This window comes from Pedobacter sp. UYP30 (assembly GCF_040547165.1).
Classification (GTDB): Bacteria; Bacteroidota; Bacteroidia; order Sphingobacteriales; family Sphingobacteriaceae; genus Pedobacter.
The window spans coordinates 1-48,946 of sequence record NZ_JBEPPD010000024.1 but is presented as its reverse complement, the minus strand read 5'-3'; the positions used below and the strand labels follow the sequence as shown (position 1 = coordinate 48,946).

The 48,946-nt window shown below is 37.8% G+C and carries 49 protein-coding genes and 1 tRNA gene; 19 read left to right on the top strand and 31 right to left on the bottom strand.

Translation table 11 applies throughout. The annotated features are described in order from the left end of the window. Positions 1–291: 291 nt before the first annotated feature. The 5 genes from ABIB40_RS18500 to ABIB40_RS18480 form a co-directional block, all read right to left on the bottom strand. Positions 292–867 carry an NUDIX hydrolase gene (locus ABIB40_RS18500; protein WP_354361013.1) on the bottom strand — a complete coding sequence of 192 codons (576 nt, stop codon included), beginning with the start codon at positions 865–867 and terminating at the stop codon, positions 292–294. 65 nt (positions 868–932) lie between these two features. Then, on the bottom strand, positions 933–1,331 hold the full coding sequence (locus tag ABIB40_RS18495) for a hypothetical protein (protein ID WP_354361011.1): 399 nt from the start codon (positions 1,329–1,331) through the stop codon (positions 933–935). A gap of 106 nt (positions 1,332–1,437) precedes the next feature. Beyond that, a complete protein-coding gene (locus ABIB40_RS18490; protein WP_354361009.1) occupies positions 1,438–2,223 on the bottom strand; it encodes a TPM domain-containing protein in 786 nt (261 codons plus the stop codon). Further along, on the bottom strand, positions 2,224–2,664 hold the full coding sequence (locus tag ABIB40_RS18485; protein WP_354361007.1) for a TPM domain-containing protein: 441 nt from the start codon (positions 2,662–2,664) through the stop codon (positions 2,224–2,226). 66 nt (positions 2,665–2,730) lie between these two features. Next, positions 2,731–3,312: a LemA family protein gene (locus ABIB40_RS18480; RefSeq protein WP_354361005.1), complete on the bottom strand. Its 582-nt coding sequence runs from the start codon at positions 3,310–3,312 to the stop codon at positions 2,731–2,733. A 102-nt stretch (positions 3,313–3,414) separates the two neighbouring features. Between ABIB40_RS18480 and ABIB40_RS18475 the strand changes: the two genes are divergently transcribed. From ABIB40_RS18475 to ABIB40_RS18465, 3 genes are read left to right on the top strand one after another with little or no spacing between them, the layout of a single operon-like run. Beyond that, positions 3,415–4,956 carry an NAD(P)/FAD-dependent oxidoreductase gene (locus tag ABIB40_RS18475; RefSeq protein WP_354361003.1) on the top strand — a complete coding sequence of 514 codons (1,542 nt, stop codon included), beginning with the start codon at positions 3,415–3,417 and terminating at the stop codon, positions 4,954–4,956. A gap of 33 nt (positions 4,957–4,989) precedes the next feature. Next, positions 4,990–5,451 carry a DinB family protein gene (locus ABIB40_RS18470; RefSeq protein ID WP_354361001.1) on the top strand — a complete coding sequence of 154 codons (462 nt, stop codon included), beginning with the start codon at positions 4,990–4,992 and terminating at the stop codon, positions 5,449–5,451. 30 nt (positions 5,452–5,481) lie between these two features. Continuing rightward, positions 5,482–5,841 carry a CoA-binding protein gene (locus ABIB40_RS18465; RefSeq protein ID WP_354360999.1) on the top strand — a complete coding sequence of 120 codons (360 nt, stop codon included), beginning with the start codon at positions 5,482–5,484 and terminating at the stop codon, positions 5,839–5,841. An 82-nt stretch (positions 5,842–5,923) separates the two neighbouring features. Here ABIB40_RS18465 and ABIB40_RS18460 read toward each other — a convergent pair whose 3' ends face one another. Beyond that, entirely contained in the window at positions 5,924–6,424 is a 501-nt protein-coding gene (locus ABIB40_RS18460; protein ID WP_354360997.1) for a dihydrofolate reductase, read from the bottom strand. Positions 6,425–6,515: 91 nt separating this feature from the next. Continuing rightward, positions 6,516–7,337, bottom strand: a complete 822-nt coding sequence (locus ABIB40_RS18455) for a thymidylate synthase (protein ID WP_354360995.1) — start codon at positions 7,335–7,337, stop codon at positions 6,516–6,518. Between the two features lie 204 nt (positions 7,338–7,541). Between ABIB40_RS18455 and ispE the strand changes: the two genes are divergently transcribed. The 5 genes from ispE to ABIB40_RS18430 all read left to right on the top strand — a co-directional run bounded on the left by ispE (position 7,542) and on the right by ABIB40_RS18430 (position 12,387). Continuing rightward, positions 7,542–8,345, top strand: a complete 804-nt coding sequence (gene ispE / locus ABIB40_RS18450) for a 4-(cytidine 5'-diphospho)-2-C-methyl-D-erythritol kinase (protein ID WP_354360993.1) — start codon at positions 7,542–7,544, stop codon at positions 8,343–8,345. 250 nt (positions 8,346–8,595) lie between these two features. After that, entirely contained in the window at positions 8,596–9,708 is a 1,113-nt protein-coding gene (locus ABIB40_RS18445) for a PDDEXK nuclease domain-containing protein (RefSeq protein WP_354360991.1), read from the top strand. A gap of 133 nt (positions 9,709–9,841) precedes the next feature. Beyond that, on the top strand, positions 9,842–10,255 hold the full coding sequence (locus ABIB40_RS18440) for an OsmC family protein (RefSeq protein WP_354360989.1): 414 nt from the start codon (positions 9,842–9,844) through the stop codon (positions 10,253–10,255). A 43-nt stretch (positions 10,256–10,298) separates the two neighbouring features. Then, a complete protein-coding gene (locus ABIB40_RS18435) occupies positions 10,299–11,474 on the top strand; it encodes a trans-sulfuration enzyme family protein (RefSeq protein WP_354360987.1) in 1,176 nt (391 codons plus the stop codon). A gap of 190 nt (positions 11,475–11,664) precedes the next feature. Then, on the top strand, positions 11,665–12,387 hold the full coding sequence (locus tag ABIB40_RS18430) for a pirin family protein (RefSeq protein ID WP_354360985.1): 723 nt from the start codon (positions 11,665–11,667) through the stop codon (positions 12,385–12,387). 227 nt (positions 12,388–12,614) lie between these two features. Here ABIB40_RS18430 and ABIB40_RS18425 read toward each other — a convergent pair whose 3' ends face one another. From ABIB40_RS18425 to tgt, 5 genes are all read right to left on the bottom strand, one after another. Continuing rightward, positions 12,615–12,893 (bottom strand): LapA family protein, encoded by a 279-nt coding sequence (locus ABIB40_RS18425; RefSeq protein ID WP_354360983.1) that lies wholly within the window; start codon positions 12,891–12,893, stop codon positions 12,615–12,617. 2 nt (positions 12,894–12,895) lie between these two features. Further along, positions 12,896–15,700 (bottom strand): TolB-like translocation protein, encoded by a 2,805-nt coding sequence (locus tag ABIB40_RS18420; RefSeq protein ID WP_354360982.1) that lies wholly within the window; start codon positions 15,698–15,700, stop codon positions 12,896–12,898. Positions 15,701–16,829: 1,129 nt separating this feature from the next. Then, positions 16,830–17,705: a DMT family transporter gene (locus ABIB40_RS18415; protein WP_354360980.1), complete on the bottom strand. Its 876-nt coding sequence runs from the start codon at positions 17,703–17,705 to the stop codon at positions 16,830–16,832. Then, positions 17,705–18,802, bottom strand: coding sequence for an LptF/LptG family permease (locus ABIB40_RS18410; protein ID WP_354360978.1), 1,098 nt, complete (start codon positions 18,800–18,802; stop codon positions 17,705–17,707). Before ABIB40_RS18410 ends, ABIB40_RS18415 begins: the two co-directional genes overlap by 1 nt. Positions 18,803–18,806: 4 nt before the next feature. Next, on the bottom strand, positions 18,807–19,937 hold the full coding sequence (gene tgt / locus ABIB40_RS18405; protein ID WP_354360976.1) for a tRNA guanosine(34) transglycosylase Tgt: 1,131 nt from the start codon (positions 19,935–19,937) through the stop codon (positions 18,807–18,809). Between the two features lie 137 nt (positions 19,938–20,074). Here tgt and ABIB40_RS18400 point away from each other — a divergent pair, with 137 nt between their 5' ends. The 3 genes from ABIB40_RS18400 (at position 20,075) to ABIB40_RS18390 (ending at position 22,574) form a co-directional block, all read left to right on the top strand. Continuing rightward, a complete protein-coding gene (locus tag ABIB40_RS18400) occupies positions 20,075–21,202 on the top strand; it encodes a glycosyltransferase (RefSeq protein ID WP_502931071.1) in 1,128 nt (375 codons plus the stop codon). A 16-nt stretch (positions 21,203–21,218) separates the two neighbouring features. After that, a complete protein-coding gene (rsmG, locus tag ABIB40_RS18395; protein WP_354360972.1) occupies positions 21,219–21,854 on the top strand; it encodes a 16S rRNA (guanine(527)-N(7))-methyltransferase RsmG in 636 nt (211 codons plus the stop codon). A 273-nt stretch (positions 21,855–22,127) separates the two neighbouring features. Further along, positions 22,128–22,574: a KTSC domain-containing protein gene (locus ABIB40_RS18390; protein WP_354360970.1), complete on the top strand. Its 447-nt coding sequence runs from the start codon at positions 22,128–22,130 to the stop codon at positions 22,572–22,574. Positions 22,575–22,666: 92 nt separating this feature from the next. Here ABIB40_RS18390 and ABIB40_RS18385 read toward each other — a convergent pair whose 3' ends face one another. Both ABIB40_RS18385 and ABIB40_RS18380 read right to left on the bottom strand, forming a co-directional pair. Then, a complete protein-coding gene (locus ABIB40_RS18385) occupies positions 22,667–23,386 on the bottom strand; it encodes a hypothetical protein (protein WP_354360968.1) in 720 nt (239 codons plus the stop codon). Continuing rightward, positions 23,376–23,996, bottom strand: a complete 621-nt coding sequence (locus tag ABIB40_RS18380; RefSeq protein ID WP_502931070.1) for a glycosyltransferase family A protein — start codon at positions 23,994–23,996, stop codon at positions 23,376–23,378. The genes ABIB40_RS18385 and ABIB40_RS18380 overlap by 11 nt, the downstream gene beginning before the upstream one ends. A 280-nt stretch (positions 23,997–24,276) precedes the next feature. Here ABIB40_RS18380 and ABIB40_RS18375 point away from each other — a divergent pair, with 280 nt between their 5' ends. After that, a complete protein-coding gene (locus tag ABIB40_RS18375) occupies positions 24,277–24,570 on the top strand; it encodes a putative quinol monooxygenase (RefSeq protein ID WP_354360964.1) in 294 nt (97 codons plus the stop codon). Positions 24,571–24,806: 236 nt separating this feature from the next. On the opposite strand, the gene ABIB40_RS18370 is transcribed toward ABIB40_RS18375, so the two are convergent. The 9 genes from ABIB40_RS18370 to ABIB40_RS18330 form a co-directional block, all read right to left on the bottom strand. After that, a complete protein-coding gene (locus ABIB40_RS18370; protein WP_354360962.1) occupies positions 24,807–26,033 on the bottom strand; it encodes a SecDF P1 head subdomain-containing protein in 1,227 nt (408 codons plus the stop codon). A gap of 41 nt (positions 26,034–26,074) precedes the next feature. Beyond that, positions 26,075–26,770: a TIGR02117 family protein gene (locus ABIB40_RS18365; RefSeq protein WP_354360960.1), complete on the bottom strand. Its 696-nt coding sequence runs from the start codon at positions 26,768–26,770 to the stop codon at positions 26,075–26,077. Positions 26,771–26,837: 67 nt separating this feature from the next. Next, positions 26,838–27,014: a hypothetical protein gene (locus ABIB40_RS18360; RefSeq protein ID WP_354360958.1), complete on the bottom strand. Its 177-nt coding sequence runs from the start codon at positions 27,012–27,014 to the stop codon at positions 26,838–26,840. A 218-nt stretch (positions 27,015–27,232) separates the two neighbouring features. Continuing rightward, positions 27,233–27,466 (bottom strand): 4a-hydroxytetrahydrobiopterin dehydratase, encoded by a 234-nt coding sequence (locus ABIB40_RS18355; RefSeq protein WP_354360957.1) that lies wholly within the window; start codon positions 27,464–27,466, stop codon positions 27,233–27,235. 156 nt (positions 27,467–27,622) lie between these two features. Beyond that, positions 27,623–28,234 (bottom strand): class I SAM-dependent DNA methyltransferase, encoded by a 612-nt coding sequence (locus ABIB40_RS18350; RefSeq protein ID WP_354360956.1) that lies wholly within the window; start codon positions 28,232–28,234, stop codon positions 27,623–27,625. Positions 28,235–28,414: 180 nt separating this feature from the next. Then, positions 28,415–29,335: a helix-turn-helix domain-containing protein gene (locus tag ABIB40_RS18345; protein WP_354360955.1), complete on the bottom strand. Its 921-nt coding sequence runs from the start codon at positions 29,333–29,335 to the stop codon at positions 28,415–28,417. 12 nt (positions 29,336–29,347) lie between these two features. Then, positions 29,348–30,316: an NAD(P)H-binding protein gene (locus ABIB40_RS18340; protein ID WP_354360953.1), complete on the bottom strand. Its 969-nt coding sequence runs from the start codon at positions 30,314–30,316 to the stop codon at positions 29,348–29,350. 276 nt (positions 30,317–30,592) lie between these two features. Beyond that, the gene (locus tag ABIB40_RS18335) at positions 30,593–31,057 is read right to left on the bottom strand and encodes a hypothetical protein (RefSeq protein WP_354360951.1); all 465 of its coding nucleotides are present in this window, start codon (positions 31,055–31,057) and stop codon (positions 30,593–30,595) included. A gap of 340 nt (positions 31,058–31,397) precedes the next feature. Continuing rightward, positions 31,398–32,363: a M28 family peptidase gene (locus ABIB40_RS18330; protein WP_354360950.1), complete on the bottom strand. Its 966-nt coding sequence runs from the start codon at positions 32,361–32,363 to the stop codon at positions 31,398–31,400. Positions 32,364–32,801: 438 nt separating this feature from the next. Here ABIB40_RS18330 and ABIB40_RS18325 point away from each other — a divergent pair, with 438 nt between their 5' ends. Both ABIB40_RS18325 and ABIB40_RS18320 read left to right on the top strand, forming a co-directional pair. Further along, entirely contained in the window at positions 32,802–34,292 is a 1,491-nt protein-coding gene (locus tag ABIB40_RS18325; RefSeq protein WP_354360948.1) for an alpha-amylase, read from the top strand. A 921-nt stretch (positions 34,293–35,213) separates the two neighbouring features. Continuing rightward, positions 35,214–35,633 carry a hypothetical protein gene (locus ABIB40_RS18320; protein ID WP_354360946.1) on the top strand — a complete coding sequence of 140 codons (420 nt, stop codon included), beginning with the start codon at positions 35,214–35,216 and terminating at the stop codon, positions 35,631–35,633. A gap of 67 nt (positions 35,634–35,700) precedes the next feature. On the opposite strand, the gene ABIB40_RS18315 is transcribed toward ABIB40_RS18320, so the two are convergent. Both ABIB40_RS18315 and ABIB40_RS18310 read right to left on the bottom strand, forming a co-directional pair. After that, positions 35,701–36,960: a type IX secretion system plug protein gene (locus ABIB40_RS18315; protein WP_354360944.1), complete on the bottom strand. Its 1,260-nt coding sequence runs from the start codon at positions 36,958–36,960 to the stop codon at positions 35,701–35,703. Positions 36,961–37,032: 72 nt separating this feature from the next. Continuing rightward, the gene (locus tag ABIB40_RS18310; RefSeq protein WP_354361015.1) at positions 37,033–38,940 is read right to left on the bottom strand and encodes an ABC-F family ATP-binding cassette domain-containing protein; all 1,908 of its coding nucleotides are present in this window, start codon (positions 38,938–38,940) and stop codon (positions 37,033–37,035) included. Between the two features lie 338 nt (positions 38,941–39,278). Here ABIB40_RS18310 and ABIB40_RS18305 point away from each other — a divergent pair, with 338 nt between their 5' ends. From ABIB40_RS18305 to ABIB40_RS18290, 4 genes are all read left to right on the top strand, one after another. Then, positions 39,279–39,686 carry an RrF2 family transcriptional regulator gene (locus ABIB40_RS18305; protein WP_354360942.1) on the top strand — a complete coding sequence of 136 codons (408 nt, stop codon included), beginning with the start codon at positions 39,279–39,281 and terminating at the stop codon, positions 39,684–39,686. Between the two features lie 150 nt (positions 39,687–39,836). Next, positions 39,837–40,487, top strand: a complete 651-nt coding sequence (locus tag ABIB40_RS18300; RefSeq protein ID WP_354360940.1) for an NAD(P)-dependent oxidoreductase — start codon at positions 39,837–39,839, stop codon at positions 40,485–40,487. A 128-nt stretch (positions 40,488–40,615) separates the two neighbouring features. Then, entirely contained in the window at positions 40,616–41,644 is a 1,029-nt protein-coding gene (locus tag ABIB40_RS18295) for a quinone-dependent dihydroorotate dehydrogenase (RefSeq protein WP_354360938.1), read from the top strand. Between the two features lie 34 nt (positions 41,645–41,678). After that, on the top strand, positions 41,679–42,038 hold the full coding sequence (locus tag ABIB40_RS18290) for a four helix bundle protein (RefSeq protein WP_354360936.1): 360 nt from the start codon (positions 41,679–41,681) through the stop codon (positions 42,036–42,038). Between the two features lie 60 nt (positions 42,039–42,098). Here the strand turns inward: ABIB40_RS18290 and ABIB40_RS18285 are convergent, their stop codons facing one another. The 3 genes from ABIB40_RS18285 to ABIB40_RS18275 form a co-directional block, all read right to left on the bottom strand. Then, positions 42,099–42,269, bottom strand: a complete 171-nt coding sequence (locus ABIB40_RS18285; protein WP_354360934.1) for a spore protein — start codon at positions 42,267–42,269, stop codon at positions 42,099–42,101. A 37-nt stretch (positions 42,270–42,306) separates the two neighbouring features. After that, a tRNA-Cys gene (locus tag ABIB40_RS18280) sits at positions 42,307–42,377 on the bottom strand. Between the two features lie 81 nt (positions 42,378–42,458). Further along, positions 42,459–43,202 carry a TrmH family RNA methyltransferase gene (locus ABIB40_RS18275; protein ID WP_354360932.1) on the bottom strand — a complete coding sequence of 248 codons (744 nt, stop codon included), beginning with the start codon at positions 43,200–43,202 and terminating at the stop codon, positions 42,459–42,461. Between ABIB40_RS18275 and tamL the strand changes: the two genes are divergently transcribed. After that, entirely contained in the window at positions 43,193–45,592 is a 2,400-nt protein-coding gene (gene tamL, locus ABIB40_RS18270; protein WP_354360930.1) for a translocation and assembly module lipoprotein TamL, read from the top strand. The two genes, ABIB40_RS18275 and tamL, sit on opposite strands and share 10 nt — an antisense overlap. A gap of 504 nt (positions 45,593–46,096) precedes the next feature. Here tamL and ABIB40_RS18265 read toward each other — a convergent pair. From ABIB40_RS18265 to ABIB40_RS18255, 3 genes are all read right to left on the bottom strand, one after another. Beyond that, positions 46,097–46,627 (bottom strand): hypothetical protein, encoded by a 531-nt coding sequence (locus tag ABIB40_RS18265; protein ID WP_354360926.1) that lies wholly within the window; start codon positions 46,625–46,627, stop codon positions 46,097–46,099. A gap of 112 nt (positions 46,628–46,739) precedes the next feature. Further along, entirely contained in the window at positions 46,740–47,231 is a 492-nt protein-coding gene (locus ABIB40_RS18260; RefSeq protein ID WP_354360924.1) for a TspO/MBR family protein, read from the bottom strand. 8 nt (positions 47,232–47,239) lie between these two features. Next, on the bottom strand, positions 47,240–48,589 hold the full coding sequence (locus ABIB40_RS18255) for a M20/M25/M40 family metallo-hydrolase (protein ID WP_354360922.1): 1,350 nt from the start codon (positions 48,587–48,589) through the stop codon (positions 47,240–47,242). Positions 48,590–48,946 lie beyond the last annotated feature (357 nt).

Genomic DNA, 48,946 nt, shown 5'->3' with positions numbered 1-48,946 from the left:
GTACAAACTTTTGAAGTTCTTCATAATAAACCACAGTCCGATGAAACCGATAATTATTAGCACTGTCTTTAGTTTCATAAATAATTAGACCTAACTTATATATAGGAGCTATAAACATTCCATAATAAACCCATATTGGCGATATTAGGGAGATTTTTCGCTCTTATTTTCTGTATAAATATAATAAACTTTATTTTTTTCTAAGCGCATATATGCTCATTGGTTTTTCAGCTGGAAGGTGCCGACAAAGTTTATTCCTTTCCGCGTTCAGTTAATTGGTAAGATGTTTTTTCAATCGCTAAGAGCTGACTTCTGACCTCCGACATCTCCCAACGCCTCCAACCCATACCACAAAGCTGCCACATGCAATGCCTGGGCAATTTTATGTTCTTTGATTAAATCTTTAATTTCCTCCACCGTATATTCCTCTAAATTTAAAATCTCATGCTCATCTAAATGTTGCTTGTCGGTTTTTACGCCTCCTGTTAACAAATAGGTAAAAGTTTTATTGTTAGATGTTGCAGGGTTTGGGTACAATTCTGCCACGAGTTTACACGTTTTAAAGGTGTAGCCGGTTTCTTCTTTCAATTCTCGCTTAATCGCAAATTCTGGCAATTCATCTCCATCAATCACACCGCCGGGAACTTCTAAAGAAACGATGTCTGCCGCATGCCTATACTGGCGCACCAATATTATTTTTCCTTCTTCGGTTATGGCGATGGCGTTTACCCAGTTGGGATATTCCAATACATAGTAATCGTCTTTAATGGCGCCTCCTTGCAATTCCACAGTATCCACGCGCAGCGTCGCCCATTTTTCTTTGACAAGATATTTAGTGGCGAGTTTTTTCCATTTTTCGATAACCATAGGTGTCTATTATTTTGTTGTGGATTGTTGAATTGTTAAGCTTTCCTCGGTGTTGTAAAAGAAACTTAGCTATTTAGCAGTTGCTTAACCTTTACTTTTCTGTTGAGTATTTCAAAAGATGATGTATTGTGCACTACCTCAATAAAATCGTACAGTTGCAATAGCCTTTCGGCGATGTCTTTATTTTGGTTGGTAGGTTCGAAAGAATCTATTTTGGCATATAAAAGTTGCGATAAGACTTCAATTTTTTCTTTCGAAAACTTGTGCTTTCTAAGATATTCTTCGAACTCTACGGACATAAAATTTTCCAAGTCATCCAATTCTAAATCAAAATCTTCTTGCAATGATTCTCCTATGGCCTCATCGGCCTCTAACACAAGTCCATCTATTTTTAATCCAAAAATTCTCGCTAAATCTTGGGCTATCTTCTGCATTTCGGCAGTCATTATTTCTTTTCTAAGCATGGGTAAAGGGGTTTTTGGTTAATGGTTAGAGGTTAGTCGTTGATTCGTTTGTTGTGAATCACTCTTTCTTTGCTTTGTGCTTTTAGCTTTCCGCTTTTAACTCTACTTACCATCCGCCGCTTGCGCCGCCACCGCCAAAACTTCCACCTCCAAAGCCGCCGAAACCGCCGCCTCCTGATGAGCCACCACCGAAACCGCCTCCACCGCCGCCAAATCCACCTCTGCCACGTCCTCCGCTGCCAAACAGCATCGCCCAAAATAGTGCGTTAGATGCTCCTCGCCCGCCAATGATGTTGCCGTTTCCGCCACCTCCATTTTTCATCACGATAATTAAAATGACGATGATAATGATGATGACCACAACGCTACCTGCGCCACCTTTTTCGCGCGAGCTCACTTTCGGGTTTTCATTTTTATACTCGCCCTTGGTGTATTTAATTATAGAAGTTGTGCCTGCATCTAAGCCTGCATAATAGTCTCCTTGTTTAAAATAGGGCTTAATGTCGTTGTCTATAATTCGTTTTGCATATACATCTGGCAAAGCTCCTTCTACGCCATAACCCGTTTGTATTGCAATTTTTCGATCGTTTATCGCCACCACAATCATTATCCCATTGTTCTTGCCACCTTGGCCAACGCCCCATTTTCTGCCTAAGTTCAGCGCATATTCATTAATGTCGTAATCTCCAACAGATTTTAAAATTGCTATGGCGATCTGGGTGGAAGAAGAATCATCAAAAGTGACCAACTTTTGCTCTAAACTTTGTTTCTGGCTTGCCGAGAGCACATTAGCATAGTCATTTACCAACGTGCTAGGCTTTTCAGGATAATCCTGACCGAAAGATAGGAGTGATGAGAAGCAAAGAAAGATAAATAGGGTAAGGTTTTTCATTTAATTTTTATCGTTATCAAGGTAAACGATGTCGTTTGGCAACTCATTTATATCGCCTTGTTGATGTGGGAAGTAAAAACTAAGCTTCTCGCCTGCGAGTTTTATGGCCTCTACTAAACCATTCGCCAAGTCGCCTTTTATAAAGTGCGCTTTCATTGCGTCTTTAGTGGTCTCCCAAAAGTCGTCGGGCACAGCTCTGTTAATTCCAGCATCACCAATAATGGCAAATTTTTTGTCAAGATGTGCCAAGTAAATCAACACCCCATTTCTAAGTGCTGTTCTGTCCATATCTAGTTTCTGAAAATACTCAGTAGCTTTTTGATAAGGGTCGCCTTCGCAATGCTTATCAATAGCAATTCTTATCTCTCCAGAAGTTGCTTGTTCTGCAGAAGCAATTTCTTTAGCTATCTCTTCTTGTTCTAAATCGGTAAATAAAGCCATGGCTTACAAGGGATTTAATTTGTATTTGAGGATGATTAAATGCCCCAAATACCGAATTGGGTTTTCTTAAAATTCTACCTTAGGTGCAGTTGCAGCACCCGCATCTGCTTGGAAATATCCTTTGGCTTTAAAACCAAACATTCCGGCAGTTAAATTGGTAGGGAAGGAGCGTATTTTACTGTTATAAATTTGCACCGCATCGTTAAAATCTTTACGTGCAACGGTAATTCTGTTTTCTGTGCCTTCTAACTGTGCAGATAAATCGCTAAATTGTTGTGTTGCGCGCAACTCTGGGTATGCTTCTGTAATAGACAATAACTTGCCCAAAGCTTGGCTCAACTGACCTTGAGCCGCTTGATATTTTTGTATGTTTTCTGGAGTTAAATCATCTGCACTAACTGTCATTTGAGTTGCCTTAGCTCTAGCTTCGGTAACCGCAGTTAAGGTACCCTGTTCAAATTTTGCTGCACCTTTAACCGTGCTTACCAAATTTGGAATCAAATCTGCACGGCGTTGGTATTGGGTTTCTACGGTTCCCCACTTAGATTTTACATTCTCATCCATCTTTACCATGCTGTTGTAACCACAAGAGCTTAAGGTGCTTACCGCAATTGCAGCTGCCAAAAAACCAAATACTAATTTTTTCATGTTATGTTTTTGTTTTAGGTTATCAATTTTAAAGTTAAAAACTCCATTTAGATGGCAAATTCTGTACCTTTGTTACAGTTCGGGATAAAAACCTGACGCAATATGCAAAAAGATATCGAAATTACCCTGTTACCACCCCAAATAGTGGATACAGAGGCCGTCAAACAAAAAATTGCTGACGTTTTGTCAATTGCTCCCGAAAGTATTAATGGTTACGAAATTGTTAAGCGCTCTATAGACGCCCGCTCTAAATTGGTTATTTATCGCTTAAAAATTAGGGTTTTTATTGATGAAGAGCCTACCGTAGAACATTTTAATTTCGAATACAAAAATGTTAAAGACGCAAAGGAAGTTATTATTGTTGGTGCCGGTCCTGCCGGATTATTTGCCGCTTTGCAATGTTTGGAAAATGGTTTAAAACCGGTGATTATTGAGCGCGGCAAGGAAGTAAAGCAGCGCAGAAGAGATTTAGCGTTGATAAATAAACAAGGAATTATCGATCCAGATTCAAATTATTGCTATGGCGAAGGTGGCGCAGGAACCTATTCTGACGGTAAACTATATACAAGGTCTAACAAACGGGGAGATGTAAACCGAGTGTTGCAAACGTTTGTAAACCACGGCGCTACCCGAGACATTATGGTAGATGCTCGCCCTCATATTGGTACCAATAAATTGCCGCAAATCATCACATCAATTACAGAAACCATATTAAATGCTGGCGGCGAAGTAATCTTTAACGCCCACATGACCGATTTGATTGTAGACTATGGTAAGATAAAAGGCATAGAAATTAATTATGAGGAGAGGCGTTATGCCGACCATGTTATACTTTCCACAGGTCATTCGGCGCGAGATGTGTACGAGTTGTTGCATAGAAAAAATATTCTAATTGAGGCCAAACCTTTCGCTTTGGGCGTTAGAGTAGAGCATCCGCAAGAGTTGGTAGATGCAGCACAATATCATACCGAAAAAAGATCTGAGTTTTTGCCGCCAGCCAATTATAGCTTGGTAGAGCAAGTTGACGATCGTGGTGTTTTTTCATTTTGCATGTGCCCGGGAGGAATCATCGCGCCTTGCGCAACCGCACAAGAAGAAATTGTGGTAAACGGTTGGTCGCCCTCTAAACGCAATAATCCTTTTGCCAATTCTGGCACGGTAGTGCAGGTGCACCTTAATGATGTAATCGGCTACGACCCATTGCGGATGCTTCATTTTCAAGCTGATGTAGAGAAAGCTGCGTTTACCGCAGGGGGTGGAAAACTGGTTGCGCCGGCACAGCGGATGGTAGATTTTGTACACAATAAGCTTTCACTCAATTTACCCAGCAATTCTTACCTGCCAGGAACAAAAAGTGCCATGTTGGATAATGTATTGCCAGCATTCGTATCAGAAAGTTTAAGGAAAGCGCTACCTCTTTTTGGGAAAAAATTGAAAGGTTACTATACAAATGAGGCTATTTTGGTTGGAGTAGAAAGCCGAACCTCATCGCCATTGCGCATTCCAAGAGATAAAGATACTTACCAGCACCCGCAGGTTAAAGGCTTATATCCTTGTGCCGAAGGTGCGGGTTACGCTGGTGGAATCGTGTCTGCAGCGATTGATGGAATTAATTGCGTAAATGCAATTCTACAGTCTAGTTAGTAAACATTTTCTGTTCGCACTTGTTTATTCTACATGTTAAATATCACCAATGAGCTTAAAAAGGCTTTTGACGGAGACGCGTGGCATGGTCGGCATGCATTACAGATTTTGGAAAATGTAAAGCCTGCCAAAGCCTTTTCGCATTTTATCCCAACTGCACACTCTATTGCAGAAATTGCGCTCCATCTTACCGCATGGACAGAGGAGGTAAGCGCTAGACTAATGGGCAAAGTTGCTTCGGAGCCAACGAATGGAGATTGGCAAACAACCCTAGGAACTACAGAAAGTGCATGGGCAAAGATTATCTTCGATTTTAAAATCGCAAATGAAGAGCTTATCCGCATTTGCGAAGGTTTTAAAGAAAAGGATTGGAATAATCTGGTAAACGAAGAACAACGGCCTATTTTAGCGGTAAATTTTACAGAGCTGGTTAACGGGCTTATTCAACATCATGCTTATCATGCAGGGCAGATTGCTTTACTGTCTAAATTTTAAAATCTTTTAATAGCCATTTCCGATCTTACCATGAAAAAAACATTAATTATTGGTTCATCGCCAAATCCTTCTCGCTATGCGTACAAGGCTGCACACATGCTTAAAAAGTTTAACCATGAGATTGTTAACATAGGGATTAAAGCTGGCGAAGTTGCCGGGGTAGACATAGAAAAGCCAGGTAAAATCTACAACGATATAGATACAATTACCTTATACATAGGCCCTGATTTGCAAGCGCAGTACCACGACTATGTTTTGGCAACCAAACCAAAAAGGGTTATTTTTAACCCCGGAACAGAAAATTACGAGTTTGAAAAGCTGTTAGAAAAGCACGGCATAGAGCCTGTAGAGGCTTGCACTTTGGTTTTGTTAAGTACCGGCCAATATTAATGCGAGAAAAAGGAAAAATGAGGAAAGAACAAAGACTAGGTTTGTGAGAATTTTTGACAACCGCGCAAATCGTATAATTACTTTAATTTTTCGCTTTTCGCTCTAAAACGGCAAAAGTATAATCGTATTTGTTCTTTTCGTCTGCTTTGTGTGTTTCACTGCTCACTTCTTGCCAATCATCCATATTTAGTTTCGGAAAAAAAGTGTCGCCATCGAAAGTATGATGTATGGTTGTGAGATAAATACGTTGTACGTCTGGCAGTGCTTTTTTATAGATTTCTGCACCTCCAATCACAAAAATCTGGGCATCTGGCTGTTCCACTGCTTTATAGGCAGACGCTAAGCTATTTACCACCACTGCGCCTGGAATTTCTAATTCAGTTTTACGGGTTACCACTATGTTTTGGCGGTTTGGCAAAGGTTTTCCAACAGAATCGAAAGTTTTCCTGCCCATTATTACTGCGTGACCAGATGTTGTTCGTTTAAAAAACTTTGTATCTTCGGGCATGTGCCAAAGCAATTTGTTGTCTTTGCCAATGGCATAATTTTCTGCAATTGCAACTGCTATATTAATGGTTTTCATCTAATATTTCTTTTTATAAAACTATAAACAATCTGCCAACTAGACAGTTTACCAACTAACCAACTAACCAACTAACCAACTAACCAACCAACTAAACCGCTACGGCTCCCTTAATGTGTGGGTGCGGATCGTAATTTTCTAAATTAAAATCCTCAAATTTAAAATCGAAAATATTTTTAACCTCTGGATTGATGGTCATTTTAGGTAAATCTTTCGGAGCTCTGCTAAGTTGCAACTGTGCTTGTTCTAAATGGTTGTTATACAAATGAGCATCGCCAAGGGTGTGCACAAAATCGCCAACTTCTAAATCGCAAACTTGCGCCATCATTATGGTGAGCAACGCATACGAAGCAATGTTAAAAGGAACACCCAAAAATATATCCGCACTCCGCTGGTAAAGCTGACAACTTAATTTCCCTCTGGTTTCTCCTTTTTCGGCATTTGCCGGTGCTACATAAAATTGAAAAAAGGCATGGCAAGGCGGTAGCGCCATGTGTTCTACCTCGGCCACATTCCAGGCAGAAACAATAATCCGTCTCGAGTCTGGATTTTTCTTCAAAGTATCAATTACGTTGCTAATTTGATCGATCGTTTTTCCGTCTCCAGCTGGCCAGCTGCGCCATTGTGAACCGTAAACTGGCCCCAAATTTCCTTCCTCATCTGCCCACTCATCCCAAATACGAACCCCGTTTTCTTTTAAATAGGAAATATTCGTATCACCAGTTAAAAACCAGATCAACTCGTGAATAATAGATTTTAGATGTAGCTTTTTAGTGGTAACCAATGGAAAGCCTTGTTGCAGATCAAAGCGCATCTGGTAGCCAAAAACGCTCAAAGTGCCTGTTCCTGTTCGGTCGTGTTTTTGTGCGCCATCGTTTAATACATGCTGCATCAAATCTAAATACTGTTTCATATCTGCTCGGTAGAATTTATCTTTACAAAGATGGAAAATATAAGGTAAAATTTCTGAAAACCTTCATTTAAAGATTTTGTATGTTTGCTGTTGAAGAAAAGAAGAGGAACAATGAGCAAGGAACAAAGATTAAAGGCCAAGCACAGAAGTCAAAAGTTTAGAACTAGTGTCTCCAATCTCACGTCTCATATCTAGTATCTTACCATGCTGTCTTTCCCAAACGCAAAAATAAATTTAGGTTTAAACATCACCGCAAAACGAGATGACGGCTATCATAATATAGAAACTGTTTTTTATCCTATCGGGATAAAAGATGTTTTAGAAATTACCGATGCGCCAGAGGTTTCTTGCGAGATACACGGCATCGAGGTTCCGGGCAGCGCCAATGACAATTTGTGTTTGAAAGCGTTTAATTTGTTAGCCGCGGATTTTAATATTATCCCACAAAAAATAAACTTACTGAAAAATATTCCTGTTGGAGCTGGTTTAGGTGGTGGCTCTGCCGATGCAGCTTTTACGTTGAAATTGGTTAATCAACGATTTGGACTGGGCTTGAGTGATGAGCAACTTTGGCAATATGCGCGAAAGCTCGGGGCAGACTGTGCTTTTTTCATAAAAAACAAACCTGCTTTTGCGTTTAACAAGGGTGATGAATTTGAGGATGTTAAAATAGATTTAAATAAGTATTTTTTGGTGGTTGTTATGCCGACTATTCACGTAAGTACCGCCAATGCTTACGCAAATGTAAAGCCTCAAAGACAGGTTAAATCGATAAAAGAAATCATCGAGCAGCCAATGGGTACTTGGAAAGAAGAGCTTACAAATGACTTTGAGGACTCGGTGTTTAAAGACCATCCGGCAATAGCCAAAATAAAAGCAGAACTTTATGATGAAGGTGCTATTTTTGCGCTATTAAGCGGTAGCGGGGCATCTGTTTTTGGGATTTTCGAGAAAGAACTGAAATTGCCGCTGTTAGAAAAGGAAAATAAGGTTTTTTACGGCGTTTAATTGTTTTTGATGCCATGTGTTTTTTAGATATCCTTCGCACAAAAAAAACGTTAGTAAAAAAAATATAGATATTGGGGAGGCAGAGCCGATTTTCTACATTGAATAATTTAAGAGTTTTACTATCATTAATGACAAAAGAAATAAAATAAAAATCGATTGAATAGTCCTTTGGACAGCTACAAATAAACTTAGTGGCAGCGTAGAGCCAGTCGACCACAAGCATGTTCTACAATTAAAATTGGAATATTGAATGATATTAACGGATTCAACATACAAGCAATGGCTTATTGAGCTGAAAGGGAAAATCCGTTCGGTACAGATAAAGGCTGCCATTGCCGTAAATTCAGAATTGATACAGTTTTATTGGGAATTAGGTAAAATGATAAGTGAGAAACAAACTTCTTATGGTACTGGATTTATTCCGCAACTTTCAACGGATTTAAAACAGGAGTTTCCCGAAATGAGAGGATTATCTGCGAGAAATCTAGCCTTTTGCAGACAATTTTATCAATTTTATGCCGCTGCAAATTTGCAACAAACTGTTGCAAAATTTGGGCAACAACCTGTTGTTAAATCTCAAAATACTGATATACAAGACAATACACCAATTCAGCTACCTGTTGAACAAAAAGTGCAACAACTTGTTGCACAAGTTCCTTGGGGTCATAATATCCTCATTTTTAGTAAATCTAAAAATGTAACCGAAGCCAATTTCTACATTCATCAAACCATGGAAAATAATTGGAGTAGAGATGTTTTAGCATTACAATTAAAAACTGAGTTGTATATAAGAAATGGAAAATCTATAACGAATTTTAAGAACACATTGCCCGAACCGCTATCTGATTTGGCACAACAAACACTTAAAGACCCCTATATCTTTGATTTTATGGCCTTGGCAACTGGGTTTAAAGAAAAAGACATTGAAAAACAATTGGTGGAACACATTACTAAATTCCTGTTAGAATTAGGAAAAGGTTTCGCTTTTGTAGGTCAACAGTATCATTTAGAAGTTGCTGACAACGATTATTACATAGACCTGCTTTTTTATCACATCAAATTGAAATGCTATGTTGTTATCGAACTTAAAAACAGAAAATTTATCCCAGAATTTGGGGGTAAACTAAATTTCTATTTGTCAGCTGTGGATACCATGGTAAAGGAAAAAGATGATGGACCAACAATAGGTATTTTGTTGTGTAGGGATAAAAACGGTATCGAAGCAGAATTTGCATTAAGAGATATAAATAAACCAATGGGAGTGAGTGAATTCCAAATTACAGAGCATTTACCCGACAATTTAAAAAGTAGCTTACCTACAATTGAGGAAATTGAAAACGAATTTAAAAACCTGGAACAATGAAGTTTATAGAACTGAGATTGGGCCAAGCTTTTATCTAACCTTTATCAAGAGCGTCCTCTAAAGAGCGTTGTCCTCATCATTTGGGCAGTACCATTGTTTGATAACGCGAAAAAAAGTCATAAAAGAACAAAAAATGGAAATAAAATTAATTAGGAAAAGCGGAAAGTTTAATTTTGAAGCAGAGAACGAGGCTGGTAAAACGGTTGAGTTGGACGCCAAACCTGCAATAGGGGGCGAAGGTAAGGGTTTCAGACCAATGGAAATGTTGTTGGTTGGCTTGGGCGGATGCAGCGGTATAGATGTTGTAAATATTTTAGCCAAACAAAAAGAACCTTTAAACGATATTAAAATTAGCATAAACGCTACAAGGAAAGATGAAGAAGTGCCATCTATTTTCGATGTGATAAATATTCATTTCGAGTTATATGGCGAATTAAACGAGCAGAAAGTAGAACGTGCGTTAAATATGACCTTCGATAAATACTGTTCGGTCTCTAATATTCTTGGCCGGTCTGCAACTATTAATTTTACCTTTGCCATTATTTAAATTTAAAACCTATCACTTACAACGTACAACTCCAAAAAAAATAATGGAATCAGGATATTTTGAAACAATAGCAATTCGCACCCAGACAGAACGTAGCCAATATAAAGAGCATTCGGTACCAATTTATTTAACTTCTAGCTATAAATTTGATGACGCAGAAGAAATGCGTGCGCTCTTTGCCAACGAAAAGGAAGGTAATGTTTACAGCCGTTACGCTAATCCAAATACCTCAGAACTGATAGAAAAAATGGCGTTGTTAGAAGGCGCGGAAACAGGTTGGGCAACCTCAACAGGTATGGCGGCAATTTTTACCACTTTCGGCGCATTTTTACAAAATGGAGATCATGTGCTTTCTAGTCGGTCTGTTTTCGGCTCTACCCACCAGTTGTTAAACAATGTGTTTAGCAAATGGGGAATTACATACAATTACGCAGATTTAGATAAACCAGAAACTTGGGAGGCCATGATACAGCCGAACACCAAAATGATTTATGTAGAAACGCCATCTAACCCAGGTATAGACATTATAGATATCGCTTACTTGGCTGAGATTTCGAAAAGACATGGAGTGATGTTGGTGATAGACAACTGTTTCGCCACGCCTTATTTACAGCGTCCGTTAGGTCTGGGTGCCGATATTTCCATTCACTCGGCAACGAAATATTTAGACGGCCAAGGAAGGACTTTGGGCGGTTTAATTTTAGGCAATAAAGACTTGATTGATGAAATTGGAGGTTTTGCTCGTCACAGTGGTCCGGCGTTATCTCCTTTTAATGCTTGGATATTGAGCAAAAGTTTAGAGACGCTTGCCGTTAGAATGGACAGACATTGTGAAAATGCATTGAAAGTAGCGGAGTATTTAGAAACTCGCCCAGAGGTAAAAGTGGTTAAATATCCGTTTTTAAAATCGCACCCACAGTATGAGATTGCAAAAAAGCAAATGGCCCAGGGCGGTGGTGTTGTTACCCTAACGCTAAACGGTGGTTTAGAAGGTGCCCGGAATTTTATGGATGGTTTAAAAATGTTCTCTATAACAGCCAACCTTGCAGATACGCGCTCTATTGCTACCCATCCGGCCACAAGTACGCACAATAAATTAACTGAAGAACAACGCAATGAAGTTGGTATAGAGCAAGGGTCAATACGCCTATCTATTGGCCTTGAGCACATTAACGATATATTGGGAGATGTTAAAAGCGGACTCGAGAACATGGGTTAATCTTATCTTCGGTTGTTTGCCCGAATGTTCTAATAAAATTTTTCTGACAAGATTGAACTAAAAACGTTTATGCTGTTTCTCTAGTTCTTTAAACTGATCGATTCGTTTAACGGTTGATCAGTTTCTTATCCTACATCAATAGCTAAACCTCTGTAGAGCGGTACATTTGTGTATAAAAAAAAGGAACATCATGACACAATCAATTTTGCACAAAGCAGCTACCCGCGGCAGCGCCGACCACGGTTGGTTAAAATCGAATTTTACATTTAGTTTTGCAGAGTATTACAATCCAGAAAAGATACACTTTGGCGCATTAAGGGTTTTAAACGATGATAATATTGCTGAGGGAAGAGGTTTTGGAACCCATCCACACGATAATATGGAAATTATTACCATTCCATTAGAAGGCGCTGTTGCGCATAAAGATAGTATGGGTACCGAAGAAGTTGTGCGTGCAGGAGAAATTCAGGTAATGAGTGCCGGCACTGGAGTAAGCCACAGTGAATACAATCCTTCTGAAACGGATCCGTTGTCATTGTTGCAAATCTGGGTTTTCCAAAATAAGAAAAATGTAACTCCTCGTTACGGTCAAATGAATTTAGACGAAAAAGCAATGCACAACCAGTTTGCACAAATTTTATCGCCAAATGCAGATGATGCAGGGGTTTGGATCAATCAAGATGCGTGGTTTTCTATGGGGAATTTTGATAAAGACGTGGCGCAAACTTACAACATTAAGAAAGCCGGAAATGGCGTTTACGCATTTGTAATAAGCGGAAGTGTTACCATAAACGATCAAAAGCTTGATAAAAGAGACGGTTTTGGAATTTGGAATACAGATCATATCGAGTTTACGTCAAACAGTGCCGATGCTAAAGTTCTGTTGATGGATGTGCCTATGCAGATCGATTAAAGCAGAAAGATCAAGGCCTAAAGCAGAAAGCGAAAAGTCTAAAGCTGAAGCAGAAAGGGTCAAAGACCAAAGCAAAAAAAAAACCAGTACTTGTAGATGCGTAGCTTCGGCCGAAATAGTAGCGGTGGATTTCAATCCACTGCTGCGAAAAAAAACAGATTACAAATATGTAGCTTCGACCAACAGTATAACAATGGATTGAAATCCACTGTTATTAAAAAAAAAAATTAATTGATGTAATCTCGATCCTCGTCGCTCAATTCATTTTTATCGATTTTTTTCTGTTCGTGCTCAATGTCATCATCATAACTTGAGACTACTTTTTTCGGCTTTGCTAGAATATAGCCGATAATCAATCCAAACAGAACGCAGATGCCTATAACGAGCAGTTTAGACATCTCGAAATCAATCCATAAAAACTTAAAGTTTACCGCGTCTGTATTGCCCATCAAAAAAATAGTCAAAAGCACAGTTAAAATAATAATAAAGATTGTTTTGCCGCTCATAATTACAAGTTATAATTGAAAGAAAACTCTACCAATGGGTTTTGATGATACATTTGATTTACAAAAATAAGCCTTGTTCCAATATTTACAACAGGCAAGTAACGCAAAAGATTTAGATTAGTGTTAAATTCTAATCCAAATGTTTTTGGCCGATTAAAATTATCAATTTTCTCTACGTTCTCGTAATGGCAAAACAGGCCGCCAGTAAAACTTCTTACATAAGCAAGAGGGCCAATTTCCCAATCGGGATAAGCAATTGGAAAACGATAATTTAACAATACGGTATTTTTAAGTTTGCTGGTTGCCAAAATATTGTTGTAACCGTAAACGGTTGGAATTTCTACAGCAAATCTGTTGGCGCCGATAGCGCTCTGGTAGTTGAAGCTAGCCAAGAACGAATGATTTTTAGCTAAGCCTGGGAAGTAAAAGTAGGTTTCTAATGCAAGTAATTCTCCTTTTAAATGAGCATCGAAGGGTTGGTGGTTGTAGGTAAAACGCAGCACTTGTGCCCATTTTGGTGAAATGTCTCTAGGCGCGATCGCAATGCTATGATTCAATGTAAGTGAATATTCAAGCGGAAACTTCCTCATATTTATAAAGTTGCTCGGCAAGTTCTCTAGTTGATACCGTTGTGTATAACTGGTAGAAACACGGGCAGAAAGCGCATAGTAATTGTTTTTGGAGCTGAATGATACTGGTAGCGAAATACTGAGGTTTGTGTAATTTTCTCGCCAATCGCCCTGAAAGCTCTGACCATTTGCTTGGTAAAATGCCCGCTGTGGCCTATTGCTGTAACTCAAACCAATAATTGGGTATAGCGCTTTGTAACTCAGATCTGCGGTGTACTCCATCCTCTTTAAATCACTGTGATATTTGGCGGCGGTATAAAAATCTGTAGTATTTAGCAAGTTGTTCGATTGCAGTTGTAGGCCATAAACGTATTTATCGTCTATTACCGGTATTACGCTATGAAAATTTAGAAGATTTGCTGCTTGGCGGTATGACACAGATTTAAAAGAGCTGTCTGGCACATTGGCGAAAATATTTGGCGGATTCTCCTGTTTTTCTGCAGCAACAGAAAAATCTACAAAATTGTCTGTACCAATTTTAGTTGCTTTAGGAACTATTTCTGCGATCTGATAACCGTTAATTCCATAATCATTAAAAACCATTTCGCCATTTTTGCCAAAAGCGGGATTAAAAGCGCCGTATTTTGATGCGCTCAGAGCCGTTATCTTTTTTTCTGCGACAGAGAAGTTGTAAATGTTATCAATGCCGTTAAAATGCGCGTTAAAGCAAATGTCGTCGCCGTTAAAAATCGGCTTGCTTAATTGTTGCCTACTGTCTTTAATTAAGATTGTCTCTTCTCCTTTTTTAAGCACGCACAAATTTTTTCCCTTTTCGCTTACGCTGATGTAGGTGATGGCATTTCCAGACCCGTTAAAAGCTGGCGTTTGCAAAATGTAGTTTTGCAAATTCGGATAGCTTTTTAAAATCCTCCCATTTTGCGCATCCATTTCTATCAAGTTAAATTTGTTATCCAGCGTTACTTTTACAGCAACAATTTTTTTTCCATCTGCCGATAGACTAGGTGAGAACAAGCGGCTTTTTTTGCTCAATTGTTTTGAGGTATTCCTAGCAAAATTGTAACGATAAATTACACTATAGCTTCGCTGTTTGTAGCGCGGGTCATCATGTGTTTCGTTCCAGACCAACACCCCGTTCGAATAGCTAAACCAAGGCTGTTCCTGTTGCCCAATGGCAAACAGTTTTTGCGCTGTTTTATCATCCTTAATAAGTACAAAATAATTCGTTTTTGCCTTGCTGTTTTTAAGTGCCAAAATCTGTTTTTCATTTATCCTTACGGGAAGAAAATAATTCGTCTCGAACTTTGCTTTGGGATTTAAAACCTGATAATCTTTTGTCGGAGTTTTTTGTTCCTGCTCCGCCCATTTTTTGGTAATGAGATCTTGGGTAGTTAAAAAAAATTGTTTTGTGTTTTTGCCAGTAAAATGTTTTAAGCTTTTTGAAAAAGGATAGGGGATGAATGGATTTTTTTTGATTCTCGTAAGCAAGCTGTCTGAGATGAATTTCCCTTCTTCGGTGCGAAGGTTTGAGACCATGGCATAGCCGGTTTGATAATAACCCGGAGTTGCTTTTCTTTCAGATCCAAAGTAGGCTTCGCTGTAGTTAAATTTTCTCCCCTCCAAAACCGATGTCCTAAACGGCATCATCCAGTTTGGTTGCCTGCCTCTTCCGGTATAGGTTAGTGCCGTTTCGTTCACTACCGCGTCGCCCTCAAAAAACCACAAAGGTATTGCCGCGCCAAAATAAGCAAAGTACACCAGCTCAGGGAACGGGTGTTTTTTTATGCCTGTCAATTTGGCAAATTGTGCAACGTGCCTAATTTCATGCACGGCTAAGTTGTTCAACCAATCTTGGCTATCGAAATACTGTGGTGGCGTTGTGTAGAATTCAGATTTCTTAGGGCCAAGCTGAACAAACCCGTTTGCAACCACACCTTGGTTTTGCAAAATGATGGGAATTTCTGCATGATTTAGATTTAATCCACTTCCTGCAAACTTATACAAGTAGGGGAGTGTATTCGCCATTCTTTGGGCCTGTGTTTCTAGGTCGCTCGGATAAATGATTTTAAAGCCCGAAGAAGAAATAGAACGCCATTTTACACTAAGTGGGTTTTGAGAATTGCTGAAGATTTGTGAAAAAGCCTCGTGTGTATTAAAAATTGAGATAATAGATAAAAATATACTGATAAATAGATTTTTATATCTTGTTTTTAAGGGCATTTAGTGTTTTTGCTAAAAATGATAGTATTTTATTGAATTTAACTTTGAATTTAACTAAAGTTTTAATTTAATAGAATATCAATTTTTATTGATTTTCAATTGTTTACAATTTTTTATTAAAGTTAAAAATTATATGTTTTCGTTTAAAGCTAACTGCTATTCTTAATGTTAATTGCTTAGATTCAGTTTTTAAATATAGTGTTTTTTAAACGGATATTGATAACACTAAGTGCATATTTTTTTAAGTGTAAAATTCTAGAATAATATCTCATTTGTATACGGATTGGCGTAGAGTTGGTTTTAAACCAACGAAAAGTTTTGATGGTCTTCTAGGTATTTTTTTGTTTTTGGAAGCTTCAGACGACCTATCTATTTTTCAAAGTAGTCTATGTTTTATTCAGTCAGGCGCCCATTTCTAGTCGTCTGTTTTTTTCTGGTAATGAGATTTGTTTACAGTCACTTTAAAAATTATTGATATATTTTTTGTTTTTATAGATTTTAGGTATCTGCCATAATGGCTGTTGTTAGAGTATTTTTGCAATTTTTAGTTCAGCATTAGTCCACACAAATCCATGTTTCGTTCGAGAGTTTTTAACAAGGACTCAATAAATTCTAGTCAACTATTCTAGATTTTACCGATAGAGAGCACCAGAACTTTAGATTATGATGTTGCCTGTTTTTGGATGTTTTGGATGGTTTCAGATGACGAAATCGAGCTTAAACTTTAGGTGGTTTTGCGATAAAGAAAGTTTAAATTCTATCAAATATTGAGGTAACTTTCAATTCAGTTCAACTAGTAAATTTGCTTTTTCTTTTAAATATAGGTGGTGAGTTCGGGGTATTCTTGCCTCAATATTCTTAAATTTTTGCCCTAAATCATGTAGTTGTTTGGGTAGTTTATCTACATTTTCTCCGCGATATATATGGAATATCTCCATTAAGGAGGCCGAGTTTTATTGTCGTTTTAGATTAATTCTAACTGTAATTGCTCGCTGTAGAACTTCCCTTTTTTGGGGATTTTATCTGAGGAGATACAATCAATTTCTGACGTAGAGGATGGGTAAGTTTAAGCTTTTAAGCGAATATTACGAGTATGTTTGGTCAGTTTTGCTTTGTTTATCTAGGTAGATTAGAGCTGATTCTTCTTGTTTTTATAGAGCGGATAAAGGAAAACTGCTGCTAAAATAATCGCGGATCCCAAGTAAAAACCAGTGGTCATGGTTTCCTGTTGACCGTAAAAAATGAAGGCTAATATTACCCCATAAATCGGCTCTAAATTTGTAATTAGCGCTGTTCGAAAAGCCGACATTGTACGCATTACTGCTACCCCTGCAACGTATGCAATCGAGGTGCAAACTGTGCCTAAAATGAACAGGAAAAACCAGTCAGAACCACTCAAATTAAAATGAACACTAGCAAAAGATCCGTCGAAAATTCGGTAGATGGTAACCCAGAATAGTGCACCGACAAGCTCGTAAAACCCGATAATAGAGGGTTCGCTTTTTTGTACCAAAACAGAATTTATGGTGGCAAATAAACTAGATGCAACGGCAGCGGTTAGCCCAAATGCGATGCCAACGGCATACTGTGTTTCAAATTTAAAGATCAACAAAATGCCTATAACAATCAGGAGTCCGACTAGAATATCTGTTCTAAATATGGGCTGCCTTTTAATGAGAGGTTCTAAAATGGCCGTAAATAAGGTAAACGCAGAGAGACATACAACGGCTACAGAAACAGTAGAAACCTTAATGGCGTGGAAGAATAGGATCCAATGTATAGCTACTATACCGCCCGTGGCCATAAAGTATAGGAATTGTTTTCTGCTAATTTTAAGGTTTTTTTTGGTGATTAAGAACCAAATATACAACGTTACAGAAGCAATAAGCACGCGATACCAGACCATCGGCACGGCATCTACAGTTATTTCCTTGCCCAATATACCCGTAAACCCCCAAACAAAAACAGTTAAATGGAGGATGATAAGGTTCTTTTTTTTTTTCATTATTTAGGGGCGCGCCTTAGCAGATACAAGCCAAGTATCCCAAAGGAAATGGTGGGTAGGAGTACTGCGATAAACGGCGGTAGCCCTCCTTTGGTAGAAAACATTTGAGTAAATTGATTGAAAACGATGTAGGCAAAACTTAAAAATATTCCTATACCGAGGGAAACGCCCACGCCTCCGCGAACTTTTCTAGATGATAGCGCCACCCCGATTAGTGTAAGTACAAAAGCTGATAGCGGGGTTAAATAACGCTTGTATTGTTCGAACAAAAGGTCGTTCATAATACCAGTTCCCCTAATTTGTTCTTTTTTAATTTTTTCTGCCAGTTCATGCGTGCTTAAGTTTTGCACTACATTATCATACGCAGAAAAATCGTTTGGACGTACGTCTAAGGTCGTGTCTTTTGTTTTACCTGTACCGTAAATCATAGATTCTTTCAATCCAGCAATGTTTCTAATGGAGTAATTGCTTAACTTCCATTTATGTTTTAACGAATCCCATTTAATGGTTTCAGCAACAATCCTTTTGGTAAGTACATCGCCTTCTATGTTATCTAAATTGAACCGAGTGCCAGTACTTGTTCGGTTGTCAAAGCTTTCTATGTAAATATACGTGCGTTTATCCAATTTCATGTGGATGTTGCTTTTCGTAGTTGGATCGTTTCTCCTTACATACTTATTTTCGAATGTGTTTTTTAACGTGTTTGTGTAAGGTAAGATGTATAAGTTGGAGACTAGATTAACAGCGAAAATAATAAAAGCAGAGATGAAGTAAGGACGTAAAAATCTGTTAAAGCTAACGCCACCACTCAAAATAGGCACAATCTCAGTTTGATCGGCCATTTTTGCTGTAAAGAAAATAACGGCAATAAAGTTGATGAGCGGAGAAAGCATATTCACATAAAAAGGAACGGAACCTGCGTAGTATTTTGTCAAAATACCCCAAAAACCTAGTCCGCTTCTTAAAAAGTCATCTAATTTTTCAGAAATATCGAACACGACTATGATCACTACAAAAATAATCAACGTGTAGACGAAAGTACCTAGGTATTTGCCTATTATAAATCGATCTAATATTTTTATGTTTCGTTTAAACATTTGTTTACAGCTTGTTGCCCAGTATGTTGCAAATCTTGTTTTTCCAATCGTAAAATTCGCCACTTATAATTTTCTTACGAGCTTCTTTAACCAACCAAATGTAGAAGTGCAGGTTGTGTAAGCTTGCAATTTGTGCGCCAAGCATCTCTTTGCTATGCACCAAGTGCCTCAAATAAGCTTTGCTTGTTACCAAATCTACATGTAGGTCGCTTTCTGCATCTAAAGGAGAAAAATCGTTTGCCCATTTTTTGTTGCGGATGTTTATAATTCCATTTCGGGTAAAAAGCATGCCGTTTCTTGCATTTCTGGTTGGCATTACGCAATCGAACATATCTACACCCAACGCTATGTTTTCTAATAGGTTAATCGGTGTTCCCACACCCATCAAATACCTTGGTTTGTCTTTTGGTAGAATATCGCAAACCACTTCTGTCATGGCGTACATTTCTTCTGCAGGCTCTCCAACTGAAAGTCCGCCGATGGCATTGCCAGCCCTGGCCATACTTGCTATAAATTCTGCAGATTTAACCCTTAAGTCTTTATACACAGATCCTTGTACAATGGGGAAAAGCGTTTGCTGAAAACCATATTTTCCCTCTGTTTCATCCACTCTTGCGCAACAACGTTTTAACCAACGGTGTGTCATTTTCACCGACTCCGCGGCATACGTGTATTCGCAGGGATAAGGTGTACATTCGTCGAATGCCATGATAATATCGGCGCCGATACTCCGCTGAATATCCATTGCATATTCTGGAGTAAACAAATGTTTTGAGCCATCTATGTGCGAATAAAAAGTAACGCCTTCCTCTTTTATCTTTCTAACCTTGCTTAAAGAATAAACCTGATAGCCTCCGCTATCTGTTAAAATAGGGCCATCCCAGCCCATAAATTTGTGCAATCCGCCGGCTGATTCTAAAATTTCTAAGCCCGGTCTTAAATATAAATGGTAGGTGTTGCCTAAAATGATCTGGGCCTTTATATCTGACTTTAATTCTCGCTGATGAACGGCTTTTACCGTTCCGGCGGTACCCACAGGCATAAAAATGGGCGTCTCTATAGTGCCGTGCGCGGTAGTGATGCTACCAGCTCGAGCTTTCGAAAACGCATCTTGGGCCTGTAAACTAAAATCCATAAAAAAAAAGGTTATTCAACTAAAAATTTGTGCAAAAATAGCTAAAATAGTGGTCATTTGGATGGTTAACTTTTTATCAACACAAAAGCCTTTTGTTAATTTAAAATGAGAAATTTGCGAAAATTTAATTTAACAAAGTGGTTTTTAGTCCTATTGAAATTTTATTGCTTTTTATTCTTTCGCTGTGCGCGATTGTACAACTCTATTTTTTACTCTTTGTGCACCTAAAGTTGTTAAAATTTAACGTAGAGGAAATCCCTGAAACTACCACTGATCCTTTAAGCGTGATAATTTGTGCAAGAAACGAAGCTAAGAATCTAGAGACTTTTTTGCCCGCCATCTTAAATCAGAACCATCCAAATTTTGAGGTAGTGGTGGTAAATGATCGTTCTTGGGACGCAACTGAGCAGGTGTTAGAACAACTGAAATTAAAATATGAGCATTTAAAATTGGTTACCGTATTAGACAGTAGTAAATTTTTGACGGGCAAGAAATTTGCAGTAACCATGGGTATTAAGGCTGCAAAACATGATTGGTTGGTGTTTACAGATGCAGATTGCGAACCTACATCAGAGAATTGGCTTTTGGATATGCAGCAACCAGAAGAGCAGCGCACGGAGATTCTACTGGGATATTCTCCATATCTGCGTAGAAAGGGGTTGTTAAACGCTCTTATCCGCTTCGAAACTTTTTTTACTGCGTTAAATTATCTTTCTTTCGCATTAAAAGGGATGCCTTACATGGGCGTCGGACGAAACTTGGCTTATAGAAAATCGCTTTTTTTTAAAAATAAGGGGTTTGCTGCTCACATGCATATTCCGAGTGGCGACGATGATCTTTTTGTAAATGCAAACGCAACTAAAAACAATACAGAAATAAGAATTAACAAACAGGCGCAGGTTTTTAGCGTTCCAAACACAACCTGGCGCGGCTACCTCCGACAGAAAAAACGGCATTTTGGTGCTGGGAAAATGTACAGGGCGAAACATAAATTTGTTTTGAGTTTGCAAATTATTACCCAGTTTCTGTTCTACACACTAATTATTTCTTGTTTGTTTGTTAATAGAGATACTCAACTTATTGCGGTGGCAATTTTTCTTCTTTTTGTGTTGATGAAAGTGTTCATCTACCCTAAATTGCTAAACAAATTAAATTGCGCAAGTATGCGTTGGTGGTTTCCTATATTGGAAATTCTATTGTTCTTTTTTTTGGTGATCAACGGGTTTTTGGGGCTGTTTGGCAATAAAAAGGTACATTGGAAATAATAGAAGCAGTTAAAACATGGAGAACGTAAACTTGGAAATCATCCTTAAATATTTTAAAGATTTAACTGCCACGCAATTGGCGCAATTTTCTGCGCTATATGATTTATATGTAGAATGGAACGCGCAGATAAATGTAATATCTAGAAAAGACATTGATGAACTTTATGAACGACATGTCTTGCATTCTTTGGGTATAGCAAAAATATGCCAGTTTAAGCCTGGCGAAACTGTGTTAGATGTGGGCACAGGCGGTGGTTTTCCGGGTATTCCATTAGCCATTCTTTTCCCAGAAACCGAGTTTCATTTGGTAGATTCTATTGGAAAAAAAATTAAAGTGGTAAAAGAAGTTGCCGATGCGCTAAAGCTAACAAATGTAAAAGCCGAACACATTAGGGCAGAGCAAATAAAAGACAAATACAATTTTGTGGTGAGCAGGGCGGTAACCCGATTGGCAGATTTTTATCCTTGGGTACAGGGAAAATTTAAGAAAAACTCTATAAACGCCATCCCCAACGGAATTTTATATTTAAAAGGCGGCGATTTGGCCGAAGAAGTCAAAGAATCAAAATTGAAAGTGGAGCTGTTTCCGCTTGCTGATTATTTTAATGAGGAGTTTTTTGAGACAAAATATGTGGTTTATGTGCCACAATAGATAAGGTACTTATTAGCTAATATTTAGGTTGCAAGGCAATACTGCACAGGCATATAATATAAAGATGCCTGAAATCTGCGTCGTAAAAAAAAGTGGCGCCGAGGACAAGCATTTTTAAAATCAGAGCAGTAAATTTTACCGATGTTTATGTTGCGTAAATTTAACAGTCCTACCGTAATTTTATCGCCAAATTCTCTTACCTTTGCACTCTTTAAAAAAAGAAGGAGCTAAATACATATCTGCTCCCTGTTTTTAAACATTTAAAATCGGTTTATGAAAAGAATTATTGAGAGTCGGAAGTTTTTAGGGGTTGATAAAACCGCCAGTTTAAAGGAACTAAAGTCAGAGTATCGTAACTTGATGAAAGAATGGCATCCGGATAAGTTTGCCGATAACGAAGCCGGAAGGGAAGATGCAGAAGGGAAAAGTAAACAAATAATAGAAGCCTATCATTTTTTGGTAAGCGTTGCGCCAGAAACCATCGAGCAAAACTTGGTTCAGTACAATGAAACTGTGGCAAACTCTCAAATTTTAAATTATTCCTACGAAAAGAGCTTGTTACAGTTAAATTTTGTAGACGGCAGTAGCTATGAATATTTTGGTGTTCCAAAAAACGTGTATAATAAGTTTTGTAACGCCGATGCACCAGCAAGGTTTTGCAGAAGAAACATTTACAACGAATTTGTATATAGGAAAGTAAGCAAGGCTGTAGAAGCGTAGCTGAAAATCTCACCCGAAAGATTCATTAGAGCAGGGTTTTTTCACCTTTAGCGTTTTTACCCGCTTTTTGTTCGTTACTCTTTGGCTTTCTTCTATTTGTGTTTAAACCAGCACAAATTATCAGTTTTATAACTTTTAAATTCGGTATTTACCGGGCTCCCGTGTATCATTTTATTATGATAACGCGTTCTAAGCAAATAGTTAAATGCGCCCATATCGCCTGTATAAGGCGTGTTGTTAGTTGCATTGTATTGAAGATGAATGCCCCACAATTCTTCAATAAAAGGGTAGATAATCGAAAAATTTCCTCCAATTATTCCACAATTTAATAGTGTAGCCTTTTTAAAATCATTCTCGTAAGTAGCATAATCGGGGATTTTTTTACGTAAATGCTCAGAATGTTTTTGCATCCATTCATTCTCTAAAACCTCGGGCTCATCACCACAAAAAATAGTAGTTGGGTTATTGAGATACAGTTCTTCTAAGAAAGGGTTTTTTAAAACAGTAACATCAGAAACATCGGTAAAAAATATGTTTTTAATGAAAGGGGAATGTAGTTTTAAAAATTCGGAATAAACAAAATAGCGAAATACATTAGGGTTATATTGTGGGTTATAATCAACTTTTATAAAATGGATATGCTCGCTTTGATACAATTTGCAGGTTGCTTCTGAAAAATTATTATGAAAAATAATACCTTGCAAGCCCAACGTGCTAATAGATTCTGCCCAGGCCGCTGTTAATGAAAAATCATCGTTTGCTAGCGTAGTATTTCTATTAACATTGCTCGGTATTTTAAAATCAATTTTCAAGTTGAGCCTTCGTTTTAATTTTTGCGGTCAAACTTTCTAGATTGTTTCTGTAATAAACATAGGTTCTCAGATCTAGCTTCTTTACGGCGAATTTCTGTTCTGCCCGCTCGTAAAAATTGGCATCCGCAGCATACATATTGTGGAAGTTAAGCATTGTAAACACTTCTTTTTTTCCAAATAAGGTGGCGAATAGAATACAATTATCTACATGGATTACCCGATTGATGTCAAAACGATCCGGAACATAATAGTCTGATTCTTGGTTAACAATGGTTTCGGTTGTGGAGGCAATCAGGTCAAGCAATTTTATTTCAGATAAACATGTGCTTAAATGGTTGGCTTTGTATTCATCATCGGCATCAATAACGGTAATATACTCACTGTTGCTTATTAGCATCCCTCGGTTTATAGATTCTGCTTGACTGCGATTTTTATGGCGCAAATAAGTAATTTTATCCTCGTGCTTGATGGCATAAGTTAGAATTTGGTTTTGGATCTCATTGTCGCTTCCATCATCGATGATGATCAACTCAAAGTCTTGAAAATCTTGGTTCAGTACCGAATCGATCGCTCTTTTTACCAATTGAAAAGACGTATTATAAACAGACATTATAACTGCAATTCTACTTTTGAAATACATTATCAACAGATATCAAGAAAAAAAATTGAGCGAATTTACCACCTTCTTTTGAGACTTTTATTAAGTGTATGGTAATAATTCTATTTCCCCTCCCTTTTACGTTGTAAGTACACTTAAAGACATCGATGTGTGGAGTAAGGTAAAAGCCACGTACGGTCTTTACTTTTTCAGGAAAGATTTAGGCTGGTGTGTTGATAACCTAATAAAACAATAATTTAAAGCTAAGGTTATAACTTTAAATAGATAGAAAATGGAAAAATTAGCATTGTTGGCGAGATTAGAAGCCAAAGTAGGAAAAGAAGCGGAAGTAGAGGCCTTTTTAAAGAACGCTTTATCAACAGTTAATGAAGAAGAAGGCACCATAAGATGGTATGCTCTAAAATTCGGTCCATCGAGTTTTGGTATTTTTGATACTTTTGAGGCAGAAGCCGGAAGAGATGCGCATTTAAATGGAAAAGTAGCAGCAGCTTTAATGGCCGGTGCCGAGGAATTATTGTCGGCTGCGCCAACTATAGAGAAAATTGAGCTTTTAGCAGTAAAGTAATTGATAAATCGCTGGTGGGTTTAACCTATCAGCGGTTTTACCTTACAGATCATCTGCTTTCTATTGCTAAAATTTGTGTATTGAAAGGTTGTTAATAATAACCGAAATTGTAAATGGGTTTCCATAATGTTCTTTTTTCTTCGATTATTCTGACTAGTATTTTGCAGATCTCAAGAGTTATGATTTTATTTCCTCAACCGCTTTTCCATCATCAATCATATCGGTATCGGCCGTATTTATTCTTTTAGGTTTTTTATTAGTTCGTCTATTTGTTTTTCACTAAATCCATCCGAAATATTAGCTTTTCCTCCTGATATTGTTGAATTAATTATTGGTGCTGAAACAATAACGTTATTAACTACAATGGCAATTGGTTTTCTAATATTTCGTTCAGTAAGTTCTTTAAATTTTAGTTTTCCGGCTTCTGTAAAAACAATAGTTATTTCATATCCACCATAGTTGGATATTACTTTATGGACAGATAGAATATCGGACATAGTTATGCTCGGCTTTTTGGCAAGTTCATATTTTGAAACATCAGATGAGGGGTAGTCATAATTTACAACCGTGTAAAAGCCATTATTTCTATTTGTGGGAGTCAATTTTGGTAGCTTCTCGTCTTCATCTGTCGCGGTGCTTTCGTTTTTATCGCCTGCGCATTTTACTATAAATATTGGCTTAATTTTGGGCTTGTAAATAACATTTTCCTTAACCGAATACAATATCGCATTTCCATATTTTTTTGTATCGTTCTCGTTATCAATTATTTTTTTAGAGTTGTTCATTTTTTTTAGTAGCTCATCAGTCAAATCTTCTCGCTTTAATTGTTGGTTGCCATCAATAGTATACTCATTGTTTTTTTTTCCGAGCGTAAAATTTAAATTTGGTGTTAGTGCCTCTTTATTATATAGTACCACATAATCAGTATGTTGTTTATTTAACGGAAATGTATAGCTAAATGCTTTGTAGGGATATATGCTGGGATTTCTACCAGCCTGACTATTGAGAGACAGCGTTATGGTAGCCCAATTATATTCCCCTAATTTTTTTTTGATAAGATATTCAGATCCTAAGCAATTTGGCGAATCGTTAAAAACTGGTTGAAAGTCTTTATTGTTGATGGTATCTTTTGAAAAATTGATAAAAGCGTGTGCATCTGCTAAGCTACCTACGTTTATAGCTATTTCATTTTTTTTAGTCGATGAACTTCCATACATGGCTATCGATTTGGTTTTGGTTCTTGTTTCGGTTAAAGCGATATTGTTCTTGTCGATTTGTCTCCATTTTCCAGCTTTATATCCACCATAATAAAAAAGCATAAATTCACTGCTAGGCAATATAAAAAGTGATGAACTGGGCACATCTACGCCGCCATCGTGCAAGTTATAATGCCCCTCAAATTGGGCGTTTGCATTTGTAACCAAAATTAACAGGACAAATAAAATGTAGTAGGTTTTTTTCATGTTGAGGGTATTGTTATTCTTTATTTGAAAAGATAAAAGGGTTACTTATGTTTTACGTCCTGATATTTCAAAAAAATACCGGTATCAAAGGGAGTCCATAAACACGCTTTTTGTCCGCACTTTTTTAATGCATTATTTGCCCAAGTATTGCATGTGTAAAACAGACTATAGCTGCCATTTGCTTCGTAAAAAGCATCTGCATTATCGTAGTTTGCATTGGTTTTTATGTTGATGAAGTGGCCTTCTTTATCTCTCTTAAAACTATCTGTTATATATTTTATCAAACGATGATATTGTTCAGCACTGATCATAATTTTTTTACATTCATCGTCTTCGATCATGGTTCTATAAAACGTTGCGTGGATAGCTGTTGTACCCAGAGCAAAAGCGGCATTTAAAGCAGTTGATACCTTCAGATCTGCCCAAGTTGGTGTGTCTAAATAAAACCCTTTATCGCCCCAGCCCATCGCTAAATATCGGGCCAAGGTATCTTTAGAAACGGTATTTGTAAACTTTACTTCTTTGCTCCAATCAAATTGCGAATTTTTTATAGGCACCACAATATCTGTGTGAACGCCGTTTGTTTGTATGTAAATGGCAACTTCGTCTTTTATGTTTTTTTCTTCGTCTACTTTAATCCTCGAAAGAATATATGCGCTGCCAAGATATAAAAGAATAAACGCAACCAAAGAAACTGTGAAATACAGTACCGGTTTTAGGATTTTTTTTATGAACATATTAACCTTATGTTTTTTAGCATAGCAGAAGTGTTTTGCTGTCAAATTGGCTTTGCTCTTAATTCCCTTACTCTGAGGTTATTAAAGACTGTGGTAGCATTAGTAAAAAAAGCATGTTTCTACTGTCACCCAACTCTTCACACCCATCAGTAATGCCCATTGCCTCCAGATAATGGCATATCTCAAAATCCTTTTCTGTTTTAACAATTTGATAGGGCTGAGTTTCTGTATTACCAGCAGCCATTGTAAAATGAGCTTAAGAAATAATTAGTGCTACGTGGCGAATATTATAAGAACGATTTTCATATAGCTGCGGTTTACATAGTTATTCTAAACCGATTTTTATGCAAAGATGTTGCGATGGTCTACGCCACAAAATGTAAAGAAAAATAGATCTTTCTTCTAAACCTTCGGGCCATTACTTATCGTAATCCATTTTCAAACGTCTCTACTTTTAGAAACTTAGGTCAGCTCATCAATCTTTTTAGCCAATTCTCGGTCTTTAGTTGTAACCGTATTTCCCTCATCATGGGTGGTTAGCGTTATATCTACAGTGTTATACACATTGCTCCATTCCGGATGATGGTCCATTTTCTCTGCTATCATAGCCACTTTGGTCATGAACGACCAAGCTTCTATAAAATTTTTAAACTTGAAACTTCGTTTCAGACAGTTGTTTTCTTCTTTCCAAGTCATAATTTTGCTGCTTTTATATTTTGCTTAATTTACTAAATTTTAGCCAAAAGCTCTTAAAAGTCCATCACTTATTAGTTTAAAGCATGCAGTTTATGTCTATCGGCTTGATTAGTGTCGACTGCTTTGATGAATTTTTTTGCAGTCACATTCGCAATATTACTTTTTACCAGTCAACAAGAAAACAGGATAATTACCTGTTGGTTTTTCCACTACACTAGCCGTTTGAATCTCCAAGTTTCTAAATCCGGCATTTTTTGCCATATTTAAAAATTCGTTTCGATCAAATCCCAAATGGAAGATTCCGGTGTCTTCTGAATGAAAAGTTCCATCCTCTTTATCGAGGTCGGCGATGGCAATTGTGCCACCATCAATAAGCAGTGCATAAAATTTATAGAAAAGCTCCTGCACGCGCGCTATATGATGGATAGTCATGGACGAAATAATGGCGTCGAATTTTGTGTCTAACGTTTCTGTTGTCAAGTCCATTTCCAATATGTTAAGCTTGCAATCTATGCTATCCTTTTTAGATTTTAAGACCTCAGTCATGGATGCAGAGATATCTATCGCTGTAATTTCGCCCACATAAGGCGCAACTTGTAACAATAACAATCCGGTGCCAGAACCAAAATCCATAATATGCATAACCTTGGAGAAGGATACGTTCTTCAAGATTGTTTGGGCAATTTGAGCTACATTCTGAGTGGTGGACTTTTGTCCATCAAACCCGTTTGCTTTTGCTACAAAAAAGTCTTTTTGGTTGGATTTCATTTTTGTTGTTTGGGATGTTGAAATTATCGCTAACGTCTTGGCGCTTGCCGAGGTTGGGGACTTTTGAAACCGAGTATTTTCGGTTGAACGTAAATGTAGTAAAAAAACGCTAATTCCACTAAATCCCCAATCTTGGCAAACGGCTGTTAGCGGTAGTGGTATTTCCCGGTTGGCGAGTCTCTAATTAAACGATTGTCTAAATTCCAATGGCGAAAAATTAGTTTTACTTTTAAATAAAGTGCTGAATGACTGTGAATATTCAAAGCCTAATTGATAGGCAATTTCGCTTACAGACAAGTTAGTGGTAGATAATATTTCTTTTGCCTTGTCAATTAATTTGTCTTGTATATGTTGCTGTGTGCTTTTTCCTGTCAATACTTTGAGTAAACTACTTAAATAATTGGATGATACGTTTAATGTTTCTGCAATAAGCTGAACACTTGGCAATCCCTTTTCTGTCAAATTTTCGGTAACAAAATATTGATTAAGCATTTCTTCTAATCGGGTTAAGATTTGATGATTTACTTTTTTACGGGTAAGAAATTGCCGATTATAAAATCTTTCTGAATAACTAAATAGTAATTCTAATTGAGCTATGATAACATTATCGCTAAATTTATCAATGTTTGAATGATACTCTTGCTCAATGAATTTTAGAATATTTACAATCATTGTTTCTTCTTTTTCTGAAAGATGCAAGGCTTCATTTGCAGCATAATCAAAAAAATCGTATAACTTAATATTTTTAGCAAGTGAAGTGTGCCAAAAAAAGTCAGGATGAACAAGTAACATCCAACCACTGTACTTCACTTCTTCATTTGTTTCTAATGAAAGGATCTGATTGGGTGACATAAATCCCAATATTCCTTCGTCAAAATCAAATAACTGCTGCCCATATCTAAATTTAATTTCACCAGTTAATTGTCTTTTAAGTGAAATCAAATAAAAATCAAATAACCAACTAATCTTTTCATTAGCAGGTATGGGCTTTACTGTGTCCAGATTTACTACGCTTATCAATGGATGCTCGGGCTTAGGAAGTCCGATGGTTTGAAGATATTGGCTAATGGTTTTAAACCTATTTGGCTGTGCATTTTTCATATTACAATTTACTTATTTTTTGTTATAAGCAGCAGCAAATTCTTTGGCAAATTCTTTCAGTTTTACTTTACCTAAAACAGGGCGATGTTTGTAATAATCTTCGTAAAGCAAACCTGTACGGCCTGCCACACCCATTTCAACTATTCCTTTTGCGAGTTTTTCATTCATACCTTGTTTAATCATTGCATTAGTTAGCATTTTGTCAGAAATTTTTCCGTGTTTCAAATATGGTTTTCCGATAGCTTCACCCAATATTTTAGCTATTTCAGTAAAGGTGAGTTCTTCACTTGCTATGTAACGAATTGTTCTGCCCTCAAAAGGTTTGTCCATTTCTTCTGCAATAACAGCGGCAATATCAATGGGTGATACCATTAAATTCACCACGTCACCTCCATAGTTACCCATAATTATACCTCTTTTGCCACTCAAAAACCCACCAATACCATAATGTTGTAATGCTAATAAGCCGCCAATAAACCCTTTGCTTAATTGTTTTATTGCTGCTACATTAGCCATCAAATTGCCATAAAAGCCAACAGGTCGCATAAATTTTATAGAAACGTTATTTGCCAACCCGTTCAAGATATTTTCTACAAGATGATGTGCCGCTAATATACCAACACCCTTATCGGTGTGTCCACCAATACTACTAAGATGTATTGCTTTAGTAACTCCCGATTTCTGAATTGCTTGAACATAGCAGTGTGCAACACTCTTCCAAAGTGTTTCTATATCGGCATTAGGATCAGCAAAATGAAAAGGTGGTTCCATTAAATAAACGATATCCGCACCTTGAAAAGCTGATGAAAGAAATTTGGCATCAGTAATAGAACCTATTGCTGCCTTTGCACCTAATGCTTCAATGTCTTTTTGCCTGTCTGCTTTACTACTAATAACCGTAACCGAATGCCCTTTTTGCACCAACTCAATGGTTAGTGGTTTGCTGATGTTCCCTAACGAGCCTGTAACTACTATTTTCATTTTTTTTCTATTTTTATTTGACGCAAAATTCCGCAACAAATAAGAAACAGAGGTAAGCTAATCTACTTTTGTTGTATGAAAATATAAGGTCGGATTTGTTGATTGTCAATGCTTGATTGTATCGTACACCATTACCGCTAACGTTTTGAAAATTTGCGCAGAAATGGCATCACTTGCAGAACCATTGTCATAACGCACAAACCTAAATAATTAACTACAAATTTACATGAACCACCGTCAGCCATTTTTGTGCAAATTTGCTGTTATAGCAAGTGCCTAAACTTCAAATCTTTTTAAAACATTTCTTTCTGTATAGATTTCTTTCCACATTTCAATTTTATAAGTATCACAAGGATTTTCGTCATATGCAGATTTCAAATTTATTGAATAAACACGAACTCTATATTCTCCATTTTCAATTTCGGTTTGCATTTCAATTTCTGAATTTGGGCAGTCCATTATCTGTAAAATTCCAGAGCGAATTTTTAAACTTGCTTCAACGACATGGTCAAAGTCGCTAAAATTTTCAATCAAACTTTTAAACTCTAAAATTTCAAATTCACATTCTACTTTTCCTTCATCATTAGCGATACCAATTCCCAATACTCCATCTTCGACTGCAAGTTTATCCGCAAATGCTTTTTCTGTCCAAAAGCTTTCCGTTCCAGTATTTCCATTAGCATTCTTGTCGTTTAAGTAAAACTGTCCGTAATCTGTTGTAAATAATAAGGTTGATTTCATTTTCTAATATGTTCCCGACAGCTTCGGTGGGCATTGGCTATAACTACTAAATATGCGCTATACTATAGCGTATATTTTTCATTTAAGTTGCCCAAATTTACCATTAGATTTCAAATATTTAAGCTATCCAGTAAGCAGGTTTTGTTATTCTGACCTTTTTCTTCTTTTTTCTCGGACTATAATTTTTACGTCAGTGTATATCCTCACGATACAATCTCTATACAACTTACCAACTCAACGACCTGACGACTAAAACATCTAAACGCCTCGACGACCTAACAACTAACCAACTAACCAACTAACCCCTAACCCCTAACCTCTAACCCCAACCCAACCCAACTTACAGCTTCTCCTTCGTCCTGGGGTTATCATTCATAATCATTTTATCCCGTAAAGTTTGTTGTAGTGCAGATTGCTTATCTATGTTTACGACCGTTTGCAACACCACTTCTGCGGCTTGGCTAAAAAAGGGTTGGTTAATGGTTTTAAATTCGTCGGTAGCTTTGTGGTAATCTTTATGATCTTCTACACCGAAATATAAAAATGGAATATTCTTTGCATTAAATGCGCCCTGATCGCTTTGGTTCGTCCAATCATCGTGGCCCATTGTTGGTTCATCATGGCCGAAAAGCACCTTGATTCCAACTAAACTAGTGTCCACATATTTTTTTAGCTCAGGGTATTTATATGTTCCGGCAACATAAAGTTCTCCTTTATCGTTGTGGCTAATCATATCCATATTTACATTTATAAAAATGGTATTGATGTTTACTGGCGGATTTGCTACAAAAGCTTTTGATCCACGCAAACCCCATTCTTCTGCATCGAAGGCAGCAAAAATGATGGTGTTGGTAGGTTTGTGTTTGGCAAAATACGCCGCAATTTTCATCAGTCCAGCGGTGCCAGATGCATTGTCGTCGGCGCCATTATAAATTTCTCCTTTAATTACGCCGAGATGGTCATAATGGGCAGAAACCACTATTACGTTATTCGTTTTTCCTTCTATGTAACCTATTATATTGGTGCCATTTACGTCTTTTCCCTTGTCTTTAAAGGTAAATTCTTGGGCGTAATTTACGTTTTGAGGATAAGATTTTAAACCAAGTTTATCAAACCTCGCTTTAATGTATGTCCTTGCCATTTCTGCGCCTGGCGTGCCAGTTTTTCTGCCCTGATAAGCATCAGACGATAACACCTCTACGTCGTTAATTAATTCTTTGTCTAGTTTGCCAGCACCATTTTGATTTTTAACAGAAGAACAGCAGCTAAACAAAACAGCAAACGGCAGGACATATAAAAGTTTCATAGTTTCGGATCTTAGTCGGCAAGATAGGAAGAAAACTTGTTTATTGATTGATTTGACTTTATCAGAACTCCTGATTGGGCTTTAGGTTTTCTGTGCGCTATGCAACGGCTGTTTCTTACGCAGCATTGCGTTTTTAAACCTGATTGCAGCGACAGCCCGCAAAGCATGAGCGGCTTTAGCGAAAAGCAGGAGTGTGGTTTCAGAAGAACTTGTAACATTCGTTTTCAAATTTCTGTAGTTATAACTTGGGCGCTTTTATCCCGAATCAAAATCGGGAAAGGCTCGCTCTACACTAAATCTTTATTAGGCTTTATTGGTCAAATAAAGTATATCGTTTGTTAGCGCTGACAAACCGCATAATTATATTGGTTAAAATTAGATGCATTATTAGAAACTTTTTTGCACCTTTTCTTGTTAGCATTTGGAAAATTTTAAAATATGCAAAACCAAACCTTAATCCAGTATTTTCACTGGTACTATAACGAAGAGGAAAATTTGTGGACAAAAGTGGCGAACGAGGCGGCACATTTAAAGGAAATGGGTGTAACCATGGCTTGGCTTCCGCCTGCTTATAAGGGCTCGTCTGGCGGTTATTCTGTAGGTTATGATGCTTACGATCTTTTTGATTTAGGCGAATTTGACCAAAAGGGATCTGTAGAAACGAAATATGGCAGTAAGGAACAGTTTTTAAAAGCAATTGAGGCTTTACATGACCAAAGTATTGGCGTATTGGCCGATGCAGTTTTTAACCATAAGGCAGCTGGCGATGAGCTTGAGAGGTTTCTTGTACGGCGCGTAGACGAAAACGACAGAACAAAATTTATAAGTGATCCTTTTGAGATAGAAGCCTGGACCAAATTTACTTTTCCAGGTCGGGGAGATACTTACTCTAACTTTAAATGGGATTTTAAATGCTTTAGTGGCGTAGATTGGGCAAACGATATTAAAGAAAAAGGGATTTTTTCTATACAAAATGAGGTTGGAGGAGATTTTGAAGAGGTGCCATCGGATGAAAAGGGCAATTTTGACTACCTGATGTTCAACGACATCGATTTTCGAAATCGAGCCGTGGTAGACGAACTTAAATATTGGGGCGAGTGGTTGGTAAATTCCACTGGTGTAGATGGTTTTCGGCTAGATGCGGTGAAACACATTAGTCCGGAGTTTATTAGGGAATGGATCGCGCACTTAAACGCAAAATTTGATCGGAAGTTTTTTATCGTTGCAGAAAATTGGGACATTGTAAACTCGGTACAGCAAGAAACATATTTGCAACAAATTGAAGGCGAAACGCAGCTTTTCGACACCTTATTGCACCGTAGGTTTTATCTGGCCAGTAAGCAGGGAAAAGATTTTGATTTGAGCAGCATTTTGAACAATACGTTAATGAGCATTAGGCCAGAACTTGCGGTTACTTTTGTGGACAACCACGACTCGCAACCTTTGCAATCATTAGAATCTTACGTAGATTTTTGGTTTAGACCAATTGCCTACGCCATTATTTTATTGCGTCAACAGGGCATTCCATGTTTGTTTTTCCCAGACGTATATGGGGGCATTTATGATGATAAAAGTGAAGTTGGCGAAGATACTCACATTCAATTGGCCATTTTGCCTGAGGTAGAAATAATGAGCAGATTGAGGGCGCACTTAGCGTATGGTGAACAGTGTGATTACTTTAACCATAAAAACTGCATCGGCTGGACAAGAGCTGGCGATGATGAGCACGAACACAGTGGGCTGGCCGTTGTGGCGAGCAACAGTGAAGATGGCTTTAAAACCATGGACATTGGAAAAAAACATTGTGGAAAAACTTTTGTGGATGCTTTAAAACACCGAACAGATGAGGTGGTGATCGATCAAAACGGAAACGGAGGATTTCCGTGCAACGCAGGCAGCGTATCTGTTTGGGTAATTAAGGGAGGCTGAGGACGAGATTGAGGTATTGAGCAAGGAATAAGGAGCAAAGAACAAAGACTGGGCGCTTTAGCTCCCCTCGTTTTCTTTAGGAGAGGTTGGGGCAATGTCATTAACTTAAAGAAATCGTTTGTCAGAGGTTTAATATGTTTCAGATAAATCAATATAAATGACGTTTTGGTCTAAACTCGCTATAGCCAGCTTGCTGGGAATGGCCTAGCAGCAGTTTGGAGGAAAAAACGCTCAGAGGAGAAATCGGAAATCGGATGTCAGAAATCAGATAACGACGCAATTCATCGTAAATTGAGCTCCCCTCCTTTCTTTAGGAGGGGTTGGGGGTGGTTGAGGAAAGGTCTCGAAGCATCGATACTAAACAGCTTGGCGAATTTTTACCCAAAGAGGTGCCAGCCTTGAGTTTATTCATTAGCATTTATTGTTTTATTTGCGTTCATGAGCTCGCAAAAATGCTCGGTTTTGCTACTTTTTTGTCAAGAAAAAAGTAGGACTTCCGTCCGGATAGGACAGCGCAAGGCAGAGTGTTGGTCAATTTTCCAAGGCTGAATGGAGGAGTAATTGAAATAAGATAATAGTATAGTTGTCTGAAAATCAATTAATTATAAATAACGTCAATGTTAGCTTCCCGAATGGTTGGGACAAGTAGTCGAAGGACAACCATTTTATTGGTTTTTTCTTAAGCTAATGACATTTGGGGTTGGGGTTGGTTTTTAATGAAGAATCAAAGACAAGAATGATGCGAGATTTGATTTGAGAAAAAACGAAGCGCAAACCTAAGCTTGCAGATGCATAGCTTAGGCCAATGGATTAGCGGGAGGTTTCAATCTCCCATTAGCTTCAATTGAGTCTTTTTTAGCAACTGAAATATTTTCACTATAATATTTCAGTTGCAAATCATTAAAACTTATATTCGTTGTTATGAGAAAACTGCTTTATTTAATTGGCGTCGGGATAGTGTTTTCTATTGGCTGCAAAAGAGCGCTTAAAATTTCAAATTCGGAATTTAATCTTGTAGATCCATCACATCTAGAAAAACTAAAGTGGGGAGAAAAGTGCCAATTCAAAGAAGATAATAAAGTCGATATATTTACCTTCAAAAATAACTTAGGAACAGTTGCAGATCTAACAGTCGGCAATTACTTGTTGGATAATGGAAAATTAACTTTTCCAAAAGGCACATTCGATATTGAGAAAGTTGGAGAAGACTATCATTTAACATCTAATGGGAAACTTAGGTATTTATTGCTAACAGATACTGCATATAGTCGTTTAAAGGTGCAATTACAGCATCTTGACTTACAACAATCTGAGGCCGCTGTGAAAAATCTATCAATGTAAGTAAATTCAGTCTTCTCTTATCTATTTGCCCCAAAAGCCGGCAACGAAAAACGACCAACGAATTCTTCTACCTTCCCAAATTAACAAACCCAACTAAATTCTCCCATCTTCCGCCCGGAACGCGGTAGTACACAAAAATTTGATAAGTGTTGTCTGTTTGATAGAATGAGCCTTCAAACGCGCTGGTTTGCAGTGTCTTGTCGCTTTTGTTAAGCCAGGTATACTCATAATCATACAATCCTTGTTTTAATACCAGCGTGGTGTAAAACTGCTTTTTTTCAGGGTCGTAGATCAATTTATTTTCTGGGGTCAACGCGTAGTTGTTAAATTTACCCACAACATAAGCTTCGCCGTTTGCGGTTGGTGGAGTTGCATTTAAGGTGAAAATTACATTTGCGTAATCGGCTTCCGTTTTATCATCTCGTCCATCGCTATTGCGGATAAAGTAGTTCCCGTTCTCATCAAATTCGTTGGCGAAAGCTGTTTTGTTTCTAGGTAAATCTGCAAAAAGACGCACATTATTTGCATTGGCCTCGGTTTCTATGGTTTGTACCCCGCTAGACTTATAGCGCAAACTCCGAATGTCGAATTTTCTAAACTGGTTACCTGCCCAGAAATCGTTGCTCGTCAAATCATTATATATCAATTGATTTGGTTTAATGAAAGAAGGCTTTGTATTTAGTTGTGCAGTGTTTTGATCAAAATTTTGCATCACGATAGTTTTAACATCTTGATACGGATTATTGATCGGAACTTGATGACTGATGGTAAAATTAATTTTTTGTTTACTATCTCTATCGGCCACTTGATAAGAATTTGTGAGCTCCGCAGCTACCGAAAACTGTGGGTCTACTACATAAAATCGCTGTGAAATTACGGGTGTTTGGTCTGCATTGTCTTCATATATTTTTAAGAGGTAGTTGCCGCTAATTTTTGGAATAATTTGTTGGTTGGGCAACCTTAACTCGTAATGAGTATATTTTCTTATGGTGTTTGATGAGTAGCGATAGTCAAAAATCCTATCGCTGGCAAAGCTTTGCAAATAATCTACGCTTGATAGGCGAGAAGGTTTCCAATCCGAAGAGCAATGTTCAACGGTATAGGCATAGTTTTTTGTGCCTGCCAATAAATCATCAAAAGAAAAAGTAATGGTCTCCGTAGAATTTAGCCTTATAATTGGGATAGATTGTTCTTTTGCCGTATTGTAGCACTGCACAGTCTTAATGTTTGGCAAATACACCTTGTTCTCGTACAAAAAAGCATTATTACTTTGTGCCTTAGCAAGGCTACAATATAAAATAAGAATGCTTAAAAAAAATCTTTGCATGGTTAAAGCTAATAATTATCCTACAATTATTTTCTATAAGAACTACAATGCTTTCTTTTTTTTTGTTGAAAATTATCCCTCAAGATCCATAATTTCGGTTGCCAAACCTTCCCATATATTCTGGCTGGCATCTAAATCTTGTTTGGCAGTTAGATAACGTTTGTTGGCTTCTGCCAGTTTATCTGCGTTGCCATACACCTGTTCGTCAGCAAGCTCGGTTTCTATCTGCTTTACCTTTTGCTCCTGTTCGGCAACTTTTTGCTCTACTTTTTTAAGCTCGTCGTTAAGTTTTTTTAGGTGATTTGTTGCAGTTGGAGTAACCGGTTTTGGCTCTTCTTTCTTCTTTTCCGGCATTATTACCGGTATGGGTTTCGGTACGGGAATTTCTCGTTTGCTGTTCCATTCCTCGTATTCTGCGTATGTGCCCGGATATTGTTTAATTTTTTCTTCTTCGATAAACCAGATTTTATTTGCCACGTTATCCAAAAAGTACCTATCGTGAGAAACGGCTATAAATGTGCCCTCAAACTGTTGCAACGCTTGTATTAATATGTTTACCGATTGAATGTCTAAGTGGTTGGTCGGCTCATCTAAAATCAAAAAGTTAGAATCGGTGGTTAGCGATTTTGCCAGGGCAACCCTAGATTTCTCGCCCCCAGAAAGTACTTTTATCTTTTTGAAAACATCATCACCAGAAAAAAGAAAACAGCCCAATATGCCTCTAAGTTCGGTATCGGTATGTTTTGGTGCAAATGCCTGTAATTCTGCTAAAATGCTATTTTCTAAATGTAATGACTCAAGTTGGTGCTGCGCAAAGAACGTGGTAGTAACATTATGTCCTGTTTCACAAACGCCCTCAAACTGCTCTGCGCCTGCAATAATCCGTAGCAAGGTAGATTTACCTTTTCCGTTTGCACCAATTAAAGCTATTTTGTCGCCTTTTTCAATTACCGCTTCTGCATCTTCTAAAATATGCACGTTGGGATAATGCTTGGTAGCGTGTTCTATCATTACCACGTGCCTGCCCGATGGTTTTGAGAATTTAAAGGCGAAGTTTACCGTCGGATTATCATCGTCCACGTCATCTACGCGTTCCATTTTATCTAGCGCTTTCATTCTAGATTGTGCCATTTTAGCCTTGCTAGCTTTCGCCTTAAAACGCTCTATTAAACGCTCTTCTTGCTTTATTTTGGCCTGCTGATTTTTAAATTCTCCTTTTTGAATTTCGCCACGAAGCGCTTTTTCTTCTACATAAAAACTGTAGTTTCCGGCGTAAACGTTTAGTTTCCCTTTGCGAGACTCGATCGTACGGTTTACAATCTTATCTAAAAAGTACCTGTCGTGAGAAACGATTACAATTGCGCCTTCAAAATTGGCCAAGTAGGTTTCCAGCCACTTAATAGATGGTAAATCCATGTGGTTGGTCGGCTCATCTAGCAACAAAATGTCTGGTGTTTGAAGCAATATTTTAGCCAACATTACGCGCATGCGCCAACCACCAGAAAAAGTGTTTAACGGCCGATGTTGGTCTGCGGTGCTAAAACCCAGACCCGCCAAAATTTCGTTTGCCCGGTATTCTATGTTATAACCATCTAGCGCTTCAAACTCTTGTTGTTTGTCGCTAAGTTTGTTAAGGACTTCTTCGCTATAATCTGTTTCTATTTTTTTTAGCAGCTCCTCAATTTCGTCATGCAATTGATTTTGACGGTCAAAAGCCTCCATAGCCACATGTAAAATGCTATGGTGAGAATCGTACGAAAGCAAATCTTGGTTTAAGTAGCCGATTTTTAAATCTTTTGCCATGCTCACTGTGCCCGAAGTTGGCGCATACTCGCCTACTATAATCTTAAGTAAAGTAGATTTTCCGGTACCGTTAGCGCCAATTAAGCCCGCTCTATCGCCAGGTTTAATGTGCCAGTTTGCTTCGTCGTACAAGGCTCTAGAGCCAATTAAAAAGGTTAAGTTGTTTATAGAAATCATTGCGGCTGCAAAAGTACGAACCATTTACGACTTTAGATTGACGATTTCAGATTAAATTTCTAAGTGTGGTTACTAGCTGTATTGTATTTTTTGTTTTTATCGCTTCCGCTGATGCTCGTTTTTCTAAAATAAAACCGAGAGTATAATGTAATTACTGACCACAATTTTTCTTATTTCGAGCAGCAACCTGCACATTAAATATTGGAGATAATTTTATAGGGCTACATTTTTTAGCCGCCATACGCCTCAGTGCCATTGATTTTAGTAAACGGAGAAAAACTAATTTGCAAATACCGAAAATCTATTTACCTTTGTACTGTAATAAAAATAATTACAGAATGAATAGCAGATTTCCAATATCCTTACATATCCTAACTTTGCTCCACGATGCAAATGGGGAGGTTGTGAGTTCGGATTATCTGGCGGGAAGCATCAACATAAATCCGGTTTTAGTGCGTAAGGAAATTATAAACTTGCGAAAAAATGGTTTTGTAGATAGTAAAGAGGGTAAAGGAGGTGGTTCTTTTTTAGCTAAGAATGCGGCCGATATTAATTTAGGTGAAGTTTACAAGGCCGTAAAAACATCAAACGTTTTAGGAAAAAATAAAAACGAGCCAAATCCTAACTGCCCTATTGGCATGCAAATTAATCAACATTTGGATGGATTACGTATTGATGCTGAAAATTCTCTGATCCATAGTTTAGCAAAACAAACACTGGCAGATTTTGCGTCGAAATTTAGATAGCTTTTTTTTAAACAAAACTGTAATAAAATACATTACAATTAAGGGGAATAGTCATCTGTCACACTAAGCTTTTCGAAGGACACTTTATATGTTCTGCTCGATAAAGTCAGATTTATAAATTTAATAATCATTAATAAAGAATAAAATAACATGAAAGTAGCACTAGTAGGCGCCTCAGGATTTGTAGGAACGGCCGTTTTAAACGAATTGGTAAGTCGTGGTAATGAAGTTATCGCAATTGCTCGCGACACTACCAAAATTGAAAGTGGAGACGAAAAAGTAACTAAAGTTGCTGTCGACGTATTGGACACAGAAAAATTAGCGGAGGCATTAAATGGTGCTGATGCAGTTATTAGTGCATTTAATCCAGGTTGGAACAATCCGAACCTTTATAAAGATATAATAGCAGGAGCGCTCGCGATTCAGAAAGCTGTAAAAGCATCTGGAGTCAAACGTTACATCTTTATCGGTGGTGCTGGCACTTTACAAATTGGTGGACAACAATTGGTAGATGGAAAAGATTTCCCCGCTGACATTTATCCCGGTGCTTCGGCGGTTAGAGATTATTTTAATACTTTAAAAGAAGAAAAAAAATTAGACTGGGTATTCTTCAGTCCGGCAATTGAAATGCACCCAGGGATGGAAATTGGCCGTACAGGTAAATATCGTTTAGGGAAAACTTCTCCGGTTTTTAATGACGAAGGTCGTTCAATTTTATCGGTAGAAGATTTATCAATCGTTCTTGCTGATGAACTGGAAAACAACACTTATCATCAAGAGCAATTTACAGCAGGTTATTAGATGATAAAAAATGTAAAATAGAAGAGGTAATCAGATTTAAAAAAATAAAAAGGGAGTTAATTATCTTTTTTTTTAGCTCCATTCAATATTACCTTTTCTATTTTTCAATAAGTTTTTATCTTCGTGGTATGTATCGCTTAGTAAAACCACTTTTTTTTAAGTTCGACCCAGAGAATGTTCACTACTTTGTAGTGAAACGGCTTAAGTGGTTTAATGATATTTTTCCACTTGGAAAGACCATTATTCGTGGCAGTTTTGATGTTAACATTAAAGGGTTGGAGCGCGAGGTTTTTGGCATTAAATTTAAAAACCCGGTAGGTTTGGCTGCTGGTTTCGATAAAAACGGCGAATATGTAGAGCCGCTGAGCAATTTGGGGTTTGGGTTTATAGAGGTAGGTACGGTAACGCCGATGCCTCAACCCGGAAATGATAAGCCGAGAATGTTTAGGCTGCCCAATGATGAAGCGCTGATAAACCGCATGGGCTTTAACAACAAAGGAGTTGATGTGATGGCCGAGCGCTTGCGGATGGTAAAAGACAAACATCCAGATATTGTTGTTGGTGGAAATATTGGCAAAAATAAAACCACGCCAAATGGTGAAGCGCTTTACGATTACTTGATCTGTTTTAAGAAACTGTTTGATGTGGTAGATTATTTTGTGGTAAATGTTAGCTCGCCAAATACGCCTGGCTTACGCGAACTGCAGGAAAAAGAGCCACTAAAAAACATTTTAAATGCCCTGCAAACGGAAAATCATAGCAATGCTTTGCCAAAACCCATTTTATTAAAAATTGCGCCAGATTTAACCAATAGTCAATTAGACGATATTATAGAGATAGTCGCCGAAACGAAAATTGCCGGCATAATTGCCACCAATACCACCATTAGTAGGGAAGATTTGCTTAGTGATGAAAAAGAGATTGCAGAAGCTGGAGGATTGAGCGGGAAGCCCGTTAAAAGTAGGTCTACCGAAGTAATTAAATATTTGGCTGAGAAATCTAACCGCGCATTTCCAATAATTGGCGTGGGCGGAATCCATTCTGCTGCCGACGCGAAAGAGAAAATGGCTGCAGGCGCTAGTTTGGTGCAACTTTACACAGGTTTTATTTATGAAGGACCTGGATTGATAAAAAGAATTTGTAAAGCATTGGTTTAAGCGTTAATGGTAAATTATTAATGTTTAGTGTCAAATGAAGGAGAATGTTGTTAAAACTAAAAGTTTTGAGTTTGCAGTTCGGGTAGTTAGGCTTTATCGATTTCTATGTGAAGAAAAGAGAGAATTTGTACTGAGCAAGCAACTTTTAAGAAGTGGTACGAGCGTAGGGGCTATGGTGCGAGAGGCAGAGCACGCGGAAACAAAAAAAGATTTTGTACATAAAATGTCAATCGCTCAGAAGGAAATCAACGAATCAATCTATTGGCTGGAGCTTCTGAAAGAAACAGAATATTTAAACTCAGACCAATTTCTAAGTTTAAATAACAATGCAGTTGAATTAATTAAGTTGATTACGACTATAATTAAAACAACTAAAGCTAACATGAACAATTAGCAGGCAGAATTAACAATTAATAATTAACCATTAGAAAAGATTTTGAATAAAATCTTTTCTTTATTTGCTCAACGAAGCTAAAACAGCGTTGTTTTTAGCCAATTGGTCATTTTTTGGTTGCACCGAACGCGAACCCAATTCTAAATTGGTAGCCAACTTTAAAAATTTAATATCTTGCGAAGCAAAATTTTTATTTCTTCTGTCTTTTCTTTTTAATCTTGTAACTGCCATGGTGGTATTCTTTTATAATTTCTTTGTTAAACCTTAGAGGTCGAGAGCGGATTCGAACCGCTGTAGAAGGTTTTGCAGACCTCTGCCTAGCCACTCGGCCACTCGACCATTTTTTTATTAGTTTGCAAAAGTAACAATAAAAGGCTACACCACAAACAAGTTTCTTTAAATTTTTGGTTAAAGACTCGTTTAGCCTTTTCTTGCAATCTCTGCGCAGAAAATGGCAGCGCTGATGGCAACATTTAAAGATTCTGCATCGCCAATTCTTGGTATGGTTACTCGGTTTGCTATCTGCGCGATGATTTCTGCCGAGATTCCATTTCCTTCGTTACCAAGTACAATAAGCCCTTCTGTACCAAAATTTGTTTTGTAAATAGACTTGCCTTCTAATAAAGCGCCGAAAATCGGCAGGGCAACTTCGTTTAGAAAACGAGGTAAATTTGTGTAATAGATGTTTGTAGCCGCCAAGCTGCCCATGGTTGCCTGTACAGTTTTGGGGTTGTAAGCCTCCACGGTGTTGTGTGAGCAAACAATGTTTTTTATTCCAAACCAATCGGCTGTTCTTATAATGGTGCCCAAATTCCCGGGATCTTGTACGCCATCTAACACCAAAGTAAAGTTGTTTTTAAATTGAGTATAAGAAGCAACTTTAGTTTCTGGAATTTTTACCAACGCCAACAAATCTTGCGGATTTTGCAAGGCACTAATCTTACCCAGTTCTACGTTGTTTAGTTCAAATAAGTTTATATTTGCAGGCAACTGGGAAATAAAAGCCGATTTTTCTGCAACATGATAAATGGCTTGGACTTTATAACTGGAATTTATAAACGATTGTACAGATTTTTGGCCTTCTACAAAAAAAAGGCCATTTTCTTTGCGATACTTTTTTTGATGCAACGACTTAACAAAACTAATCTGCGATTTTGAAAGCATATTTTTACCTGCCTTTTTCTAATTTTTATAAAGTTGCAATATTACTATTTATTATTGTTTTAATACAGGCTTGCTCCTCTACCAAGTATATTTCTGATGATCAATCTATCGTTAAAAAGGTTAAGATCGATAGCATAGACCCAAAGTTTGAGGAAGAAGCCTACAATTACGTTCAAAAAGACATTCGGCCTGCATCTGCGCTGAGCATAAATGTGCCGCTTTACAACCTTTTTAATACCAAGGGTGGAAGTTATAAAACCAGTAACATAAAGCCGTTTGGCTCTCCTCCGGCAATTTTAGATAGCACTTTGGTAGAAATCTCTCGTAACCAGATAGAAAAATTTTTAAAAGGCAAAGGGTATTTTAAGGCCAAGGTTAAGGCAGAAATATCCGTGGCAAATAAAAAAGCCGAGGTAAACTTTAAAGCCTCTCCAGGTCCTGCCTATTTTATTGGAAGCATTAAAGATTCTATAGCCAACCAAAACATCAAACAGCTGTATGAAAGTCAGAAGCCAAAGTTTTCTAAGTTACATGTTGGCATGCAGTACGATGCTGATTCGCTAAGTTATGAACGGGAGCAGATTTATCGCATTTCTAAAGAAAATGGCTATTATTATTTTCTGCGGCCTTATATAAATTTCGATGTGTTTGGAGCAGATGTTGTTACGGCCGACAACAAGGTAGATTTGCATTTAAACGTTACTGATCCGCCCAATGGCGAACATAAAACTTATACCATTGGTACTACGCAGGTTATTGTTGCACCAAATCCCGATGGCTTTCCAGATAGCTTAAGATACAAACTGAGCAAAGACACCATAAACCACATTGTTTTTACCGATTTTGCGAAGCGATACAGAAGGAATCCTATTGTGCGCTACGAATTTTTAAAGTATGGAGATTTATACGACATAAAAAAAGAGAACCTCACTTACGACAGACTTTACCAATTGAATATTTTTAAAAATGTCAATGTCAATTTTTATCGGACAGACAGTACCTCCAACAAGCTTACCCCCGTAATACAACTTATTCCACAAAAGGTAATGAGCAATAGGGTAGAAGGCGAAGTTCCTTTTAACGGCGGTACAGTTGGGTTTAATTTAAGTAATACATATACCAACAACAATATTTTTAGAGGTGCCGAGCGATTTGAGCTGCAACTAAAAGGCGGCCTACAGTCTCGGATAGGGAATGGTGAAACTCCTTTTAAAGATATTTACCAGCGAGATTTCTCGATCAGCGCAAGCATCGCGGTACCGCGGTTACTTATTCCGTTTTATAATTTTGGCATGGGCAAAAACGGGATGCCTCACACCACATTTTCGTCGAGTTATATTTATGCTTTGCAGAAAGATATATCCGTTAGGCGGATATTTATCAACTCGGTTACGTACGATTGGGTAGAGACAAAATCAAAGCTTCACTCGCTAACACCTTTAAATTTTGAGTATCGTTTTGGGAACTTAAATAGAGATAGCCTTACCAGCGCCGACGCAATAAACAACTTGTACTATATTGCTTTGCTTGATAGAAAAGACTTTACCCTTGGCACAAAATATACCTATTCCTTAAATGCTGATAAGCTAAATGAATATAGAACATTTATGTACTTTAGAGGAAACATAGAAACTGCCGGTAATTTGTTGCAGGCCCTTTCTAGTATAAGTGGTAAAAAATATGACGTTGCCAATGGCGATTATGCCACATTTTTAGGACTTCCGTACAACCAATATATTAGGCCAGATGTAGACCTTCGTTGGTATAAACACCTATCGAGAGATAAACAATTTATTGCAAGGCTTAATGCAGGCGTTGGCTATGCTTATGGAAATTCTACCCGCTCTGGTTTGCCGTTTGAGAAGAAATTCTTTGCAGGAGGATCTAGTGGCATTCGGGCATGGCAGGCGAGAACGCTAGGCCCAGGCAATTACAACAGAAAAACCCTGGGAAGCGACGAGTTAAGACGTGCACTTTTTGGGTTGGATCAGCTAGGCGATTTACGCATCGAGACCAACTTGGAATATAGGTATAAATTGTTAGACAAGTTTTTTGGCGCGACTTTAAAAGGTGCTGTTTTTTTGGATGCAGGCAATGTTTGGAATTTAACAGATGCAGATGGTCCAGAAAAGAAGATAGATTTCGCCAAGATTGGTCAGCAGTTAGCCATAGGAACGGGAATGGGCTTTAGGTATGATGTGAAATACTTTGTTTTTAGGTTCGATATTGGTTTGAAACTTAAGGATCCCGAATTTTTGGGAAGTGAACAATGGGTAATTAGCAAGTTTTTAACGGGAGGAAAGGCCTTTAAAAATGAGTATAATGCCACTCATGGACCAGACACCTACCGTTTTCTACAATATAATTTTGGTATAGGGATGCCTTTTTAGAGGGTGGAGGGTGAAGGCGTTCAGTCGTAAAGGCGTTTAGTCGTGAAGTCGTTTAGACGTAAACTCGTTGATTTGTAAAGCCGTTGATTTGTAAAGCCGTTGATTAGTATAGGCGTTAGATCATTGGGTTGGTCAATTTACTATTTTTTGGATGCCTGCCTGCTTGGAGGTTTTCCTTAAAAAATCTGGGTTATGTTTTGCGAGGGTTTGCTTGCTGCTGCCAAAAAAATTGTACCAAGCCCCTTTAACGCAAGCATCATAAAATAGAAATAAGCAACTAATAGTTTTTTAAATAGTCGTCAATCTCTAACTGCCGAAAGCTAACTTCTGAAAACTGATTTCCGCTTTACGCGTGAGGGATATGAGCGGAAAACCCACAGCGAGGAACGAGCGAGGATTTGCAGCGTTAGCCCGACCCTTGCGCAGCTTGGGGCACGCCCAAATTATTTGAATAACAAACTGATAAAACTTTAAGTTGTTTTTAACAATAATTTAAGGTTTCCGTTAAAACAAATTCTTCAGCGCATCGAATATGCTCTCGAAAAACGTACTTAGGTTTAGGCCGCTGCTGTGGTTAAAGTACACGAATGCCAAAAATATAATTACCGCAAAGATGATGAGTTTTCTAAAGGCAAATGCCAAGATTACTAAAATAATAGGAATTAAAAATAGCCATAAACTGTTGATGGCATACGGCGTAAGGTCGTTATTTTTCTTATAAACATAAACCAGCTTGCTATGAGTGCCTATGTCATTTTGATGCTTGATGTATACAAACGTAGATTTCTCTATCGGGAGCTGTAGAATCGCTACCCCATCATTAAATTTTAACTGCTGCGTAAATCCGCTGATGCTAAAGGTGTAAACACCGTTAATGTTCTCTTTCGGTACACCTACAGAATCTGCTGCAATGATGGCCAGCTTGTTATTTTTAAGTAAATTCTCCTTTACCAAAAAATTGTTGATTGCAGAAGTTTGCGCAAAAGCAGCGGTTCCAACAGCACAGAGTGATAAAAAAAATATGATTTTTTTCATTGCAACTAATTTTTTATTAAAATTTGAGGTTGGGCAACAGCGCATAATCAGCTAGGCAAATCTACTCTAAAATGTTTCTTCAATTTTAATCATTTAAATGCTGCTTTTAAAATCAGTTTAACATAAAAATACTGTAGGTTAAAAACGACGCAAAGGCAACCCATACTATATATGGGATGAATAAGAACCCGGCCCATTTGTAAATTCTATGAAAATAAAAGGCGTTAAACAAAATTACAAGCAGTAGTGCAATAATCTCGGCTAGCGCAAAACCTATCTCATGCATGTAAAAAAAAATAAACGACCAAGCTAAATTTAAAATTAGCTGAATAAGGTAGATGGCTATGGTACGAGGAAAATGTGCGATGCTCTTTCGCCTTTGCCACACCAAATAAGCGGCAATTCCAATTAAAATATAAAGGGTTGTCCAAACCGGGCCAAACAACCAGTTGGGTGGGTTAAAAGAAGGTTTGTTTAAGGTAGAATACCACGTTTTTACACCATTGGCCGTTGCCCAAGCACCCAAACTGCCAACGCCAAGAGTTAAAAAAATGTTTAAAACTAACGCTAACGGACTAAACTTTATGTTTTTTTCTTCTTTCATAACTTAAATTACCTGTCTATACCAGGCACCACTGGTAGGCTTTCTGTTCCATCTTCGCCAACACTTTGTACAGCGAATAAGCAGTTGTCTTTGCTGTAGGGCAAGGTTATTTCGGTTTGCACGGTAAAAAACTTTTTCTCCCATACTGCACTACTGCTTTCGCGCATTAAAACATAATAACCTTTTACTTTACCTTTTTTTGGCGCTTTCCAATTAAACGCCGCCGAGTTGCTTAAGTTTTTTACAACAACCTTAACCTCGGTAGGTACCGAAGGTGCTTTTGCCAAACTAGCAAGTACCGAAAGGTTGATGCACGTATTCTTGCGCAAATATTCAAAATCCATAAACTTAATCAAATCACCATATTCAGTTCCATTTTCGGTTCTCAAATCTTGGTGCTGATGGTTAAAATTTTCGTTCATCTCTGTTAAGCGTACAGCTGTAAATCCATTGTTTAGGTAGGGAAGATGGTCTCCCCCGCGTAAAAAGCGATCGCTGCGGTATATCAATTTAACCTCTAAATGATCTACGTAGCGTTCGCCAATTTCTTTAACATACCGGGCCAACTGCCTACTTTTGCTGTCGTTTTCTAAACCTAATGACCTAATATATTTTGCTGTTTTGTTTAGCTGGTAGTTAGGCAAACCTTCGCTAAACACTCTAAACTTCGTATTATCGATAATGTTTGTACCGCTGCTATTGTTGCTGCCAACAATATCATTATTTAGCACCGCTTCTATCTCCCAGTTTTCTTTTTTGGCTTTATCTGCCATAAAGGCAGAGCCAAGCAGCCCTTGCTCTTCTCCGCTTACCGCCACAAAAATTACGGTTGCTGGGAAAGCGTGCTTGCTCATAATGCGTGCGCTTTCCAATACTGCCGCAACGCCGCTACCATCGTCATTTGCACCGGGGGCATCGCTTTTGCGGTTCATAATATCGGTAACCCGACTATCTAAATGCCCACTGATGATGAAAATACGTTTATCATTTTTATCCGTTCCTTTTAAAACAGCCACTGCATTGGCTAAAGAAATGGCTGCATCAACGCGTTTGCCGTCGGCTTGGTAGGTAATGGTATCTAAATAAGCTGTTAGCCTGCCGTTACTTTGCTTTGCAAATTGGTTAAATTTATCAACTACCCAATTTCTTGCCGCTCCAATTCCCCTTTTTTCGTTGTTGGTATCGCTTAGCGTGCTCCTGGTTCCAAAAGCAACTAGGCTAGTAATGTAAGATTTTAAGGAATCTGGGTTTACGGCTGCAACCATTTCAGCAATTTCTGCATTTCGATTGATAACCGTTTGGGCAGAGGCAGAAAAAATAGACATACAGCATAACAGCAGTAGGTAGCGAATCTTCATGCGTAGATTTTTTTTAAAGTTAAGCGTAATTATTTTAAAGAAACAGGAATTTTAAAAGTTCGTTGTTGGTTTTTCGTCCTTCGTTTTTTGTCGGCGTTCTCCGAGACTAGCCGCGCGTAAATAGTAAAAGTTAACGAAATGTTCAGCGCGCTTTTGATGATTTATAAAGTTAACTATATTTACAGCGAAATTACAGGGGCAAAGGTTCCGTAATACAGCCATTTTAGGTTTATTATGGAATGTTTATAGCTCCTATATATAAGTTATATGCAAGGCTATTGCAGACCTATCTTCTGAAACATCTTGCTAAAAAGAAATAAAAAATGAGAACTTCTTATATTTAGAGATGGGGAAAAA

Excerpts from the sequence above, each read along its gene's own strand:
- ABIB40_RS18380 (WP_502931070.1), bottom strand. The coding sequence starts at position 23,996 with ATGTCTGTTTATAATACGTCTTTTCAATTGGTAAAAAGAGCGATCGAT.
- ABIB40_RS18415 (WP_354360980.1), bottom strand. The coding sequence starts at position 17,705 with ATGAAAAAAAAAAAGAACCTTATCATCCTCCATTTAACTGTTTTTGTT.
- ABIB40_RS18465 (WP_354360999.1), top strand. The coding sequence starts at position 5,482 with ATGAAAAAAACATTAATTATTGGTTCATCGCCAAATCCTTCTCGCTAT.
- ABIB40_RS18375 (WP_354360964.1), top strand. The coding sequence starts at position 24,277 with ATGGAAAAATTAGCATTGTTGGCGAGATTAGAAGCCAAAGTAGGAAAA.
- ABIB40_RS18440 (WP_354360989.1), top strand. The coding sequence starts at position 9,842 with ATGGAAATAAAATTAATTAGGAAAAGCGGAAAGTTTAATTTTGAAGCA.
- ABIB40_RS18430 (WP_354360985.1), top strand. The coding sequence starts at position 11,665 with ATGACACAATCAATTTTGCACAAAGCAGCTACCCGCGGCAGCGCCGAC.
- ABIB40_RS18490 (WP_354361009.1), bottom strand. The coding sequence starts at position 2,223 with ATGAAAAACCTTACCCTATTTATCTTTCTTTGCTTCTCATCACTCCTA.
- ABIB40_RS18260 (WP_354360924.1), bottom strand. The coding sequence starts at position 47,231 with ATGAAAGAAGAAAAAAACATAAAGTTTAGTCCGTTAGCGTTAGTTTTA.
- ispE (WP_354360993.1), top strand. The coding sequence starts at position 7,542 with ATGCTGTCTTTCCCAAACGCAAAAATAAATTTAGGTTTAAACATCACC.
- ABIB40_RS18410 (WP_354360978.1), bottom strand. The coding sequence starts at position 18,802 with ATGTTTAAACGAAACATAAAAATATTAGATCGATTTATAATAGGCAAA.
- ABIB40_RS18360 (WP_354360958.1), bottom strand. The coding sequence starts at position 27,014 with ATGGCTGCTGGTAATACAGAAACTCAGCCCTATCAAATTGTTAAAACA.
- ABIB40_RS18355 (WP_354360957.1), bottom strand. The coding sequence starts at position 27,466 with ATGACTTGGAAAGAAGAAAACAACTGTCTGAAACGAAGTTTCAAGTTT.
- ABIB40_RS18390 (WP_354360970.1), top strand. The coding sequence starts at position 22,128 with ATGAAAAGAATTATTGAGAGTCGGAAGTTTTTAGGGGTTGATAAAACC.
- ABIB40_RS18285 (WP_354360934.1), bottom strand. The coding sequence starts at position 42,269 with ATGGCAGTTACAAGATTAAAAAGAAAAGACAGAAGAAATAAAAATTTT.
- ABIB40_RS18460 (WP_354360997.1), bottom strand. The coding sequence starts at position 6,424 with ATGAAAACCATTAATATAGCAGTTGCAATTGCAGAAAATTATGCCATT.
- ABIB40_RS18255 (WP_354360922.1), bottom strand. The coding sequence starts at position 48,589 with ATGAAGATTCGCTACCTACTGCTGTTATGCTGTATGTCTATTTTTTCT.
- ABIB40_RS18470 (WP_354361001.1), top strand. The coding sequence starts at position 4,990 with ATGTTAAATATCACCAATGAGCTTAAAAAGGCTTTTGACGGAGACGCG.
- ABIB40_RS18265 (WP_354360926.1), bottom strand. The coding sequence starts at position 46,627 with ATGAAAAAAATCATATTTTTTTTATCACTCTGTGCTGTTGGAACCGCT.
- ABIB40_RS18495 (WP_354361011.1), bottom strand. The coding sequence starts at position 1,331 with ATGCTTAGAAAAGAAATAATGACTGCCGAAATGCAGAAGATAGCCCAA.
- ABIB40_RS18475 (WP_354361003.1), top strand. The coding sequence starts at position 3,415 with ATGCAAAAAGATATCGAAATTACCCTGTTACCACCCCAAATAGTGGAT.
- ABIB40_RS18310 (WP_354361015.1), bottom strand. The coding sequence starts at position 38,940 with ATGATTTCTATAAACAACTTAACCTTTTTAATTGGCTCTAGAGCCTTG.
- ABIB40_RS18340 (WP_354360953.1), bottom strand. The coding sequence starts at position 30,316 with ATGAAAATAGTAGTTACAGGCTCGTTAGGGAACATCAGCAAACCACTA.
- ABIB40_RS18275 (WP_354360932.1), bottom strand. The coding sequence starts at position 43,202 with ATGCTTTCAAAATCGCAGATTAGTTTTGTTAAGTCGTTGCATCAAAAA.
- ABIB40_RS18500 (WP_354361013.1), bottom strand. The coding sequence starts at position 867 with ATGGTTATCGAAAAATGGAAAAAACTCGCCACTAAATATCTTGTCAAA.
- ABIB40_RS18325 (WP_354360948.1), top strand. The coding sequence starts at position 32,802 with ATGCAAAACCAAACCTTAATCCAGTATTTTCACTGGTACTATAACGAA.
- tgt (WP_354360976.1), bottom strand. The coding sequence starts at position 19,937 with ATGGATTTTAGTTTACAGGCCCAAGATGCGTTTTCGAAAGCTCGAGCT.
- rsmG (WP_354360972.1), top strand. The coding sequence starts at position 21,219 with ATGGAGAACGTAAACTTGGAAATCATCCTTAAATATTTTAAAGATTTA.
- ABIB40_RS18425 (WP_354360983.1), bottom strand. The coding sequence starts at position 12,893 with ATGAGCGGCAAAACAATCTTTATTATTATTTTAACTGTGCTTTTGACT.
- ABIB40_RS18485 (WP_354361007.1), bottom strand. The coding sequence starts at position 2,664 with ATGGCTTTATTTACCGATTTAGAACAAGAAGAGATAGCTAAAGAAATT.
- ABIB40_RS18435 (WP_354360987.1), top strand. The coding sequence starts at position 10,299 with ATGGAATCAGGATATTTTGAAACAATAGCAATTCGCACCCAGACAGAA.
- ABIB40_RS18290 (WP_354360936.1), top strand. The coding sequence starts at position 41,679 with ATGAAGGAGAATGTTGTTAAAACTAAAAGTTTTGAGTTTGCAGTTCGG.
- ABIB40_RS18480 (WP_354361005.1), bottom strand. The coding sequence starts at position 3,312 with ATGAAAAAATTAGTATTTGGTTTTTTGGCAGCTGCAATTGCGGTAAGC.
- ABIB40_RS18345 (WP_354360955.1), bottom strand. The coding sequence starts at position 29,335 with ATGAAAAATGCACAGCCAAATAGGTTTAAAACCATTAGCCAATATCTT.
- ABIB40_RS18320 (WP_354360946.1), top strand. The coding sequence starts at position 35,214 with ATGAGAAAACTGCTTTATTTAATTGGCGTCGGGATAGTGTTTTCTATT.
- ABIB40_RS18445 (WP_354360991.1), top strand. The coding sequence starts at position 8,596 with ATGATATTAACGGATTCAACATACAAGCAATGGCTTATTGAGCTGAAA.
- ABIB40_RS18365 (WP_354360960.1), bottom strand. The coding sequence starts at position 26,770 with ATGTTCATAAAAAAAATCCTAAAACCGGTACTGTATTTCACAGTTTCT.
- ABIB40_RS18335 (WP_354360951.1), bottom strand. The coding sequence starts at position 31,057 with ATGAAATCAACCTTATTATTTACAACAGATTACGGACAGTTTTACTTA.
- ABIB40_RS18350 (WP_354360956.1), bottom strand. The coding sequence starts at position 28,234 with ATGAAATCCAACCAAAAAGACTTTTTTGTAGCAAAAGCAAACGGGTTT.
- ABIB40_RS18330 (WP_354360950.1), bottom strand. The coding sequence starts at position 32,363 with ATGAAACTTTTATATGTCCTGCCGTTTGCTGTTTTGTTTAGCTGCTGT.
- ABIB40_RS18295 (WP_354360938.1), top strand. The coding sequence starts at position 40,616 with ATGTATCGCTTAGTAAAACCACTTTTTTTTAAGTTCGACCCAGAGAAT.
- ABIB40_RS18370 (WP_354360962.1), bottom strand. The coding sequence starts at position 26,033 with ATGAAAAAAACCTACTACATTTTATTTGTCCTGTTAATTTTGGTTACA.
- ABIB40_RS18300 (WP_354360940.1), top strand. The coding sequence starts at position 39,837 with ATGAAAGTAGCACTAGTAGGCGCCTCAGGATTTGTAGGAACGGCCGTT.
- ABIB40_RS18315 (WP_354360944.1), bottom strand. The coding sequence starts at position 36,960 with ATGCAAAGATTTTTTTTAAGCATTCTTATTTTATATTGTAGCCTTGCT.
- ABIB40_RS18455 (WP_354360995.1), bottom strand. The coding sequence starts at position 7,337 with ATGAAACAGTATTTAGATTTGATGCAGCATGTATTAAACGATGGCGCA.
- ABIB40_RS18305 (WP_354360942.1), top strand. The coding sequence starts at position 39,279 with ATGAATAGCAGATTTCCAATATCCTTACATATCCTAACTTTGCTCCAC.
- ABIB40_RS18420 (WP_354360982.1), bottom strand. The coding sequence starts at position 15,700 with ATGCCCTTAAAAACAAGATATAAAAATCTATTTATCAGTATATTTTTA.